Origin of the sequence: Cupriavidus metallidurans CH34, assembly GCF_000196015.1 — a bacterium.
Classification (GTDB): Bacteria; Pseudomonadota; Gammaproteobacteria; order Burkholderiales; family Burkholderiaceae; genus Cupriavidus; species Cupriavidus metallidurans.
The window spans coordinates 2,057,898-2,114,765 of sequence record NC_007973.1; the positions used below are offsets into that span (position 1 = coordinate 2,057,898).

53 protein-coding genes, 1 tRNA gene and 2 pseudogenes (2 of these 56 running past the window's edge) are annotated in these 56,868 nt (G+C 62.7%); 25 read left to right on the top strand and 31 right to left on the bottom strand.

The genetic code is table 11. The annotated features are described in order from the left end of the window. Positions 1 to 498, top strand: the 3' portion of a protein-coding gene (locus RMET_RS09470) for a phospholipase D family nuclease (protein ID WP_029307814.1). The gene continues 27 nt to the left of window position 1, outside the view; the window shows 498 of its 525 coding nt (coding positions 28–525); the start codon falls outside the window, past its left edge; its stop codon occupies positions 496 to 498. A gap of 258 nt (positions 499 to 756) precedes the next feature. After that, positions 757 to 1,659, top strand: a complete 903-nt coding sequence (locus tag RMET_RS09475; RefSeq protein ID WP_011516620.1) for a DMT family transporter — start codon at positions 757 to 759, stop codon at positions 1,657 to 1,659. Positions 1,660 to 1,993: 334 nt separating this feature from the next. On the opposite strand, the gene RMET_RS09480 is transcribed toward RMET_RS09475, so the two are convergent. Next, complete coding sequence (locus tag RMET_RS09480; protein WP_011516622.1) at positions 1,994 to 2,794, bottom strand: helix-turn-helix transcriptional regulator; 801 nt, start codon at positions 2,792 to 2,794, stop codon at positions 1,994 to 1,996. A 381-nt stretch (positions 2,795 to 3,175) separates the two neighbouring features. On the opposite strand from RMET_RS09480, the gene RMET_RS09485 reads away from it, so the two are divergent. Further along, on the top strand, positions 3,176 to 3,625 hold the full coding sequence (locus RMET_RS09485; RefSeq protein ID WP_011516624.1) for a YdeI/OmpD-associated family protein: 450 nt from the start codon (positions 3,176 to 3,178) through the stop codon (positions 3,623 to 3,625). A 39-nt stretch (positions 3,626 to 3,664) separates the two neighbouring features. Here RMET_RS09485 and RMET_RS09490 read toward each other — a convergent pair whose 3' ends face one another. Continuing rightward, on the bottom strand, positions 3,665 to 4,639 hold the full coding sequence (locus RMET_RS09490) for a LysR family transcriptional regulator (RefSeq protein ID WP_011516625.1): 975 nt from the start codon (positions 4,637 to 4,639) through the stop codon (positions 3,665 to 3,667). 149 nt (positions 4,640 to 4,788) lie between these two features. Here RMET_RS09490 and RMET_RS09495 point away from each other — a divergent pair, with 149 nt between their 5' ends. Continuing rightward, positions 4,789 to 6,333, top strand: coding sequence for an acetolactate synthase large subunit (locus RMET_RS09495; protein ID WP_011516626.1), 1,545 nt, complete (start codon positions 4,789 to 4,791; stop codon positions 6,331 to 6,333). Between the two features lie 161 nt (positions 6,334 to 6,494). After that, positions 6,495 to 6,884, top strand: a complete 390-nt coding sequence (locus RMET_RS09500; RefSeq protein ID WP_231138473.1) for a tautomerase family protein — start codon at positions 6,495 to 6,497, stop codon at positions 6,882 to 6,884. Here RMET_RS09500 and RMET_RS09505 read toward each other — a convergent pair. After that, positions 6,844 to 7,749: a LysR family transcriptional regulator gene (locus RMET_RS09505; RefSeq protein ID WP_011516628.1), complete on the bottom strand. Its 906-nt coding sequence runs from the start codon at positions 7,747 to 7,749 to the stop codon at positions 6,844 to 6,846. The two genes, RMET_RS09500 and RMET_RS09505, sit on opposite strands and share 41 nt — an antisense overlap. A 103-nt stretch (positions 7,750 to 7,852) precedes the next feature. On the opposite strand from RMET_RS09505, the gene RMET_RS09510 reads away from it, so the two are divergent. Further along, positions 7,853 to 9,268 carry an aldehyde dehydrogenase family protein gene (locus RMET_RS09510; RefSeq protein WP_011516629.1) on the top strand — a complete coding sequence of 472 codons (1,416 nt, stop codon included), beginning with the start codon at positions 7,853 to 7,855 and terminating at the stop codon, positions 9,266 to 9,268. Positions 9,269 to 9,297: 29 nt separating this feature from the next. Here RMET_RS09510 and RMET_RS09515 read toward each other — a convergent pair whose 3' ends face one another. Then, positions 9,298 to 11,010, bottom strand: coding sequence for a thiamine pyrophosphate-dependent enzyme (locus RMET_RS09515; RefSeq protein ID WP_011516630.1), 1,713 nt, complete (start codon positions 11,008 to 11,010; stop codon positions 9,298 to 9,300). A gap of 577 nt (positions 11,011 to 11,587) precedes the next feature. Here RMET_RS09515 and RMET_RS09520 point away from each other — a divergent pair. Next, the gene (locus RMET_RS09520) at positions 11,588 to 12,490 is read left to right on the top strand and encodes a LysR family transcriptional regulator (RefSeq protein ID WP_011516632.1); all 903 of its coding nucleotides are present in this window, start codon (positions 11,588 to 11,590) and stop codon (positions 12,488 to 12,490) included. A gap of 223 nt (positions 12,491 to 12,713) precedes the next feature. Here the strand turns inward: RMET_RS09520 and RMET_RS09525 are convergent, their stop codons facing one another. After that, a complete protein-coding gene (locus tag RMET_RS09525) occupies positions 12,714 to 13,454 on the bottom strand; it encodes a helix-turn-helix domain-containing protein (RefSeq protein WP_011516634.1) in 741 nt (246 codons plus the stop codon). A gap of 154 nt (positions 13,455 to 13,608) precedes the next feature. On the opposite strand from RMET_RS09525, the gene RMET_RS09530 reads away from it, so the two are divergent. The 3 genes from RMET_RS09530 (at position 13,609) to RMET_RS09540 (ending at position 16,322) form a co-directional block, all read left to right on the top strand. Next, complete coding sequence (locus RMET_RS09530) at positions 13,609 to 14,238, top strand: YebB family permuted papain-like enzyme (RefSeq protein ID WP_011516635.1); 630 nt, start codon at positions 13,609 to 13,611, stop codon at positions 14,236 to 14,238. Continuing rightward, positions 14,235 to 14,972 carry a sterol desaturase family protein gene (locus RMET_RS09535; protein WP_011516636.1) on the top strand — a complete coding sequence of 246 codons (738 nt, stop codon included), beginning with the start codon at positions 14,235 to 14,237 and terminating at the stop codon, positions 14,970 to 14,972. The genes RMET_RS09530 and RMET_RS09535 overlap by 4 nt, the downstream gene beginning before the upstream one ends. Before the next feature lie 453 nt (positions 14,973 to 15,425). Beyond that, positions 15,426 to 16,322, top strand: a complete 897-nt coding sequence (locus RMET_RS09540; protein WP_011516638.1) for a hypothetical protein — start codon at positions 15,426 to 15,428, stop codon at positions 16,320 to 16,322. A gap of 397 nt (positions 16,323 to 16,719) precedes the next feature. On the opposite strand, the gene RMET_RS09545 is transcribed toward RMET_RS09540, so the two are convergent. The 9 genes from RMET_RS09545 to RMET_RS09585 all read right to left on the bottom strand — a co-directional run bounded on the left by RMET_RS09545 (position 16,720) and on the right by RMET_RS09585 (position 24,847). After that, on the bottom strand, positions 16,720 to 17,787 hold the full coding sequence (locus RMET_RS09545; RefSeq protein WP_011516639.1) for a LacI family DNA-binding transcriptional regulator: 1,068 nt from the start codon (positions 17,785 to 17,787) through the stop codon (positions 16,720 to 16,722). Positions 17,788 to 17,843: 56 nt separating this feature from the next. Next, the gene (locus RMET_RS09550; RefSeq protein WP_011516640.1) at positions 17,844 to 18,821 is read right to left on the bottom strand and encodes a tripartite tricarboxylate transporter substrate binding protein; all 978 of its coding nucleotides are present in this window, start codon (positions 18,819 to 18,821) and stop codon (positions 17,844 to 17,846) included. Between the two features lie 45 nt (positions 18,822 to 18,866). Further along, positions 18,867 to 19,982 (bottom strand): porin, encoded by a 1,116-nt coding sequence (locus RMET_RS09555; protein ID WP_011516641.1) that lies wholly within the window; start codon positions 19,980 to 19,982, stop codon positions 18,867 to 18,869. Between the two features lie 112 nt (positions 19,983 to 20,094). Further along, positions 20,095 to 20,445, bottom strand: a complete 351-nt coding sequence (locus RMET_RS09560; RefSeq protein WP_008651613.1) for a cupin domain-containing protein — start codon at positions 20,443 to 20,445, stop codon at positions 20,095 to 20,097. Next, positions 20,442 to 21,419, bottom strand: coding sequence for a quinone oxidoreductase family protein (locus RMET_RS09565; protein ID WP_029310194.1), 978 nt, complete (start codon positions 21,417 to 21,419; stop codon positions 20,442 to 20,444). Before RMET_RS09565 ends, RMET_RS09560 begins: the two co-directional genes overlap by 4 nt. A gap of 27 nt (positions 21,420 to 21,446) precedes the next feature. Next, the gene (locus RMET_RS09570) at positions 21,447 to 22,331 is read right to left on the bottom strand and encodes a beta-keto acid cleavage family enzyme (protein ID WP_029307802.1); all 885 of its coding nucleotides are present in this window, start codon (positions 22,329 to 22,331) and stop codon (positions 21,447 to 21,449) included. A gap of 28 nt (positions 22,332 to 22,359) precedes the next feature. After that, complete coding sequence (locus RMET_RS09575) at positions 22,360 to 23,109, bottom strand: SDR family NAD(P)-dependent oxidoreductase (RefSeq protein ID WP_011516644.1); 750 nt, start codon at positions 23,107 to 23,109, stop codon at positions 22,360 to 22,362. A 67-nt stretch (positions 23,110 to 23,176) separates the two neighbouring features. Next, positions 23,177 to 24,115 carry an intradiol ring-cleavage dioxygenase gene (locus RMET_RS09580; protein WP_011516645.1) on the bottom strand — a complete coding sequence of 313 codons (939 nt, stop codon included), beginning with the start codon at positions 24,113 to 24,115 and terminating at the stop codon, positions 23,177 to 23,179. A 198-nt stretch (positions 24,116 to 24,313) separates the two neighbouring features. Continuing rightward, positions 24,314 to 24,847: an antibiotic biosynthesis monooxygenase gene (locus RMET_RS09585; protein WP_231138472.1), complete on the bottom strand. Its 534-nt coding sequence runs from the start codon at positions 24,845 to 24,847 to the stop codon at positions 24,314 to 24,316. A 313-nt stretch (positions 24,848 to 25,160) separates the two neighbouring features. Here RMET_RS09585 and RMET_RS09590 point away from each other — a divergent pair, with 313 nt between their 5' ends. Further along, on the top strand, positions 25,161 to 25,859 hold the full coding sequence (locus RMET_RS09590) for a hydrolase (protein WP_008651604.1): 699 nt from the start codon (positions 25,161 to 25,163) through the stop codon (positions 25,857 to 25,859). Between the two features lie 204 nt (positions 25,860 to 26,063). On the opposite strand, the pseudogene RMET_RS09600 reads toward RMET_RS09590, so the two are convergent. Next, a pseudogene (locus RMET_RS09600) lies at positions 26,064 to 26,522 on the bottom strand (response regulator transcription factor); the annotation flags it as partial. Between RMET_RS09600 and RMET_RS09605 the strand changes: the two are divergent. Continuing rightward, positions 26,514 to 27,137, top strand: a pseudogene (locus RMET_RS09605) (hydrolase); the annotation flags it as partial. The pseudogenes RMET_RS09600 and RMET_RS09605 sit on opposite strands and share 9 nt — an antisense overlap. Positions 27,138 to 27,282: 145 nt before the next feature. Continuing rightward, positions 27,283 to 27,936, top strand: a complete 654-nt coding sequence (locus RMET_RS09610; protein ID WP_011516649.1) for a DsbA family oxidoreductase — start codon at positions 27,283 to 27,285, stop codon at positions 27,934 to 27,936. A gap of 55 nt (positions 27,937 to 27,991) precedes the next feature. On the opposite strand, the gene RMET_RS09615 is transcribed toward RMET_RS09610, so the two are convergent. The 6 genes from RMET_RS09615 to RMET_RS09635 all read right to left on the bottom strand — a co-directional run bounded on the left by RMET_RS09615 (position 27,992) and on the right by RMET_RS09635 (position 32,687). Further along, positions 27,992 to 28,591, bottom strand: coding sequence for a TMEM175 family protein (locus RMET_RS09615; RefSeq protein ID WP_011516650.1), 600 nt, complete (start codon positions 28,589 to 28,591; stop codon positions 27,992 to 27,994). A gap of 8 nt (positions 28,592 to 28,599) precedes the next feature. After that, on the bottom strand, positions 28,600 to 29,313 hold the full coding sequence (locus RMET_RS09620) for a YoaK family protein (protein ID WP_011516651.1): 714 nt from the start codon (positions 29,311 to 29,313) through the stop codon (positions 28,600 to 28,602). A gap of 47 nt (positions 29,314 to 29,360) precedes the next feature. Then, positions 29,361 to 29,972, bottom strand: coding sequence for a hydrolase (locus RMET_RS09625; RefSeq protein ID WP_232310521.1), 612 nt, complete (start codon positions 29,970 to 29,972; stop codon positions 29,361 to 29,363). Positions 29,973 to 30,258: 286 nt separating this feature from the next. Further along, positions 30,259 to 30,561: a UBP-type zinc finger domain-containing protein gene (locus RMET_RS32190; RefSeq protein ID WP_011516653.1), complete on the bottom strand. Its 303-nt coding sequence runs from the start codon at positions 30,559 to 30,561 to the stop codon at positions 30,259 to 30,261. Then, positions 30,558 to 32,210, bottom strand: a complete 1,653-nt coding sequence (locus RMET_RS09630) for an FAD-dependent oxidoreductase (RefSeq protein WP_011516654.1) — start codon at positions 32,208 to 32,210, stop codon at positions 30,558 to 30,560. Before RMET_RS09630 ends, RMET_RS32190 begins: the two co-directional genes overlap by 4 nt. Before the next feature lie 93 nt (positions 32,211 to 32,303). Beyond that, on the bottom strand, positions 32,304 to 32,687 hold the full coding sequence (locus tag RMET_RS09635; RefSeq protein WP_008651585.1) for an OsmC family protein: 384 nt from the start codon (positions 32,685 to 32,687) through the stop codon (positions 32,304 to 32,306). Between the two features lie 716 nt (positions 32,688 to 33,403). Here RMET_RS09635 and RMET_RS09640 point away from each other — a divergent pair. Beyond that, positions 33,404 to 34,120, top strand: a complete 717-nt coding sequence (locus tag RMET_RS09640; protein ID WP_011516655.1) for an SDR family oxidoreductase — start codon at positions 33,404 to 33,406, stop codon at positions 34,118 to 34,120. Between the two features lie 421 nt (positions 34,121 to 34,541). On the opposite strand, the gene RMET_RS09645 is transcribed toward RMET_RS09640, so the two are convergent. From RMET_RS09645 to RMET_RS09670, 6 genes are all read right to left on the bottom strand, one after another. After that, entirely contained in the window at positions 34,542 to 35,024 is a 483-nt protein-coding gene (locus tag RMET_RS09645; protein WP_152560274.1) for a hypothetical protein, read from the bottom strand. Between the two features lie 456 nt (positions 35,025 to 35,480). Then, positions 35,481 to 35,567: transfer RNA gene (locus RMET_RS09650), tRNA-Leu, on the bottom strand. 200 nt (positions 35,568 to 35,767) lie between these two features. Further along, positions 35,768 to 37,093 carry an MFS transporter gene (locus tag RMET_RS09655; protein WP_008651583.1) on the bottom strand — a complete coding sequence of 442 codons (1,326 nt, stop codon included), beginning with the start codon at positions 37,091 to 37,093 and terminating at the stop codon, positions 35,768 to 35,770. 109 nt (positions 37,094 to 37,202) lie between these two features. Further along, positions 37,203 to 38,525: an amidase gene (locus tag RMET_RS09660; RefSeq protein WP_011516658.1), complete on the bottom strand. Its 1,323-nt coding sequence runs from the start codon at positions 38,523 to 38,525 to the stop codon at positions 37,203 to 37,205. Beyond that, entirely contained in the window at positions 38,522 to 39,199 is a 678-nt protein-coding gene (locus RMET_RS09665) for a DUF2848 domain-containing protein (RefSeq protein ID WP_011516659.1), read from the bottom strand. Before RMET_RS09665 ends, RMET_RS09660 begins: the two co-directional genes overlap by 4 nt. A 35-nt stretch (positions 39,200 to 39,234) precedes the next feature. Next, positions 39,235 to 39,933: a GntR family transcriptional regulator gene (locus RMET_RS09670; RefSeq protein ID WP_017514871.1), complete on the bottom strand. Its 699-nt coding sequence runs from the start codon at positions 39,931 to 39,933 to the stop codon at positions 39,235 to 39,237. Positions 39,934 to 40,162: 229 nt separating this feature from the next. On the opposite strand from RMET_RS09670, the gene RMET_RS09675 reads away from it, so the two are divergent. After that, positions 40,163 to 40,948: an IclR family transcriptional regulator gene (locus RMET_RS09675; RefSeq protein ID WP_011516661.1), complete on the top strand. Its 786-nt coding sequence runs from the start codon at positions 40,163 to 40,165 to the stop codon at positions 40,946 to 40,948. Between the two features lie 12 nt (positions 40,949 to 40,960). Here the strand turns inward: RMET_RS09675 and RMET_RS09680 are convergent, their stop codons facing one another. After that, entirely contained in the window at positions 40,961 to 42,208 is a 1,248-nt protein-coding gene (locus tag RMET_RS09680) for a Zn-dependent hydrolase (protein WP_011516662.1), read from the bottom strand. 279 nt (positions 42,209 to 42,487) lie between these two features. Between RMET_RS09680 and RMET_RS09685 the strand changes: the two genes are divergently transcribed. From RMET_RS09685 to RMET_RS09715, 7 genes are all read left to right on the top strand, one after another. Beyond that, positions 42,488 to 44,065 (top strand): ABC transporter substrate-binding protein, encoded by a 1,578-nt coding sequence (locus RMET_RS09685; protein WP_231138515.1) that lies wholly within the window; start codon positions 42,488 to 42,490, stop codon positions 44,063 to 44,065. An 86-nt stretch (positions 44,066 to 44,151) separates the two neighbouring features. Beyond that, entirely contained in the window at positions 44,152 to 45,102 is a 951-nt protein-coding gene (locus RMET_RS09690) for an ABC transporter permease (RefSeq protein ID WP_011516664.1), read from the top strand. 10 nt (positions 45,103 to 45,112) lie between these two features. Beyond that, entirely contained in the window at positions 45,113 to 46,000 is an 888-nt protein-coding gene (locus RMET_RS09695; RefSeq protein ID WP_008651572.1) for an ABC transporter permease, read from the top strand. Between the two features lie 2 nt (positions 46,001 to 46,002). Beyond that, positions 46,003 to 47,082, top strand: coding sequence for an ABC transporter ATP-binding protein (locus RMET_RS09700; protein WP_011516665.1), 1,080 nt, complete (start codon positions 46,003 to 46,005; stop codon positions 47,080 to 47,082). Between the two features lie 16 nt (positions 47,083 to 47,098). Continuing rightward, the gene (locus RMET_RS09705; protein ID WP_011516666.1) at positions 47,099 to 48,112 is read left to right on the top strand and encodes an ABC transporter ATP-binding protein; all 1,014 of its coding nucleotides are present in this window, start codon (positions 47,099 to 47,101) and stop codon (positions 48,110 to 48,112) included. Between the two features lie 33 nt (positions 48,113 to 48,145). Continuing rightward, positions 48,146 to 49,336 (top strand): amidase, encoded by a 1,191-nt coding sequence (locus RMET_RS09710; RefSeq protein ID WP_011516667.1) that lies wholly within the window; start codon positions 48,146 to 48,148, stop codon positions 49,334 to 49,336. A gap of 81 nt (positions 49,337 to 49,417) precedes the next feature. Beyond that, the gene (locus RMET_RS09715; RefSeq protein WP_008651568.1) at positions 49,418 to 49,828 is read left to right on the top strand and encodes a DUF3830 family protein; all 411 of its coding nucleotides are present in this window, start codon (positions 49,418 to 49,420) and stop codon (positions 49,826 to 49,828) included. Positions 49,829 to 49,833: 5 nt separating this feature from the next. On the opposite strand, the gene RMET_RS09720 is transcribed toward RMET_RS09715, so the two are convergent. Next, the gene (locus RMET_RS09720; protein WP_011516668.1) at positions 49,834 to 50,772 is read right to left on the bottom strand and encodes a LysR family transcriptional regulator; all 939 of its coding nucleotides are present in this window, start codon (positions 50,770 to 50,772) and stop codon (positions 49,834 to 49,836) included. Here RMET_RS09720 and RMET_RS09725 point away from each other — a divergent pair. Further along, entirely contained in the window at positions 50,771 to 51,625 is an 855-nt protein-coding gene (locus tag RMET_RS09725) for a sulfite exporter TauE/SafE family protein (RefSeq protein WP_011516669.1), read from the top strand. The genes RMET_RS09720 and RMET_RS09725 overlap by 2 nt on opposite strands. A 106-nt stretch (positions 51,626 to 51,731) precedes the next feature. After that, positions 51,732 to 51,968, top strand: a complete 237-nt coding sequence (locus tag RMET_RS09730; RefSeq protein ID WP_008651565.1) for a hypothetical protein — start codon at positions 51,732 to 51,734, stop codon at positions 51,966 to 51,968. A gap of 26 nt (positions 51,969 to 51,994) precedes the next feature. On the opposite strand, the gene RMET_RS09735 is transcribed toward RMET_RS09730, so the two are convergent. Continuing rightward, entirely contained in the window at positions 51,995 to 55,105 is a 3,111-nt protein-coding gene (locus tag RMET_RS09735) for an efflux RND transporter permease subunit (RefSeq protein ID WP_011516670.1), read from the bottom strand. Between the two features lie 9 nt (positions 55,106 to 55,114). Next, on the bottom strand, positions 55,115 to 56,374 hold the full coding sequence (locus RMET_RS09740) for an efflux RND transporter periplasmic adaptor subunit (protein ID WP_035822548.1): 1,260 nt from the start codon (positions 56,372 to 56,374) through the stop codon (positions 55,115 to 55,117). Positions 56,375 to 56,700: 326 nt separating this feature from the next. On the opposite strand from RMET_RS09740, the gene hpnD reads away from it, so the two are divergent. Further along, positions 56,701 to 56,868 carry the 5' end (the start) of a presqualene diphosphate synthase HpnD gene (gene hpnD / locus RMET_RS09745; RefSeq protein ID WP_011516672.1) on the top strand. It continues 663 nt past the right edge of the window, so only the first 168 of its 831 coding nucleotides appear in the window; the start codon lies at positions 56,701 to 56,703; its stop codon lies off the right edge, out of view.

Below are 56,868 nucleotides of genomic sequence, written 5' to 3' on the forward strand. Positions count from 1 at the left end.
GCCACCCTTCTCAGCATTTCATCTCTCGCCCATGCCACTCCCAGCATTCAGGTTGGCTTCTCCCCGGAGGGTTCAGCGCGAGAGCTTGTTCTGAAGACTATCGGTAGTGCGCAGCATTCCATTCAGATGCTCGCCTACTCGTTTCAAGCTCCTGACATCATGCAGGCGCTGGTTGATGCCAGGAATCGAGGCGTGGAGGTGCGCGTGGTAATCGACAAGAAGCGCAACCTGGGCAAGACGAGCTTGGCAGCCATGGACCTTGTGACCCGCAATGGTGTGGAACTGCGGACCACCGACCATTTCCATATCCATCACGACAAGACGATCATTGTCGATGGCAACACGGTTGAAACAGGTTCCTTCAACTTCGCGCCATCTGCCGAGACATCCAACTCCGAGAATGTGGTCGTCATTCGAGACATGCCCGAGGTTTCACGCCAGTACATCGAACATTGGCAATCACGCTGGAATCTGGGGAAACCTTATCCAGCACGATAACTGAGCCGCCCGGGAGCCGTGGAGGCTGGTTGGTTCAAGTTAATGGCGGTTCAGAGGCAGGGATTTGAAGCTGTCGATAGTTGACTGCCTCAGCTTCGGCTGGCGGGATGTCATCCTGATCCTTTCGCGGGCGCCAGCACGCGGTCACCTATTCAGGTTATTTTCGGACGTCATCGAGCTACCTATTCTCCAGCAGACGCAAGGGTCGCGGCGCAATGCGCCCGTCAAAGGCCTGCGACGCTAAAGAAAGGAAGGGCGATGAATGCCTATCTGGCTCCAGCAGGCGCGAGTGCAATCACGCCGACTTGCGCCCTGCAGGGCGCGGTTGCGATCGCTGCATTTGCCTCGAACGCGCTACTGTGCCGCGTCGCACTGTTCACTTACTCCATCGACGCAGCGACATTCTCCGATATCCGGCTGCTGGCCGGAGGCGCGACGTTACTGGTCGTGACGAAGCTGAAACCGGAGTACACCCGGCAGCCCAATCCTGACCCTGACTGGATCTCAGCTACAGCGCTGGGGATTTTCGTGATCCTGTTCTCATTGTCGTATCTATCCCTCGGCGTCAGTTTCGGTGCGCTCGTGTTGTTCGGGACGGTACAACTGACGATATTTATTGCCTGCCTTCTCAAAGGCGAGCGCTTCCACCGCGTGGCGCTGATGGGCTATCTCCTGGCTATTGCCGGACTGTTATACCTGACCACACCCGGCATCGGCGTTCCGCGATTCTCCGGCTTGCTGATGATGGTTGGGGCGGGCGTGGCATGGGGGATCTATACCTTGCGAGGCAGGCGAGCCGCAAGTCCACTCTCGGCAACGGCAGGAAACTTCCTGCGCGCGACTCCGATCTGCATCGTCCTCGGTTGGATGCTTCACGGCCATGCCCACGCGAGCGTAGCCGGGGTTGCCCTCGCTGTGGCGTCAGGGGCTGTGACATCTGCTGTCGGCTTTGTCGTGTGGGCGTCGGTAATCCGAAAGCTGCCGGCGATGTCCGCGGCCACCATCCAGCTACTGGTGCCACCCGTTGCAGCACTTGGCGGCGTTCTGTTCCTGCAGGAACCCGTAAGTACGCGTCTTGTTGTCAGTTTCGTTGCCGTCCTGTTCGGCGTCTGGCTGGCAGCGTCGGTTGGTGCAAGGCACAGCGTCACGGCTCGACGTTAGCGAAGCCTCCATGGGGAAGATGCATTCAGTTTGCGGCCGGCTTGGCTCGCCGCAGCCCATTTACGCGTCAGGTGCCACGATGAAAGCAGCAATTGGCTTCACCTTCGCCTGCTGGCTGTCGGGTGCAATCCTTATTCTTGTGGATTCCACGGCCGCAATCGCGCTGAGTGGCGCGCTAGCCCTCGCAGGGTTGGATCTGTTCGCACCTTAGCCAAGCCGCTGCAATCCTCCGTACGATCTGCGCTGGATTTCTTGCGCAGGCCGCATGTACCGGGCGAACTCGATGCCAGGCGGCTACGCTCAGTTGCCCGCAACGGCACCACTCTGCAATGCGTTATCGCAACTTGCCGAGCCACAGCGCGGTGAGCGTCGAGCGATTTCGAACGTTGAATTTTGCGTAAATTGATTTGATATGGACGTGAGTCGTGTTCGGACTCTGCTCGAGCTTCTGCGCGATCTGCTTTTCCGTCAGTCCGTCGAGCAGCCCCAGCAACACCCTTCGCTCGGCCGACGTCAGCGACGCGTCGGCGATGAGCAGGCCGTGGCTGAGCAGTTGCTGCCGGTAGTACCACCTCAGCCCGTGCATCACGAAGCCCAGAAGCTCGAGATCCGGTGCAGAAAAACGGGGGGCTTGCAGATCGCGAAACACGAAGAGATGAATCCGCACATCATCGTTGAGCGAACAACGCACCTGGATGCTGTCGGCGTGACCAACTTCGAGGTAGTGACGGCGATAGTGGGCACCTTCAAACCATTCGGCGGGCATCGCCTCGAAGAGAAGATTGGCGCGGAATGGCTCATCCCCCGACATGGCCACGACATGTGACGAGTCCACGTTGCCGGACCATAGCGTGTCGAACTGCTCCTGCACGGAAGCAACCATCGCGGGGACAGGATGCAGGAGGCGAACAAGGCGTGGACGCCAGCCAAACAAGGGGTCCTTTCGCGCGACCGCAGGTAATCGGACAACGACAGCCCAAAGTGCATTCTGTGCCGTGACCATTGCACAGAGCGTGGTTAACAAATGGGTCAGCGCGTCATCGGCTTCGCCGGCGGAGAACTCGGCCAGCCGGTCCCAGAGTGCAAAGACGTCATCGCGGTGCGATACGTTGGCGGAATCCGAGAGTGGATGCATGGCGTCCCCAGGAAGAATGGGCGAATCACCAATCTTCGGTGATCTTGTGCTCTCCAGACAATATCACCCCGAGCGCGCTTGGCTCCAGCGCGAGCTTGGGCGGGCCGGCGCAGGATGCAGTGCTTCTCGACCAGATGAAACGTGCCTTGTATTTCACATATGGTGCGGCCCGGCGCTTGGGATAAATAGCCTTTGACTTCCGATTTCGCCTTACCTATCTTTCTCGACGCCATATACGACTGTCGAACTCGCCTCCCACTCCGGAGGCCGGCGACTTTCGGAGGTGCCGGTAACGCGCATGCCCATCGGGCAGCGCGTCCCGGGTTTCATTGCGTTCGTGTTTTCCTAGATCTCCTTTGAGTACCTCAGCTCTCCGGTCGCATGAAATTCATATTCCAGGCAAAGGTCGTCCCCTCGGGCAATGCAACGGCCGTCGAGGTCCCGAAGGATGGCATTGAGTCGTTCGGCGCGGGCGCGCGACCACCGGTTGCCATCTCCATCAACGGCCACAAATGGCGAAGCAGAATTGCCGTAATGAATGGCAACTGCTTGGTGGGTATCAGCGCGGCCAACCGGCGAGAAAGCGGTATCGCGGAGGGCGACCTCGTCGACGTTCAAATAGAACTCGACGAAGAGCCGAGAACGCTGCCGGAACCGACAGACCTTTCTGAGGCCCTGAGGAAAAATAAAGGCGCCAGAGCCGCCTTTGATAGTTTGCCGTTTGGGCTCAAACGGAAGCACGTCGCTGCGATTGAGGATGCCAAGTCTCTCGAGACGCGGCAGCGTCGCATCGCCAAGCTCGTCAGCGAACTGCAGCAAAGTTCGGCCTAACCTTTCGCCACACACCGACGTGCAAACGGTTGCTACCGCTCAGCGAGACGAGTATCGACGCGGTTTGGCCCTCGTCGCTGCTGCAGGATGACCGGCATCTCGCTGCAGCGCAGTCGGCAGTTCGGTCTTCAGCAATTCGATCCACGCGCGCGTTTTCGCCTCAAGAAACTTCCGCGACGGCAGCATCAAGTAGACGCCGATAGCCGGGGAGCGCCACGCGGGCAGTACGACGCGTAGTTCGCCGTTGCGGATGTGGTCCACAGCCGAAAAGATCGGCAGCAGCGCAATGCCCAGCCCGCTGCTCGCGGCGTGGAGGACAACGCCGGGGTTGTCACCCACCAGCGGGCCGCCCGCGTCCAGTGTGAAGCTCCGTGTGCCGTCCGTCAGCGTCCAATCGGGCGTCGTGGACGGGTTGGCGATGCGCAGACAGGCATGTGCTGCAAGTTCCTCAACGGATTTCGGCGTGCCGCGCCGCTTCAGATAGGACGGCGCCGCGCACAGCAAACCGTAGGTTTCCCCAAGGGCCTGCGCCACCAGGTTCGAATCGGAGAGCCGTTGCGCCAGGTAGACGCTGGCGTCCACGCCTTCGGCAATCAGGTCCGGGGCGTATTGGGACGTGCCGTACTCCACGGCCACCTTCGGATACCTCGCGCAGTACATCGACACAAGCGGGACCACATAGCGTTCGCCAAACGCGGCCATGCAACGCACCCTGAGCCGTCCGTCTGGTTCGACATTTGCGCCGCCCACCCCGCTTTCCGCCTCGGCCACCAGCTCGAGAATGCTCCGGCACTGGTCAGCATACCGCTCGCCGACGCTGGTCAGCGCCAGCCTGCGGGTTGTCCGTTGCAGAAGCTTGGCCTGCAGGCGCTTTTCCAACTCGGAAACCAGCCGCGAGACCTGCGCCGTCGTGAGCGCCATTTGGGCGGCGGCGGCCGTAAAACTGCCCGCATCGACGACCCGCAGAAACGCTGTCATCGCATGGAGCAATCCATAGTCGAGATTCTTACGCATGACGTAACAGAGTTTCTGAGTTGGCTGTATTTTTACATCGAATCGGAGTTTCTACTATCGATCCGTGCTCGGTTGCACAACCTCGTTGCCCTGCTACGAAACCGCGGTGAACGAGGATTCGATGGTGGTTCGATTTCGGAGTGTCAAGCATGAACGGTGCGGAAAGTCTGTTGCGTTCGCTGGTGGCGTGTGGCGTGGAGGTGTGTTTTGGCAATCCGGGCACGTCGGAGATGCATTTCGTGGCGGCGCTCGATGCGGTGGATGGCATGCGCCCCGTCCTTGGCCTGTTCGAAGGCGTGGTCACTGGCGCGGCCGACGGCTACGGTCGCATGGCAGGAAAGCCTGCCGCCACGCTGCTGCATCTGGGTCCGGGCCTGACCAATGGCCTGGCCAACCTGCACAACGCGCGGCGCGCATCGAGCCCGATCGTCAACATCGTCGGCGACCATGCAGCCTCTCATTCACGCTACGAGGCACCGCTGACTTCCGATATCCAGGGATTCGCGCGGCCGGTATCGCAATGGATTCACGCATCCGCAAGCGCGCTGACGGTTGGCGCCGACGCCGCGCGCGCCGTGCAAGCGTCGATGGAGGCACCCGGCCAGGTGGCCACACTGATCCTGCCTGCGGATACCGCCTGGAGCCAGGCCGATACCGTCGCGGCGCCGCTGCCGCTGCCGAGTCGGGCGCCGGTAAGCGGCGCCACCATTGCGAACATCGCCGCGCTCGTCCAGCGTGGCGTGAAGACGGCGTTCCTGCTGCGCGGTGACGCTTTGCAGGAACGGGCCCTGCACGCCGCAGGCAAGATCGCTGCGAAGACGGGTGCCCGCCTGCTTTCCGATACGTTCGCCCCGCGCCTGCAGCGTGGCGCCGGGCGTGTGCCCGTGGAGCGCCTGCCGTACTTCGCCGAGCAAGTCGTGGAATTCCTGGCTGGCACCGAATTGATCGTGCTGGTCGGCGCGCAGCCACCGGTCAGCTTCTTCGCCTACCCGGACAAACCAAGCTGGCTGACGCCGGAAGGATGCCGGCTGGCGGTGCTCTCCCATGCGCACGAGGACGGCACCGGCGCGCTGAAAGCGCTGGCCGACGTGCTCGGCGCAACAGGTTCGATCGCGGGGCACAGCGTACGCAAGCACATGGAGCCTCCCGCCAGTGGCTCCCTGACCCCCGAATCGATCATGCGCAGCGTGGCCCGGCATCTGCCCGAGCACGCCATCGTCACCGAGGAGTCGGGCATGGCGATGGCGTACTACGGCCTGACCGAATCGGCCGCGCCGCACGATTTCCTGACCCTGTCTGGCGGGGCCATCGGCAGCATGATGGCGCTGTCGATCGGTGCCGGCATCGCCTGCCCGGATCGCAAGATCGTCAACCTGCTTGGCGACGGCAGCGCGATGTACACGGTGCAGTCGCTGTGGACGCAGGCTCGCGAGCAGATCGACGTCGTGAACGTCATCTACGCGAACCGCGGCTACAAGATCCTGAACAACGAACTGAAGCGCGTCGGCGCGTCACAGGACGGTGCACGCGCCGCGTCGATGTTCGATCTGCAAGATCCATCGCTCGACTGGGTGGCACTGGCCGCGGGCATGGGCGTGGAAGCGGTCCGTACGGTCTCGGCCACGGACTTCGACGCCGCGTTCGCTTCCGCGATGCAGCGCCGCGGGCCGATGCTCATCGAGGCGCTGATCTGAGCGCGATGCACTGGAGCCATTCGCGGGCGGCGAATCGAACCTGCCGATGCGAGCCCCGTATCAGCCCGAATCGGAAGCAGCGATCAACGGCCTCGTTGCCGGCTGACCCACACCCTTTCATCGACCGAAGAGAATCGATCATGCCAATGACCCACGTATCCATGCGCAAAGGCCAGCCTGCGGCGTTCCGCGCCGCGGTGTTGGAAGCCATACACGAGTCCCTGCAAAAATCGCTCGATGTACATCCGGAGGCGTTCTTCATGACCATCAGCGAACACGAAGATGCGAACTTTCACGCCAACATGACGTATCCGTTCGTGCGTTCGCCAAACCTTCTGCTCATCCAGATCACGCTGACGGCGGGCCGGTCTACCGGCGACAAGCAGCGGTTCTATCGCAATCTCGTCGCACGGCTCGAGGCCGGTTCCGGCATCAAACCGGCCGACGTGTTCATCAATCTGATCGAAGTCGCCAGCGAGAACTGGTCCCCCGGAAACGGGCTACCAATCGCTACTGCGCTTCAGCCAGACGCAGCTCATGGACCAGGCTGACAAGCGCGCGCAACCGTGCGGGCACGAAACGATGGCCTGAGTAATAGAGTCTCAGCCCGCCAAACGACGGGCACCACGGAGCCAGCACGGGCACCAGGGCACCGGTCTTCAGTTCGTCTTCGATGAACCACTCGGAGATAAAGCCGATGCCCAGTCCGAGCAGTAGCGCCTGCCTGATGGCCGGCATCTCGTTGAGCGCAATGCGAACGGGCAAGTCCATCTGCAACTTCTGCCCCTTGTGCTCCAGCTCCCACTGATAGATGCCGCCGTGGGACATGCGCATGCCGATGCTCCGATGCTGGAGCAGATCGCGTGGGTGTCTGGGTGTACCGTGGTGTTCCAGGTATGCAGGCGTTGCCACCACAAGCATGCGGACGTCGCGCGAAAGGGGCACGGCGATCATGTCTTGCGGGACGGATTCGGCCAGGCGGATGCCTGCATCGAACCCTTCTGCCACGACGTCGATCATGCGCGACTCGCTCACGATGTCTATCCGCACATCGGGATAGCGCTGCGCGTACACGTTGAAAAGCGGCGCCAGCAGCAAATTTGCCGCGCCCTGCGGCGCATTGATGCGCAGCGTGCCACTGGGCACGTCCGGGCCGCTGCCGGCTTCCTCGCCTGCGCTCTTGATTGCCGCCAGCGCGGGGGCAATGCGTTCCACATACCGCAAGCCGGCGTCAGTCAGGGCAACGCTGCGCGTCGATCGATTGAACAGACGCACCTTCAGGCGCGCCTCCAGTCCAGCCACCGCGCTGCTCACGGCGGTGGTGGACATGCCCAGCTCCTGCGCGGCACCACGAAAGCTGTTGCGGCGCGCCACGGCCAGCACCGCTTCCAGTTCGGTCATTCCTGTTCTGTGCATGGATTATCCTGAATTTAAGGATGCATCATCAACCATAACACTGCTTATCAGAACAATAAACCAATCCTAGACTACGTGGCATCCCACTCGAAGAGAGGTCATCATGCAACGCATTGCGCATATCTATATCAACGGAGAATTCGTCACGCCGCACGGCGACGAATGGTTCGATCTCTACAACCCGAGCACCGAGGAAGTCATCGGCCAGGTGCGGCTGGGTGATGCGCAGGACGCGCGGCGCGCCATCGCGGCGGCCCAGGCGGCGTTCCCCGCCTGGTCGCGCACCACACGCGAGGAGCGCATCGCAGCCCTGCACCGTATGCACCGGGCCGTGGCAGCGCGTGAAGACGAGTTGATGGAAGCCATCCTGCTGGAGTACGGCGCACCGCAGGTGCGTGGACGCTGGATGGCAACCTACCCGGCCGATGTCATTGCTCAGGCAATCGACACACTGGAGTCCTTCGCCTTCGAAGAGCATGTAGGCTCGGCCAAGGTGATCCAGGTACCTGTCGGCGTTGCCGGCCTGATCACACCATGGAACAGCAATGCGGGCTTCATCTGCAACAAGCTGGCCACCGCGCTAGCGGCAGGCTGCACGGCGGTCATCAAGCCCAGCGAGATGAGCGCAATGCAAACCCAGATCGTGGCCCAGGCGCTACACGAAGCCAGCCTGCCCCCGGGGGTGTTCAATATCGTCAACGGCCGAGGCGAGATCGTCGGCGAGGAGATTGCGCGCAATCCTGGCGTCGCCAAGATCTCGTTTACCGGCTCATCCGCAGTCGGCCAGCATCTGGTGGTCACCGGTGCGGAGACCATGAAGCGCGTGACCCTGGAACTGGGTGGCAAGTCGCCCACGATCGTGCTGCCCGACGCAGACTTTGCCACCGTCATGCCGCTGGTACTGCAGGCCGGTTTTGCCAATAGCGGCCAGGCTTGCATTGCCGGGACGCGTATCCTCGTGCCGCGCAACCGCCTGACCGAATTCGAGCACATCGCAAAGGAGGCGGTATCGCATGTCCGATCCGGAGATCCACGCGATACCGACACCGACATCGGCCCAATGGTGAGCCAGAAGCAATGGGAACGGGTGCAGAACTACATCCGTATCGGACAGCAGGAAGGTGCGACGCTGCTGGCCGGTGGCGAAGGCCGGCCCGATGGCATGCATGCCGGATGGTTCGTGAAGCCCACCCTCTTCACGCATGCCAACAATCAGATGCGCATCGCGCGTGAGGAGATCTTCGGCCCCGTGCTCACAATCATCCCCTACGACGATGAGGCCGATGCGATCGCCATTGCCAACGACACGCGCTATGGCCTGAGTGCCCTGGTGCTGGGCACGAATCTTGAAAGCTGCGAACGTGTGGCGCGCCAGATCGATTCAGGCCGCGTGCTTGTCAACACCTTGGCCCACGAGCCGCGCGCACCGTTTGGCGGCTTCAAGCATTCCGGGCTCGGGCGAGAGATGGGCCGATGGGGCATGAGCGCGTACCTGGAGCCCAAGACGTTGCTTACCTGAAGCAACGCTTGGGTCCGACGCTTGGGTCTTCAGCGGAAGTTCTCGCGCACCATTTCCAGTACATCCGCGCCGCGTCCGTTGAGGATGGCGCGCACGGAGTACATCGCCATGCCGATCACGGGGCCGGCTTCCAGGAAGGGTGGCTTGACCAGTTCCAGCGGATTGACGATGACATTGAGAAGCGCAGGGCCGGGTTGCGACAGCCACTCCTGCACCGACGCGTCCAGCTCAGAGGCCTTGCGCACCGTCTTGCCCCAGAGGCCGATGGCCTCCGCCACCTTGCCGAAGTCTGGGTTCTTCAGTTTCGTAAAGGTGTCGAGCATGCCCTCGGCCTTCTGCTCGATCTCCACGAAGCCAAGCTTGCTGTTGTCGAACACCACGATCTTGATGGGCACCTCTTCCTGGATCGTGGTGAGCAGTTCGCCGAACAGCATCGTAATGCCGCCGTCGCCGCACATGGCGATGACCTCGCGATCGGGGCATGCCTTCTGCAGGCCCAGTGCGCTGGGCAAGGCGCTCGCCATGGTGCCGTGCAGGAGGCTGCCGAAGATCTGGCGTTTGCCGTTGGCGTCGAACAGACGCAACGCCCACACGATCGGACTGCCATCGTCAGCGCAGATCAGCGCATCGTCGGCGGCGTGCTTGTCGATGATTGACGCGAGGTACGAGCCGGGAATGCTGTCGTTGTGGCCCGGGATGAGAGGCTTCCTTGCCGCTACCATCGCTTCGGCATAACGCTTGATGTATTTCTCCTGGAATGACGCGTCCTCGTGCTGGTCCAGATGCGGCAGCAATGCCTGCAGCGTAGTTTGGATGTCGCCTACCGCGCCCAGCGTGATGGGGTGGCGTCGGCCCAGATGCGTTGGGTCGATGTCGATCTGCACGATCTTTGCCCCATCGGGATAGAACTGGCGCCACGCAAAATCCGCGCCGAGCAACAGCAGCGTGTCGCATTCGAGCACCGCGTTATAGCCGGCTTCGTTCCCCAGGATGCCCGTCATGCCGATGTTGTACGGATTGCCCGGTTCGAGCCAGTTCTTCGCGCGCGAGGTATGGGCGACCGGCGCCTTAAGCCTTTCCGCGACGGCCATGATCTCGGCGAGCGCCTGCTCGCAGCCGGACCCCGCATAAATGGCAGTCTTCCTGCCGGCATTCAGGACCTCTGCGATGGCTCCGATCTCCGCGTCATTCGGCCGGATGGATGGACGACTGTGGTGAACGCGATAAGGGAAGTCCTCCTTCACTTCGCCATGTGAAATGTCCACCGGCACGATCAACACGGCAACGCCGCGCCTGGTCAGTGCGGTCTGACAGGCCATCGCGGTTTTCCTGCGGGCCTGTTCGGGCGTCAGGATCATGTCGCAAAACACCGAGCATTCCTTGAAGACCGACTTGAAATCCACCTCTTGAATGAACTCGAAGCCCATCTCGCTCATCGCTACCTGACTGGCGATCAGGACAACCGGAGCGCGATTGCGATTGGCCTCGTACAGGCTGTTGATGAAGTGCAGACTGCCTGGGCCGCAGCTTCCGGCGCACGCTGTCAGGTTGTTGGTGTATAGCGCCTCAGCGCCTGCCGCGAAGGCGCCCGCTTCTTCGTGACGAACACCGACCCAGTCGATGGAACTTCGATCGAGGTGTTCGGCAATCAGGTTGAGGGTGTCGCCGACAATGCCATAGCAGCGCTTGACGCCAGCCTGTTCGAGTACCTCTACGATGATCTCCGCAACTTTCTTGCCCATTCTTATCTCCTCTACGCTGGAACTGGAAAGCTGGCGAGGGTGCTCTTCGCCATCTTGACACCCCTATGGCCCCGGAGATCGACGAACATTCTTTGGTTCGCCAGTGGAAAGCCGACCTTGCTGTGCCTAACGTCCGTCGCTCGTGAAAGCCAGGCCGCGCTACTGCGTCAGATCCGTGACATGCCGAGAGCATCGGGGCAATCCGGAGCAGCGCACGGGGCAGCTGCTCCAACCCACCTGTCGCACCTACGACGACGGTCCCCTTCACGGTATCGCAATGCGATCGGCGGTGCCTTCGCCGGCAATGTTGGATGGCATAAGCTAAGAGTCAATTGTGACGCCCGAATCTATCGGCGTTGCGGGACTGACAACGGCCTGGAGCGCCAAGGCACAGTTCATCAGTTATCAGCGTGTACAGGCAAGGCGCAGTCCAAGTCGTCGTTCATTCTCGCTAGCAACCTGGGCTTTGGGTTGGGGCGCCATCGTTTTGCCCACGCCGGACGTTTCGAGTTTAGATAGCCTCATCCGATGCGTCCAAGACCTACTATTTATCTGTCCGATACTCTTGAGGCATGAAATGGAACTGAGGCATCTGCGCTATTTCGCGTGCGTTGGCGAGGCGGAGCACTTCGGGAGAGCAGCGAAGCTACTCAAAATCGCGCAGCCAGCGCTTTCGCGGCAGATCCAGGATCTGGAAGCGGAGTTGGGCGTCGCGCTCTTCGATCGCTTGCCGCGCGGGGTACGGCTAAATGCTGTGGGACGCTCATTTCTCGACGACGCTCGTCGTATTCTGCGCGAGGTGAATGAGGCGAAGCTTCGGGTGGAGCGGATCGCCGCCGGTCAAACCGGAACGCTGCGAGTGGGATTCGGTGAAACCCAAGCGTGGCATGGTGCCGTACCTGACTCGCTGCGCGCGTTTCGTGAACAGCACCCGACTGTGGAACTTGAACTCCATGCCATGGCTTCCAGTCGTCAGGTTGATGCGGTCAGCTCGGGAAACCTGGACGCAGGATTCATCTTCAGCTTGACAAAGCCGCCTTCGGAGTTCGCGCATCGAAAGGTCGCCCGGCACAAGCTGGTGCTGGCCGCGCCGAAGGATCATCCCATCATGTCGCTCGACAGCGTGCGATTGCGCGAACTCCGCGATGTTCCCTTTATCTGGTTCCATCGATGGGTCTATCCACGCTTCCATGATCGCTTAATCCGCGCGTGCCTTCGCGACGGGGCTCTGGCGCCACAAATTGTTCAGCAGGTCACAGATCACGCGACGATGCTGAGCTTGGTATCTTGTCGCCTCGGTGTCGCCTTCGTCAGCGAGGCGACGCGGTGGCAGTGCCCGGCGGGAGTGGCCCTTCGCCCTGTCGACGACTTGAACTTTTCGTTACCGTTCTATTTGATCTGGAAGAAAAACAATTCCTCGACACTACTGCGTGAGTTTCTGGAGAACGTCTGGACGGTAACCAATGCGCGTGATAGCTGACGGCAGCGTCTTGTGACCGCGATTAGCGAGAATTGCCGCCACCTCGAAGCTGTCGGATGTCTCAGAAGGGTCGCTATACAACGTTCGCGCGTCCAACAGCCAGTTGACCCAGAGAACTGGAGAATCAGCCCACATAGCTGCCGCCTCGCCCCCAATCTACGTCGGAAGCCCGAGTACTTCCGCTCGATTTCGCTGCGGGAGCCATATGGCTTACAGCGCCCTCTTACCGAGGCCGTTGGCGCAAGCTCGCAAATCCGGTTGGCTCCCACTCCCGCGTGGCCAGGAGCATGCCGATCCCACGACGCTGCGCCAGAGGCGCAGACGCGGACTCATCGTGTAATAGCGCAACACGGGCCCGAAGCCGTTGCAGTTCCAACCGCAGTTGCTCAAGCGCCGGGCCCGTCAACATGGCGTGCGCAAACTCCATGGTCTGGCCCGGCGCATTAAAGGGGCTGTCGAGAAAGTCGTTCAGCCCCTCCTCCCTGAAGAAATGACGAATCGGGCCATCAGGCAGCCAGTCAAAATCGCGCATGACGCGCAGGCGGATCCGGTCGCCGGGCAGGAGGGTAATCAGACCCATTCGGTCAAGCACAAGAAGCCGCTCCACACACTCCGCACGGGTGATCTGGTAAGCAGCGACGATCTCTTCCGCCGACCAGTGGTTTAACGCGCAGACTGCAACCAGCAGCAGCTTGCGGTCTAACACCAGTTGCGCCTCCTGTTCCCGGGTAAGCCGCCGCAATACCGGCAGAGCGGCGGCGGCCTCCTGTGTCAGTTCGGCCAACGTAAAGCCAAGAAGCGTGGCGAGCTGGGCTAATCGGTCCAGGTTCAGCCGTTCACTGGCGAACAGCCGCTTGACGCTGGCTTCGGATAGGGCGAGTGCTTGCGCGACATCGCGATAGGTCAGCCCTTGCGCCTTGAGCTGGCGCTTGATTGTGGCGACGAGTTGTTCAACCTCGCTCATGGTTCTCCCCCGAACGCTAGAAGGAATCGGAGTCACGTATCAAATTTTGATACTCGACGGCCGTCCAATCGCCACTCTGGCAGAGATTTTCACATTTTGCGATACCCCATGCGATGCTGTGTCCATCGATATAGCGCTGCCAGGGAGATCAATCATGCAGATCGATTCCAACGTTCTGGACCTTGCCACGACGCTCCAGGTTGGCGATATTGTCTTTATCCGCGTTCGAGCCCGCCCCTTTCGTGAAGTTGCCACCGCCACGGCCTCGTGGACAAATCACGTCGGCATCGTAGTTGCCAACTCGGGAACCGGAACGTCGATAGCGGAAAGCACGTTCCCGCTCAGTCGAACCACCTCCCTCAAACGCTTTGCTGCGCGCTCCGAACATGGGCGAATTGCCATTGCGCGGCTGCGGCAGCCGCTGACGGCCTCGCAGCAACTCCGACTGTCTGAGGCCGTGCGCCACCGCATGGGCATCTGGTACGACACTGGTTTCAACCTTCACTCGCGACGCCAGTTCTGCTCTCGTTTCGTGCGAGAAGTGCTGGCGGAGTCAGCCGACATCGGTGTCGGCGAAGCTGAGACATTCAAGGCACTGCTGGCGCGTCAGCCTGACGCCGCGCTTGGCTTCTGGCGGTTGTGGTACTTCGGCCGGATTCCATGGGAACGGGAGACGGTCACACCTGCCAGCCTCCTTTGCAGCCCCGCACTGGAACTGCTTTTCGATGGCACCGTCCAGCCAGCGCATGCTGCTGCCAACCGGTCCGGAGGAGCACAAGCATGATTTCCGTCATTCTTATCGTCTTTGCTTGCTGCTTCGTACTGGAGCGCATTGCGCCGAGCTGGCCCCTGCCGCGCGTGCGCACATGGCCTGTTCGAGTCCTGCTGGTCAACGCCGTCCAACTCGGTGTTGTGTTGCTCGCCGGCATGAGTTGGGAACGGTGGCTGGCATCGTGGTCGCTGTTCCGCCTCTCGGACCATGTTTCGCCGGCCGCCGGGGGGCTCCTCGCCTACTTCATCGCGACCTTCGTCTTCTACTGGTGGCATCGCTGGCGCCACGAGTCGGACTTGCTCTGGCGCCTGTTCCACCAGATCCATCACAGCCCGCAACGGCTTGAGGTGATCACGTCGTTCTACAAGCACCCCGCTGAGATGGTTGTCAATTCAATAATCGGCAGCCTGTTGGTCTACACGTTGCTTGGCCTGTCGCTTGAGGCGGGCGGCGTCTATACGCTGTGCACTGCGTTGGGTGAATTCTTCTATCACACCAATGTCAGGTCGCCACGTTGGGTCGGATTTGTGTTCCAACGGCCAGAAATGCATCGCATCCACCATCGTCATGGGCATCACCGGAACAACTACGGTGACATCACCTGGTGGGACATGCTCTTCGGCACCTATGAGAATCCGGCCGAATGGCGGGACAGTTGCGGCTTTGATAACAACCGCGAACAGCGGCTGACGGAGATGCTGGCCTGGCGTGATGTCCATGCTGATAAGCGGCCGGATTCGCGGTGATATGGACTAGCGGCTACAGCAGACTTGACCCGGGTCGTCCACGAATAGAGTCCAGCAATGCTCCCACAGCGGCGTGATTGGGCCCGCCATGCTGAACATCGCGGAGGAAGCCGGGCGAACAAGATCGGCCAGAAGCCGACGACGAGCAGCCGGCGGGCGAGTGTCGCGTCTGAATCGCGGAGCGGCCGTTGTATTCACTCGGCCGATTTCGAAGCATTGGGTGCCCCAGTCCTCGCCACAAAGCCGCAGCCTGTAGCGTCGCCGAAACACCCCGGCTCCCTGAAACTGGTAGCCAATACTGGCCTTCCCTTTGGGCCAATTGAGTCGCCCATCAAGACCGGATAGGTTGGGAAGCGGGACATTTCGTGTCCAGAGGCGGCCAGGCTGCCTCATTCATTCACGGCATCGCGCAGCGGCTGTGTGACAACAATACGATCATCGAAGGCGTGATCAATGGAATTGGTGCAACGGGGACGTCGTCTAGGTAGGAGCGATATCGAGGCGCGAATTTCGAGGCTCCGTGGGAAACGTATCGGCGTCGCTATCCTCTTTGCTATCGCTACTGGCTCGGGGCATGCCGAATCGCCGGACGCGGGTGGATGGAAATTTGCGATCGCACCCTACCTCTGGTTACCCAACGTGAGCGGCGCTTTCAGCTTCTCCGGAAACTCCTCAACAGGAGGGGGTAGGCTCGACCTGGGAACCGGGCCGGACAGCTATCTCCAGAATCTGCAGTTTCTTCTGATGGTGCAGGCGGAAGCCAGTAAGGGGGACTGGGCGATCATCGCTGATGGGGCATACCTCGACTTCAGCCACCAACAAACCACCCTCAATGCCGTCGGCGCAGGGGGCGGTGGCGCGGTTGCCATCCCTCGCGAGTTGGCGACGAGTACAAGCAGTAGCCTGAGCGGTGGGCTGTTCGGACTTGCCGCTGCCTATACCGCGCTGCGATCGCAATGGGGAACGGTCGAGCCACTCGGCGGGCTTAGATACCTGAACCTCAGCGCCAGTGCGAACTGGACACTATCCGCCACGTTCACGCAGCAAGGCGCGACTCTGGCGACGCAGGGAAGCCTGTCGCAGACAGCGAATATCTGGGATGGAATTATTGGTGTTCGCGGTCGATTACGTCTCGGAAACCTTGATAGATGGTATGTGCCGTACTACGTCGACGTCGGGACCGGTTCTTCCAGATATACCGTGCAAGCGTCCGGTGGCGCGGCCTATGCGGCAAGCTGGGGAGATGTGCAATTGACCTATCGCTACTTGACGTATCAACTCCGTAGCGGCGACCTTGTCCAAAGGCTCACGCTGAAGGGCCCCATGCTAAGCGTGGCCTTCCGCTTCTAAATAGTCGTTTGCCATCAGCGTGGCTTGACGCCCCACCTCAGGGACTGCCAATCAAGCAGTCCGGTGTTATCCCTGCAATGGCCGTTCAAACGATTCCATGTCTAATGACCGCCTAGGCGTCGGTAGTCGCCTGTGACACGCGTTGGTGGCTCGCTATCAGCCCCGGCAAGCCGAAATGTCCAAATACGGAACGGCTCCGGCCAGTTTATCCAGCACGTCGGCCGTCTCATAAGGGTCGGTTAGAGACGGCCGCCATTGCACGACGACGTCGGCCTGAATTGGATTGAGCGATGTGCCAAGTGCTAACGGCGTTTGGGACCTCCAAGCTGGTAGCTACCAGCTATTGCCTTCTAACGGCAACTCAGACTGATGATGCGCCGATGCTGGCTGTAGCCGCTTAGCGCGGCGCGGCCGTCGAACCACGCACGACGAGTTCGGGCGTCAGCGAGACGGATACCACTGGCGCCTCCGGCTTGCCGATCTTCTTGAGCAGCAGCGTAGCGGCCTGCTCGCCCATCTCGTGCACGGCAATACGGATCGTCGTCAGCGGTGGGGTCAGCGCATCCACGAACGGCATGTCGTTGTGCCCGACAACCGATACGTCATCCGGACAGCGGATGCCGTGCTCGCGCAAATAGTCATAGCAGCCCATCGCGACGAGGTCGTTGCCGGCCGCGATCGCGGTCAGGCCCGGCAATGCCTGGAACAGTTCGGCGCAGGCTTCACGTCCGGCCTCACGGGAGTAGCTGACGGCCTCCACCACCGCGTAGTCGTCGCGGCGCAAGCGATGGCGCTTGACCGCCTGCAGGAAGCCTTCGCGGCGCTGCTGGCCAGTGGACGTGGTCTCCGGTCCGGCGATATGGCCGATGCGGCGATGACCAAGCTTCACCAGGTGATCGACAGTCAGCTGCATCGCCAGCAAGCCATCGCTGACCACGCACGATGCGCACCCCGTCGGCTCACCCCGGTTGACCATCACCACCGGGATGGAAAGCTTCAGGCAGTAGTCGAGGATCGGGTCGTCGCGCTCTGCTGTGGCCAGCACCAGTCCTTCCACCTGCCGCCCCATCAACTGGTCGATGACGAACCGCTGACGCGACTTGTCGGCGCCGGCATTGACGACGATCGGCACATAGCCGTCACGCGCCAGCACCGATTCGATACCAGCAAGGATCGGCGGGAACACCGGGTTGGCAATATCGGGCAGCACCACGCCGACCAGTCCGGAACGCTGCGTGCGCAGGCCGGCCGCGATCCGGTTCGGCCGGAAGCCGCGCTGCTCGGCCAACTGCAGGATGCGTGCGGCCACCTCGTCGGCCACCAGATGCCGCGTGGCCGGATTCATCACGCGCGAGACGGTGGAGTAATGGACGTCAATCTCGGCAGCCAGGTCTTTGAGAGTCAGGCGTTTGCGCTCGGGCATGTTGGCAGCGGGCGGTGCGATTACGGGTTGGCGATGCGCCATTCTAGCGCCTGCGATCGGCACGCCCGTGCCCGCTTGCTGCCAGATGGCGGCCCCGGCTACTGCCCCGCCGTCACCCCCGACTGCCGCACCACTGGCGCGAGCTTGCCGATCTCCACCTGGATATAGCTGGCGAACGCCTGCGGTGTGCTGCGGCGGGGCTCGGCACCCTGTGCAGCCATCCTCTCGCGCACGTCTGGCGAAGCCAGCACCTTGCCGATCTCCGCGTTTAGCGCATCGACGATTTCCTTCGGGGTACCCGCCGGCGCCAGCACGCCGAACCAGGAATCGAAGGCGTAGCTTGGCAGTCCGGCCTCCGCTACCGTCGGGATATCGGGCAGCACGCTCGTGCGCGCGGGCGTGGTCACTGCCAGCGCGCGCAGCTTGCCTTGCTTGACAAACGGCATGGCGGAAAGCGTCGGCGCGAACATCATGTCACCGCGCCCGGCCATGACATCGGTCAGAGCCTCGCCAGTGCCCTTGTACGGAATATGCACGATGTCGATCCCGGCCTGCATCTTGAACAACTCGCCGCTCAGGTGCGTGGAACTGCCCGATCCCGCCGAGTCGAAGTTCATCGCGCCCGGCTTGGCCTTCGCCGCCGTCACCAGATCACGCACCGACTTGTACGGACTCGCCGCGTTCACTACCAACACGTTCGGCACCGATGCCACCAGCGAGACCGGCGCGAAATCCTTGACCGTGTCATAGCCGAGCTTCGGGTAGAGCGTCGCATTGATGGCGTGGCCCACCGAGACCAGAATAAGGGTGTACCCATCCGGCGCCGACCGGGCCACCGTGGTGGCGCCAAGCGTGCCGCCCGCGCCAGGCCGGTTGTCGACAACGATCTGATACGTGCCGCCTTCGCCCATCTTGGTGCTGATGATGCGCGCCAGTATGTCGGTGGCGCTGCCGGCCGAGAACGGCACGACCAGCCGAATCGGCTTGCTGGGATAGTGCGGCGGCGCAGCCGTCGCCATGGTCGATGCCATTACAAGGGAAAGCATGGCGCCAAGCGCCTTGAAACGTCGAAGCATGATATGTCTCCTCGCGATGCGTGTGCGGGTGCGGGTATTCGAACGTCAGAAGAAGTGACGCATGCCGAGCGCCACTGTTTGCGGGTCAGCGCCAGCCTTGATGCCGAGCTGGTTGATTGCGAAGTCGTAGACCGCGTTCTTCTTGTTGTTGATGCGGCTGTAGTACGCGAACAGCGCCGTGCGCTTCGACAGCGGATAGTCGTAGCCAACCGTGAACTGGATAGCTCCCGTCTCGGCGCCACTGCGGAAGTAGCCAATCGTGCTGGTCGACGACCCTGTCCCGTTCGCGGCATATGCAACGCCAGCGCGCACACTGCCGGTACCTACCTGCTGCACCAGCGACGCGTAATAGGCGTTGCGCTGCAGGTCACCCGTATCGGTGCGGTAGTGCAGGTGCTCGTAGATCGCCGCAAGGCGCGTCCCCTGGAACAACTGGTAAGCGATGCCGAATTTCAGCGCATCGTCGTTGCGGCCCGCGGCCTGATAGTGTTGGTGGATTTCGTAGGCGACGGTGGCGTTCAGCGGGCCACGTTCGTAGACGGCAGCCATCGAGTACAGCGCCGGATTGCGCGGCACGGTGAGCTTTTCCTCTGGCAGCCCCCAGCCGAGCGAGACACTGACGCCGGCCAGTGACGGCGAACGGTACTGCACGATGTTCTTCTGACGCCGGTCGAACGAACTGGTGTCCTGCACGTTGTCGGAGCTCGAGGTCGATCCGTTGCCGATCAGCGCCATGTAGCCGGCGGTGGTCGGGTAGTACGGGTCGTAACCCATCGTTGCCTCGGTGTAGGGCGTGGTCCAATGCCCCATGAAAAACAGGCCATAGTCGCCCTGCAGACCGATGCGCGAATTGCGTCCCGCGATCTGTCCCTGCCCGGTATCGATCGACAGGTTGCTTTCGATCTGCCACACCGCCTTCAGCGATCCTCCCAGATCTTCCTCACCGCGGAAGCCGAACACCGAACGGTTGTTGGTCTGGCGCACCACGCTGCCAAGCGACGTGCCATTCGTCGAGGTACTGGCGCTCGAATACTCGATGGCTGTGTTGAGCCGGCCATAGATCGTCACGTTGGTTTCCGCGCTGGCGTCGGCGACAAAGCCGGTCGCCATGACGACCAGTGGCATGACGTGGCGTCGGCGCAGGTGCAGTATCGGGGGCATCTTTTTGTCTCCAGGTTTTTTTATGTTCTTCTGATGCCCGCCTCGGGCCGCATAAAGCGCAAACGTTTGCATTCCGGGGCGGACGAGGACTTCAAGGGTCAACTGCTTAGGGTTATGGATTGACAGCTTTCGGATAAGGCATGGCCAGCAGCAACATCGCTGGCCGATTGCCAGGGTTGGATACCTGGCGCCCCTCTCCCGGCGCCAGCCGCACCGAATCGAACTGGCCGAGCGTGACGCTCTCCCCGGGCGTCCGGATGCATACCTCGCCTTCCAGCACCACGTAGTGCTTTTCCACGGGCGAGGCATCCATGGACGTGTGGCCGCCCGGGAGGATCACGGACACGCCCATCCACAACGCCTCGGACGGCCCAGCTTCGTGCCCCTGCAAGCGCAGGCAGTGCATACCTTCGTGATTGGCTGGGAAATAGGCCGGCGCCTGTGCGAACCGGGTGGTGTTCATGGCTTGAGCACCACGCGCTCGCTCGCGCCCTGCAGTACCGCGCGATACGCCTCCCGGGCATCCGCAAGTGCATACGTGTAGTCGTCGAGTACCGGGAATGGCTTCAACGCACCGGAGGCGAACATCGGGGCGAGCGCATCCAGGATGTTGGCGCACGCCTGGCTGTCCAGTGCGAGCGTATCGACGCCGACATACGTGTGTTGGCCGCGATAGAACGCGAAGATGTCGAACGGTACAGGCTTCTCGATCGTCGAGATGAAGATCTGCGTGGCACCAATCGCCATGGCCAGATTCGCTTGTTCGAAGTACGGGCTGCCCACGGTGTTGTAGACGATGTCCGCACCATGGCCGCCGGTCTCGGCCCGCACCACGTCGGCAATGCCTTCACGGCTGGCGTCGATCATGCGCACCGGACCGCTTGCGTGGCCGCGATACGGCTCGGCGCCACGCTCGACGGCGAAGACACGCGCGCCGAGCGCCGTGGCGATCTGGATCGTGGCCTGCCCCACCTTGCCGTTTCCACCGCCGACCAGCACCACGCTGCCTGCCTTCGGCATGCCCGCGCGTCGCAAGCCTTCGTACGCGGTGATGAACGGCACACCCACCGCACCCGCTTCCAGCAGCGACAGCGTAGCCGGCTTGGCGCGCACCGATTGCGCGTTGACGCGCAGGTACTTGCCATGGGTGCCGTCGCGGCGGATACCAAGCTCGCCGCCGCTGCCCCATACCTGCTGGCCCATGAGCGCAGCCGGCCCATCTATGACGACGCCTGCGTAGTCTCGCCCCGGGGTACGCGGCCAGACCGCGTGGGGCATCAGGCCGAGCGTCGCCTTCACGTCGCTCGGGTTCACCCCGGCGCTGGTCACTTCGATCACGCATTCGCCATCGGCAGCCTCGGGGCGTGGCACCCCCAACAGGGTGAGATCGAGTTCGTCGATGTTCGCGGCTTTTCGTTTGACCTGGATAGTGTTCATGATGATTGGCATGCAGTAGAGAAGGAATCAGACTTCGCGCAGTCCGAGCGTGCGGCGCGCATCGGCGGATGAAGCGATGTCGCCACCGAGCGACTTCACGATGTCGCGCGCCTTGGCGACCAACGCGGCGTTGCTCGGCGCCAGCACGCCTTTTTCGAGATAGATGTTGTCTTCCAGGCCGACTCGGACGTGGCCACCCGCCAGCCAGGCCTGCGCGACGATCGGGAACTCCGCGCGGCCGATGCCGAACGCCGACCAGTGCGCGCCCGGTGGCAGCATGTTGCGGGCGTAGAAGATCGTTTCCGGCGTGGGTGCGAAGCCATACTTCACGCCCAGCACGAAAGTCCACAGCCCCGGGCCTTCAAGCACGCCATCACGCATGAAGTCGAGCGCCATGTTCAGATCGCCTGAATCGAAGATCTCGAGCTCCGGCATCACGCCTGCGGCGCGAATCACCTCGGCCATCTTGCGGACGTTGCCCGGCGTGTTGATCACCACGTCGGCGCCCGAGTTCATCGTGTTGAGGTCGAGTGAGCACACGTCGGGACGCAATGCGGCGATGTGCTCGACGCGCTTGAGCGGATGCAGCAGCGTGGTACCCGCCGCAGCCACGCGCGGCTCGTCCTCGTCGGGCACAAAGCGCCCGCCGGGGCCCGTGGTCAGGTTGATGATCAGCGCACGGTTGCGCGCGCGGATGCGGTCGATCACGTCGGCGTAGTAATCGAGACGCATCGACGGCTTGCCCGTTTCCGGATCGCGTACATGGATGTGCGCGACGGCAGCGCCAGCGTCGGCCGCTTCGAGCGCGGCGTTGGCGATCTGTTCCGGTGTGATGGGCAGACCGGGATGCTGGTCTGGCTTGACGATATTGCCGGTCACCGCGCAGGTGATGATGGTCTTGCGTGCGTGCATGGATACGTTGAACTGAGAAGAAAAGGAATCAGCCGAGCTGGCGCCCGCCATCGACGACGATGGTGGTGCCCGTGGCAAAGCGAAGCGATGTGGCGCACGCGACGATGGCGTCAGCCACGTCCTGCGCCTGGCCGATCCGCCGCAGCGGTGTGGTCTTGGCCGCGCGTTCATTGAAGCTGCTATCGCGGCCCGGTACGAAGCCGGTATCCACTACGCCCGGAGAAACATTGAGCACGCGGATTGCTGGGGCGAGTGCACGGCCCAGCGACATTGCCATGACGTCGAGACCCGCCTTGACCGCGCAGTACGCAACGTTGCTGCCTTGCCCGGTGCGCCCCGCGATCGAGCCGACGTTGACGACCAGGCCGTCGCCGTTCGCGCGCAGCAGTGGTGCGAACGCGCGAATCGCGGCGAACTGGCCGCGCCAGTTGACGGCAAACATTTCGTCGATCAACGCATCGTCGAGCGCATCGAGATCGGCATGCGGAATCGCACGTGTGAAGCCCGACGTGTTGACGAGGATGTCGACACGTCCGTAATGATGCTGGACGTCGTCCGCAAGCAGCCGCAGCGTGGCGCTGTCGCCGACTTCTGCATGAGCAGCCAGGTGATTGCCGGCCGGCAGCGTGGCGACGGCGCTCGCGGTGCGGTCCGCATCGCGTCCGGTCAGCACCACGCTGGCGCCGATCTCTGCCAGCGCATGGCCTGTGGCGAGGCCAATGCCGCCGGTGCCACCGATGATCACGGCGACTTTGCCGGATAGGGAATGAATAGGCATGTTCAGTTGGATGAATGGAAGGTCGTGATAAACGTTGCGACGGTGGAGCGACGGGTTCGTCGGTCCATCAATCGATCGGCGGACGCGGGAACGTCTGAACGCCCGGTTCCAGCGTGAAATCAAATGCCAGCGTGTAGAACGGCGCGGGTATGTCGCCCCACGGGCTGCGTCCCGCTTCCACCTGCTGAAAGCGGCCAACGAGCTGGCGATGCACGCCGAACGTGACATCGGTTTCGAGAATGTCGGAGTCGTCGGCAAACACCTGCGTCACCAGCGTGCGATAGCCCGGCGCGGCGACGATGAAATGGATATGCGCTGGGCGATACGGATGGCGAAACTGCGCTGCCAGCAGTTCGCCGACCGGGCCGTTGGTGGGCACAGGATAGCCGGCCGGGCGCACGGTGCGGAAGTGATAGCCGCCTTCCGCATCGGTCTGGAACAGTCCGCGCAGATTGCGGTCCGGCTGGTTCGGGTCCTGATTGTCGTAGAGCCCGACCGGCGACGCCTGCCAGACTTCGACCGTCGCGCCGCGCAATGGCGTGCCGTCGGTCGCACGCACGGTGCCGCTGACGAACAGTGGCAGACCCGGTGCGTCGTCCTGCACCACGCAATCGCCGCACTGGTAACGCGGCGCATTGGCGCGATAGAACGGCCCCAGCAGCGCGCCCGGGGTACGGCCACCCACTGTGCTGTTGTTCATCGTGGTCACCAGTGTCGACAGGCCCAGCACGTCGGCGGCGAGCACCACCTCATTGTTGGTGGCGTGCGTGGCGTGGCCAAGCGCGGCAATGAACTCGAGCCCTAACTCAAACTCCTCGTCGGTCGGACGCACTTCGCGCAGGAATTCGTGCAGATGCCGCACCAGCGCCGCCATCACGGTGCGCAGGCGCGGATTCTCCGTTCCCTCCATTGCACGCCTGACAACGTCGGTCACCGACCATTCGTCGTCGATCAGGGCCAGGTCTTCAATGGATTGCGGCGTCGATCGAGATTGCATCGTCTCCATGGTTTCTTCCTTCTTCTCATGTTTTTGCAAACGTTTGCATTATGGACACCGAATCGTGAAGATCAAGCAGAATTTTTCGTCCGCAGGAACCCGGAACGTCACAGCGACCCGGAAAATCCAATCAAATCAACGGATACGGTGCGTGTCAGGCAAAACCCGTAGTTGACCGATGGGAGGCCGCCTAAACCGTCAGCGCCCTCACTTGAACAGCCAGCGCGCCACAAGCCGGGTATAGCGTGGCATCACCACGTAGACCATCAGGAACACGATTGCCGCCGAAACGACGGCCTTGTCGGCAAACGAGTCGCGGGCGAAGCCGAGACGGGCGAGCATTGGCACCACCCCCAGCGGAACAACAATGCTGAGCGGCAAGATCGCGCTCCACGTGACAAGCCACTGCTTCCACGCGGTCGGCACTTTGACCGGTGCGTGCTTCGGCGTGAACCAGAAATCGAGACCTGTTCGGATCTCGTATCGATCGCCCTGCCGCAGCGACGACTGCATCCGCGCAATATGCTGCCGGCGCTCATCGGATTCCATCCAGGCATTCAGGCTTTTGAAGTCAGCGAAACGGACGATCGTCGCGTATTCACGGCTCTTGCCGACCGGGCGGATCACGTCGGTGCTCAGGTAGCCTGGAAACCTGGAGCAGGCGACACGGATGTCGGCGAGCCACGTCTCATACTGCCCGGCGGCGCCGGGCTCGACCTCGTGAACAATGATGCTGGTCACGATGTCCTGAGGGTTGAGGGTTGTCGTGTTCATCTCGCTCCCAATGGATAGAACTCAGTCGCTTTTGAAATGCGAGAGCGCGTCAGGGCTTCAGGACCGCGCATGGCATGCGGTTCGACCTCGCGCCCATGGTTTCACCGCCCAATTCCAAAGATCAAAAAATTTGAACAACACTTACAATCCAGATCGGATGTTTGTGCGCTCGCCATCGCTATAGTTCTGCACATGGACAGCGCAACAACGCAACGAACTGAAAGCGGCGCTGCCAGACCAAGAACTCAAATTCCTTGAATAAAACTTAGTGGAGAGCACCATGTCGAACGCCAAACTGGAAGTCCTGACCCCGCGCAACAGCCAGCTGATCATCATTGACCACCAGCCGCAAATGGCCTTCGGCGTCCAGTCGATGGACCGTCAGACCATGAAGAACAACGTTGTGGGCCTGGCCAAGGCTGCGAAGGTCTTCGACGTGCCGACCACCATCACCACCGTCGAAAGCGAGTCGTTCTCGGGCTACACCTACCCGGAACTGCTCGACGTGTTCCCCGGCAAGCAAACCCTGGAACGCTCCTCGATGAACTCCTGGGACGACCAGAAAGTACGCGACGCGCTGGCCGCCAATGGCCGCAAGAAGGTAATCGTGGCCGGCCTGTGGACCGAGGTCTGCAACACCACTTTCGCGCTCTCCGCCATGCTTGAAGGCGACTACGAAATCTACATGGTGGCCGACGCCTCGGGCGGCACCACCAAGGAAGCGCATGACTACGCCATGCAGCGCATGATCCAGGCCGGCGTGGTACCGGTGACGTGGCAACAGGTTCTGCTGGAATGGCAACGCGACTGGAAGAACCGCGAAACGTACGACGCGGTGATGGCCGTGGCCAAGGAACACTCAGGCGCCTACGGCATGGGCATCGACTACGCCTACACGATGGTTCACAAGGCCGCGCAACGCACGGCAACCCCACACGCATCGATCGCGCCCGTACACGCACCGGTGATCGAGCGCTGAAGCATGCCCGCAGCCAGTCATCCCACGGAGCACACAAGATGAAATCAGATCGAAGCGTGGTCAACGGCGCCCTCCTGCTGGGATGCTGGCTGGCGGTCAGCACATCAAGCGTGGCGGCCGCAACGCTGGTCGCCCGGACGCTGATCGCCTGAGCATGTCAATCGCGCGGGGGAACCCTCTCCCGCGCAACGTCCTGACAATCGGTCAGCGATCGGCCCTGCAGATACCGAGCTGCTGCGCCAGCAATACCAGATCAGCAAACGTGCGCGCCCGCATCTTGCGCATCGCCTGCCCGCGGTGAATCTTGACGGTAACCTCGCTGATGCCGATCTCGCCCGCAATCTGCTTGTTCAGCAGTCCTGTCACGGCCAGTCCCATGACTTCGGATTCGCGTGGCGTGAGTGTGGCGTAGTTCGCCCGAATCTCATCAACCTTGCCAACCGCCTGGCGGCGCAAACGGTCTTTCTCCAGCGCGGCGGATACGGCGTCCAGCAAATCCTGGTCGCGAAACGGCTTGGCCATGAAGTCTTCGGCCCCGGCCTTCATGGCTGCGACGCTCATGGCGATGTCTCCGTACCCAGTCATGAAGATGATCGGAATATGAATGCCCATCTGCCCCAGCCTGGCCTGCAGATCCAGTCCGCTCTGGCCACGCAGCCGCAGATGGCGTTCGGCATTCAGTCCATTGATCGTCAGACGCTGAAGAACAATGTGGTCGGCCTTGCCAAGGCCGCCAAGATCTTCAATATCCCGACCACCATCAGCACCGTGGAAAGCGAGTCGTTCTCGGGCTACACGTTTCCAGAGCTCCTTGACGTGTTCCCGAACGCGAAAACACTCGAGCGATCATCGATGAACTCCTGGGACGACCAGAAGGTGCGCGATGCGCTGAAGGCGGCCGGCCGCAAGAAGATCGTGGCTGCCGGGCTGTGGACCGAGGTGTGCATTACCACCTTCGCCCTGTGCGCCATGCAGGACGCCGGCTATGAGTTCTACGTGGTTGCGGATGCCTGTGGTGGCAATACCCGGGAAGCCCATGACTACGCGATGCAACGCATGATCCAGGCCGGCGTGGTGCCGGTGACATGGCAGCAAGTACTGCTCGAATGGCAGCGCGACTGGGCGCATCACGACACCTATGATGCCGTGATGCAGCTCGTGAAGGAGCACTCCGGCGCCTACGGCATGGGTGTGGACTACGCCTACACGATGGTCCATAAAGCCGCGCAACGGACCGCCACGCCGCACGAATCGCTCGCACCCGTACCGGCACGCTGAAGGTGGACTGACACACGGCTGCCTTGTCGGCAGCCGTGCCTTGCATCGAGCGCAACGCTGGGTTGCGCGGCGTCCCTATTCAGGAATCCGGGCGCGTGCCTTACCTTTGTGTCATCGCCATTTCGCTTCAGGACTGGAGCGCTCCATGACACCGATAGACATCATCATCACTTACGACTTCATTTGCCCCTGGTGCTGGATCGGGCATCAATCGCTGAAGGCCGGCATCGAGCAGGCTGGCATGGCTGGCCGATTCCGCTCGCAATACCAGCCTTACGAGCTCAACCCGGACATGCCGAAACCCAGCTCGAATCGCAAGGCATATCGCAGCCGCAAGTTCGGCAGCTGGGAGCGGTCCCAGGTGCTGGATGCGGAGGTTGCGGCGGCTGGGAAACGCGTGGGACTTGCATTCAACTACGACCGGATACTGGTCACGCCGAATACACGCCTGGCACACCGCCTTATGCGCTACGTACTGGACCAGGACGCCGCACGCGCGGATGACTTGTTCAGCGCAGTGATGGAAGCCTATTTCACACGCGGACAGGACATTGGCTCTCTGGACGTGCTGGTAGACATCGCGGTTTCGATCGGCTTCGACGCAGCCGGCGTGCGCGAGTATCTGAACGGCTCGGCCGGGGAAACGAGCGTCGTGGCCCAGGAACTACAGGCCCAGTTCGATGGCGTCCGTTCGGTGCCCACATACCGGGTCGGCAACCAGCGTATCACCGATGGTCAACCGCCCCAACATTTCGCCCGCGTCTTGCAGGCTGCTGCCGGCGAAGTGGAGAACATGTAGCCCCGGGGGGCGAGGCTGGCCCGCATTTGACGCGGACGGCGCGCTTCCCAGCGGCCTATGAATCCCTGCCGCCCTGCCCCAGAAGATAGCGCTCGATTCGCGAATCGGGCAGAAACCAGAATGCAGCCATCGCAATCAGAATGAGTGTTGCCGCGATGCTGCTGAAGAAACTCACCACGATCGCCAATGCGTACACGACGAGCGATACCCTGCCCTTCCGATCCTTGCCGATGGCACCTGCGAGCATGGAGCCCTGTCCCTCCGATGCCATGATGACGCGCTGCAGAATCCAATAGGATATGGCGCACATAAAGAGCACAAAGGCGTACAGCGCGGTTGGAATCTCCGAGAATTCCGACTTGCCAGTCCAGGTGGTGGTGATAGGAATCATCGTCAGCCAGAACAACAGATTGAGGTTCGCCCACATGACCTTCCCGTTGATACCACGCACCATCTGGAACAGGTGATGGTGATTGTTCCAGTAGATGCCGACATAGATGAAGCTGAGCACGTATCCAAAGAAATGGGGCGCCTCTGCTCGTACGCCAGTCCAGTTGAACTCCGCTGGAAGCTGAATCTGATAGAGCATCAGCGTCAAGCTCACGGAAATCACTCCATCGCTGAATGATTCCAGCCGACTCTTGTTGATGGTCATGGCAGTGGTCAAATGAACTGCTTGCGGAACGCAAGGCTGGCCAGATACAAGATCGCCAGCGTGAAAGGCAGCACACTCCAGAAGCCGATGCGCATGTAAAGCACCGCGCCAAGGAACGCGCCCGCGACAAACCCGACGACGATGCTTCCGCTTTTCAGCACGGCGACCCCGTGTTCGCGGCTGAACGTGCGCACGAAGTTGGATAGATCGATGCCAAACTGCGTGGTGTTCCCCGTCATCATCGTGCTGGGGCTGATGTGCTTGATCAAGGTCTTGCTCGCCGTATTGCGGATTGCCAGAGCCATCAGGCCCAGGCCACCCGTCAGTGCCAGCTCACCCGCGCCGGGATCAAGGAGCGGATCGAAGTACAGTCCCACCAGCATGAAGGCGGACAGGAACACCGCCTCCGCCACGAACAGCCAGCCCAGGGTCTTGTGGGACTGGTTGCAGCGGTCGATCCACATCTTGGCCAGCATGACCGTGACGATGAATAGCGGAATGGCGCCCAGTTTCACCCACAGTCCCGCGCCCCCTTTCACAAGGGCCGCGCCTGCCAGCACCAGGTTGCCCGTCACATGGGCGGTGAAGAAGCCGAGCAAGGCGATGAAGCCGATGGTGTCGATGGCGCCACCCACGATGGTGAGCAGCACTGCCGCGCGGCATTGCGCCCACAGGCTGGCTGCCGGGTTGTCGTGGGATTGCGAATCGCTGATGGCCGTCATATCCGTTACGTCCTCCGAAGAGCATTGAGCGCCTGCGTCACGGACGCTCACGCCGGTTTGATCATGTCACGCGCATACGCCAGACCCGTGCCGTACCCACCACCATGCTCCACCACAATCGCGCGAGCCTTCTCATAGGTTTCGTGGCGGGTCCAATCCCGCTGGAATTCGAGCAGGAGCTGAAGCCAGGAGGTCATGACTGCGCCAGCTGCCGCCATCCGTCGCAACGCGAGTTCATGGCTTGTCGGGCTCAGTCCACCACAGGCATCGGCCACGACGTAGACCTGATACCCCTCTGATAACGCGGAAAGAACCGGGAAGCTCACGCAGGCCTCCGTCAGCAAGCCCGCAATGATCAGCGTACGCTTTCCGGTCGCCGTGATCGCATTGCGCACCGCATCGTCTTCCCACAGATTCATGTTGCGCCGTTCGATCGGGTTGACGTCCTTCAGCACTTCCCGGAACGCTGGCATCAATGGGCCGCTGTACACCTTCGAGGCCGAGGTCGAAACCACAACCGGCAAGTCGAAGGCGACCGCCGTCTTGGCAACCGCAAGCCCGTTGCTGCGCAGAATCTGCGGGTCTTGAGATCCCGCAGCAAACGCCAGGCCCGCCTGCTCATCAACGAGGATCAGGGCGCAATCGGCAGGGTCGAGCAACGGTAGTTTGGACATGTGGATTCTCCTGTGTGTCTGGGACTGCAATCTCGTTGCAATCCTGGGGCTGCGCAGCAAGTCTATTCAACTAAATTCAGCAATTGAACCTGCGTTGCGCGGTTGCACTGTTTGGCGGCGTTTTTGGCTTGTTTTTGCGCCATGCGGGGAACTATAGCGGCGGACCCCGGACTTGAATCGTCGGATTCACGCACAAATCAATCAAATTTTTTGAACTTCGAATTTCATCCAGCGACGCGCTCCAAGGGCGGCGCGACTGCACACCCGGCCATCAGACGAACCGTGGAATCGGCCCTAGCTGCGGCGTCTGGTCCGGAAGCGTGACTTCCTCCCGATCGACGTAGCACCACCCCCATCCCTCAGGAGGGTCGTATCCCTCGATGATTGGATGTCCGGTTTTCTCGTAATGCGCACGGGCGTGCCTGAGGGGAGAGTTGTCGCAGCAACCAACGTGACCGCACGCCCGGCACAACCGAAGATGCACCCACGTGCTGCCCACGTTCAGACATTCTTCGCAACCCCGGGCGCTTGGTACGACGTCACGGATCGTATCCGCATGGTCACAAGTTTTCACGCCGCCTCCTTGGCCTGCTTGCTGAGGTAATTGTGGATCTGTGAAATGGCGGCAGCCCCATCGCCGACTGCGGCGGCCACCCGCTTGGTCGAGCCCGCTCGGACGTCGCCGATGGCAAAGACTCCGGGCATGCTGGTCTCGAGCGAAGACGTCGATCCACCAGTCAAGATGAAGCCCTTGTCGTCCATCGCTAATGAACCGTTGAGCCAGCAGGTATGCGGTGTCGCGCCGATGAACAGGAAGAGATGGCAGATTTCGTACTGCGTCAACGCCGCGCTGGCGCGATCGCGAACTGTGGCGCTGGCAAGCGTCTCACCATGGGGTGCGAGTCCGATCAGATCCGTGCCGACATGAATGTCGACGTTGGGTAACGCAGAAATACGATTGATGAGGTAGCGCGACATCGTCTCCGAAAGCTCTCGCCGCACGAATACGTGAAGCCGCTTCACGTGCGGAGCAAGAAACACGATCGCCTGGCCCGCCGAATTGCCGCCGCCGACAAGGGCGATTTCCTTGCCTGCACACAAGCGCGCTTCGATCGGAGATGCCCAATAGGAGACCCCAGCGCCTTCGAAATGCCTGAGGCCGGCGATGTCTGGTTGCCGGTAGGCAGCACCTGAAGCGATCACGACAGTGCGCGCTGCCACTGTCGAGTCATCGGAGAGCCCCAGCGTCAGCCGATCCCCATCGCGATCCAGCCGCCCCACACTCACGGGGATGGCCACCTCGGCCCCGAACTTCAGGGCCTGGGTGAATGCGCGGCCTGCGAGCGCCTGCCCCGAGATGCCGGTCGGAAAGCCAAGATAGTTTTCGATTCGCGCCGACGCTCCGGCCTGCCCGCCCATGGTGCGCTCGTCAAGAACGATCACCGAGAGGCCCTCCGAAGCGCCATAGACCGCAGCCGCCAACCCGGCCGGACCCGCACCCACAACGGCAACGTCGTAGGTTTTCCGCTGCTCGATCTTGGGGAGAATGCCGAGGCAGGCCGCCAGTTCACGCTCGTCCGGCCGCTTCAATACTGCGCCACCGGGGCAGACCACCAGCGGCATGTCGGTAGGAAGAAGCGCCATCCGCTCGACGAAGCTACGCCCATCACCGTCGACCCGAGGGTCCATGATGTGATTGGGGTAGCCGCCACGGGTCAGAAATCCCTGCAGGCGCAGAAGGTGCAAATCATCTGACGCACCAATCAAAATCGTACCCGAGCCACCATGCTCGATCAGGCTGACGCGCCGCAAGATCAATGCGCGCATGACGATTTCGCCAACCTCCGCCGATCCGATCATCAGCGCGCGCAAGTGCGGTGGATCGAATGGCAGCAGCGTGGCGCCGTCCGGACCCGCCTGCGCCAGCGCAAGCGACGCACGGCCATCGATCTGACTGACCTCTCCGGTAAACTGCCCCGCGCGATGGGTAGTGATGGGCGCGCTCTCGTCCAGGCCATTGCGGCGCAGAACATCAATGGAACCATCCAGCACGAGCCAAACCGGTACGTTCCTGTCCCCCGTGGCAAAGACAGTCTCACCCGATGCGAACACGCGCGGCGGACCGCTTGCGAATCGGCTAGCCGCCTCAACCTGAATCGGCGTCAGAACGGGAAACATCTGATGTCTGCGCGACCCGACACCGCCTGTATTCTGCTGGATCATATGAGCGCTCTCCTCTTCCGCCCAGCGTCCGGCGGGTTCGTTGCCAGCCAGCTCGGGAATGCCTGAAGGCGGCCTGCCTGAAACACGTCGACGTCAAGCCAGGCGCGTGTCGATCGGCAACCCGGACCGCAGCGTCTTCGTGACGGGCGTTCGCTCGGCAATCTCCGCCATGCGCATTCGCTGGCTCTCTTCCAAACCTTTCATGACAAGCGTCCGCTCGATACGGAGCGCGTCAGTCCCGACAAGCCGCATGGAGACCTCCAGCGACTCCAAATGCCAGCCCTTGCGCTCGGCATACATCCTGAGTGTGATGGCAGTACACGCTCCCAAGCTTGCCAGCAATAGATCATAGGGTGCCGGGCCAACCCCTTGCCCGCCGAGCGCACGGGGCTCATCGGCCGTGATGGCGTGGCCCGATACCATGATGCTCGTGCGATAGCGCGACGTCGATCCAATCTGTGCTGTGCCAAATGTCATGGTTCCTGTCTCCACTTCACCATGGGGATGCGGGATGAACTAACTTTGGCTGAGTATTCGTGCAAACCGGCCGATAGATCAATCAACCTTTCGTATTGCTAGACTGGCGCGGCGGCTGTTGGCGCTACTCAATCATTGGGGCGACGGAGACAGCGTGCCGCAATGCAGCAAGTATCCATGCACGTCATGACGAGGGAGCTGGAGATGGCCGACCAAGCCCGATCCAGAAAACTGGCAGGGTCGAACAGTTACGGATGCGCGCGCTGGATCGTTCCGCCCACGACCGCACGGAGATGGCGCCCCGTCCACTCGAATCTGGGCTATTACGGCTTTCGCGCGTACGCATAGCTGACCAGTAGCGGTCTAAGCCAGGAATTCGCGTTGAACCACGCCAGGGGCTAGCCGTGGCAGTCATCATCAACTCTGCTGGCAACAACCCGGCGCGCCCATCAGACTCCGTCCTGCGGACGATCGATGTTTGGGCTGAATCGATCATTCCGTGCCGTGCGCAACAGCCCAGAGCCAGCGAGGCTCAAGCGCTGGGCAGTCGGCAGAGACTGACCAAGAGCCGTCAGTTAGGCCGGCGCGATGGGGGCGTTGGAACACAGCCCGGCCACAAAAGTGGCGCTCCACGTAGCGCTGGCATCAGTGCTTCTTTGGCTTCCGCTGTTCCTGCTTCTTGTACCATTACTCGCTACTTTGATCGGGAACATGACATGGCGGAGCGGCGAACAGCTCTTGTAACTGGCGCAACGAAGGGGATTGGACTGGCCTTGAGCAAGCATTTGCAGCAACTTGGCTGGAGCGTTATCGGCGTTGCCCGCCATGCAATTGAGGGCTTTCCCGGTCAGCTTCTTACAGCTGATTTGGCGGACATCCAGCAAACCGACGCAGTACTGGCCCAAGTCGTGGCGGCATCAAGGATTGATGCGGTGATCAATAACGCTGGCATCGCCCTTCCGCAAAAACTGGAATCTCTCGACCTGCCATCTCTCCAAACGGTATTCGACTTGAATGTGCGCGCTGCAGTTCAAGTTACACAGGCTTGCCTTCCCTCATTGAAACAGTCGCCAGCAGGACGCATCGTGAACGTTTGCAGTCGCGCGATTCACGGCGCACGCGATAGAACGTCATATGCTGCCGCAAAGAGCGCGCTGATTGGGGTCACCCGTACTTGGGCCCTCGAACTCGCACCGCTCGGCATTACCGCCAACGCCGTTGCTCCGGGCCCGGTTGAAACGGAGCTCTTCCGTTTGACGCACCCCGTCGGTAGCGACGAGGAGAAAAGGATTCTCGCTACGATTCCCATGCAGCGACTGGGCAAGCCGGAGGAAGTAGCGTCCTTGATCTCGTACCTCATCTCGGACGGGGCCTCCTTCGTTACTGGCCAGGTGATCGGCATAGACGGTGGCGGAAGCTTAGGGGGACGCTAACATCCCGCATCATGACGGACCCCGCATCGACCTGGTTAATGGCGACGTCGCAGCTTCCAGAGAAATTGCGACTTGTCGCGGCACATACGTTCGCCACTCGGCGGTCTTCATGTGCCGCGGCAATTGGTTAATATCGACGTTTAGCGCGACTTTCGACTCGATGCATAGCGTCCAGCCTTCGTCGGGATAAACCCACGCATCCGGCAAGCTGCGACGCAGATCATCTGGCTTATCCGAGTCCGCCCCCCTGCCAACTCTGCTCGACAATGCACAAGACTTGACCGCGAGGCGGGAGCTTGCCCGTCGCCCACTGGATGAGTCACGCCATCAGGCCGCGATCAGCTTCAAGGCAGCACGCCAGCGCATGAGTGAGCCAGTTCTCCGGCTGGACGTACTGATCAAGGGTGTTACGCACGGTCGCCTATTTCCATTCGAGTCCAGACGAATCGAACTCAAACTGCTGCCTGCCAGACTGGAAAAACTGAACCTCGACGATGACCTTCTTCGAAGATTTCAGGGCCTTGAGGAATTTGGCACTAGCTTCGACGAAGATGACATCGCTGCGTCCAGAATCAGTGCCCGCACCAGCGTAGGTTTGAACTTGTCCTTCGTCGAACTTTGCAGAAACCTTGCAGCCACTGTAGCCGCACGGAATCTGCCCTTTGTCGACCTGGAGTATGACCTCGTCTTTGGCACCAGACTTCTTGCGGATCATGATGTTCAACCGGGTGCCTGGTTTGTAGGGAAAATCTAACGGCACAAGGTTGTCACTTGCCAGAGCGGCATACTTGACCTTGGTGCCACGCATCTTGTCTTCATTCTCGGAGTACTCCCACTTTGCGAAGACCGACACGCTAAAGCAGGCCAGACCTACCAGTGCGACAATTTTTTGCATGGCTCCCACGTCGGTCTCCCAGTTATTTGCATGTGAGGGATTTTGCCCAACTTTAGACGTTGCCACATCTATGCGATCGCCCCCCCCTTCCGCGAGAGGATCCCTCCGTCTTTTCATGTGGAATACGCTCTCAGCAAGCTTCTGCCGCTGTCAGACGTGGACTAGGCAGTAACAGCGACGCCATCGTTAAACCGATCGGCCGTGTATGTGACCCTTGACATAGACTTGCGCTCGCCAATCGTTCGCAACCTTTGGGATGAATGCCATAGAAACACCGCGGGGAGTTCGCGGCAAAATTTCGGGGAGCGCGGCGTGATTCCACAGTGTCGTGGAGTGATGTGTGGCGGGTGATGCGATAACGCGCCAAATTCCCGCCAGGCCTTGCTGGGCTTAGGATTGCGGCGTCTGGTGGTGCGACTTTGCGGGGGAGTGTAAAAGTTACTGATGAGTAACTTTTTAGATAAGTGGTGCGAGGGAGGGGACTCGAACCCCTACACCATTGCTGGCGTCAGGACCTAAACCTGGTGCGTCTACCAATTTCGCCACCCTCGCGGTCCTTGGACGGTGGTCGACAAAGCAAAAAAGGCGGCTGGAACTGCCCGCCTTTTCTTGCTTGCGGCGACTAGGCGCCGGGACACCGTCCGTGCCGCTGGCGTAACTTCTGCCTGCGGCGCAATAAGGAAGCGGATTGTAACGCAAGGCGGCAGGGGAATCCAGTCCCCTGCCCGCCCTGCGGGCATCCTGCGCCGTGATCAGTGGCGGGCGCGGATGAAAGCGATCACCAGTACCGTCGCGCAGGCTTCCAGTGCGGCCACAAAGTACAGGCCGCCGGCCAGTTGGCCGGTGCTGGTCTTGAACCAACCAATCATGTACGGCGCCACGAAGCCGGCCAGATTGCCAATCGAGTTGATCAGCGCGATGCCGCCTGCGGCTGCGGTGCCGGCAAGGAATGCCGACGGCAGCGACCAGAACACCGGGAAGGCGGCCAGGATGCCGATGGAGGCGATCGTCAGCGCGATCAGGGCCAGCACGGCGCTGTGGAGCAGGAAGCCGGTCAGCGTCAGGCCCACGGCTGCCACCAGTGTTGCCATCGCGCAGTGCATGCGGCGCTCGCCGGTGCGGTCCGAGTGGATACCGTTGAGGACCATGGCGATGGTGCCGGCCACGAACGGGATTGCGGAGACCAGGCCGATTTGCAGGTTGCCCTGTACGCCGAGTTCCTTGATGATCGATGGCGACCAGAATGCGATGGTGGCGTTGCCGCTGACGACGCAGAAGTAAATCGCCGCGCAGATCCACACGCGTGCATTGGCGAAGGCGTCCTTGAGGGACGAGTGCTTGTTGGGGTCACGCGCCTCAGCTTCCACGTCGCGCGTGACGATGGTCTGCTCCTGCTGCGTCAGCCACTTCGCGTTGACCGGTTTCTCCGGCAGATACATCAGCACCGCGATGCCCGCCAGCACCGAAGGGATCCCTTCGATCACGAACAGCCATTGCCAGTTGGCCAGGCCATCCACACCGTCCATCGCGCTCATGATGAAGCCGGCCAGCGGGCCGCCCACCACGCCGGCAATTGCGAACGAGGTCATGAACAGGCCATTGATGCGTGCGCGACGCGCGGCCGGGAACCAGTACGTCAGGTACAGCACCACGCCCGGGAAGAAGCCCGCCTCGAAGACACCGAGCACGAAGCGCAGCGTATAGAACTGCATCGGCGTCTTCACGAAGATCATCGCCATCGACGCCAGGCCCCAGAGGATCGTGATGCGCGCCAGCGTCTTGCGGGCGCCGATCTTCTCGAGCAGCAGGTTGCTCGGCACCTCGAACAGAAAGTAGCCGATGAAGAAAATTCCCGCGCCCAGCCCGTACACGGCCTCGCTGAACTGCAAGTCCTGCAGCATCTGCAGCTTGGCAAAGCCGACGTTGACGCGGTCGATCCAAGCCAGGATGAACAGGAAGACCAGGAAAGGGATCAGGCGCACGGTAATCTTGCGATACGCCTCGTTGCGTTGCTGAGCCAGTTCCGCGGCAGGCAGGCTCTCCGGGGCGCCAGGGGCGCCGCTCATCACGATGGACATCTGTGACTACTCCTTGGGTGTGGTGGGCGGGGCCGCGCTGCGTTGGCGCGGCCCTCTCGGTCTTGCGTTGTGCTAGCCGTGGGATCCGGCGGAAAGAAGGATCAGCGCATCAATCGAAGGCGCGTTCGATGGCCGCGGCCACCTGCAACACGCGCGCGTCACTGCCATGCAGGCCGCACACGCCGAGGCCAATACCTTCGCCGGCTGGCAGTGTCGCCGCACAGCCGTCGAGGAAATTGATCACGCTTGCATTGCGAAGCACCAGGCCGTTGACCGCGAAGAAGTCTTCGTCGCGTTCGAGGGCATCGAGACGCGGCGGGCGTACGGCCACGGTCGGCATCAGCCATGCATCGGCGTCACGCAGCAAGACGGCGGCACGCTGTTGCATCGCGCATCGCGCGGCCAGCAAGTCGATGTAATCCGCCGCCGACTGCTTCTCGCCCCGGCGAATGCGCTGTGCCACTCGTTGGTCGTACTGGTCACCCTTGGCCGCCAGCAATGTGCGATGCCAGGCCCACGACTCGGCCGCGGTCAGGCCTCCACCGCCATTGATCTCCGGCAGGCGGCGCAGTTCGGGGAAGTCGAATGGAACGATCGTGGCGCCCTGGGCTGACAGCCTTGCCAGTGCGGCTTCGAACGTCTGCGCCACTTCCGGGTCGAGACCATCGCAGACGAAATCGCGCGTCACGTAGAAGCGCAGTCCACGCAGGTCCGCCGCGCGGGTATCCAGCGTCTCGCCGCTCAGCACCGCATCCATCGCCACGCAACAGGCAACCGAGCGCGCCAGCGGCCCTGCGGAGTCGAGCGACGTCGACAACGGCACTGCGCCGTCCAGCGGCACGCGACGCGCCGTCGGCTTGAAACCAGTCAAGCCGCAGAATGCCGACGGAATGCGGATCGAGCCGCCGGTATCGGTGCCGAGCGCAGCGACAGCCATGTCTTCGGCCACGCTCACCGCACCACCCGATGTCGATCCACCGGCAACACGCTCGGGGTCGAACGGCGTGCGCGGCGTGCCGTAGTGCGGATTCAGCCCCAGGCCCGAGAACGCGAACTCGCTCATATTGGTACGGCCGATCAGCACCGCGCCAGCGGCACGTAGTCGCGCCACGGCGGGCGAGTCAGCCTGCGCCGGCGCACCGCCGTCGAGGGCCTTCGATCCGGCACGCGTGACCTGACCGCGAACGTCGAACAGGTCCTTGATCGAGATCGGCAGCCCGGCCAGCGGCGAGGCCACAAGGCCCGCGCTGCGCGCCTGATCGGCCGCACGTGCCTGGGCCAGCGCGCCTTCTGCATCGACCATCATGAAGGCCGATCCGCCCGCCTGCTGATGCCGGGCGATATTAGCCAGCGCGGCCTCGGTCAGCCCCACGCTCGTGGTGCGGCCTGCAGCCAGCGCTGCGGCCAGTTGGGCAATGGTCGGCGCGCTCATTCGGCCACCGCCAGTGATTCCACGCGATATGCATGGCGCAGCGTGCGGTTGCGCACGGGGTCGTGCAGTTCCACTTCGAACGCTTCGCCATGGCCCAGTTCGCCGATCACTGCCTGCGTGCCGCAGAACATTGCGGTGCCCACGGGCAGTTGCGCCTCGCCGGTCAGGCGCTGGATCAGGTTGCGCGGGTCCAGCAGGCGCGTCACCTTGCCTTCCTGATACAGCGAACGCTGACCATCGCGCACGCGCCAGCAACGCATTTCCAGCACGTCCCAGTGGTCGGCCACCTCGTCAAAACGCCAGACTTCGCGGCCCATCGGCTTGGCGCACATCTGCTTTGACACCGTCACGTCATAGGCCTCGACCTTGCGATCGGTGTGATCGGAACCGATGCCGATATAGAGTCCGTCTGCGCCCTGCAGCAGCACGAACTCGGTTTCGCCCGAGGAATCGTCGCGCGGCACTTCGAGCACGTCGTCGGTGGTCAGCAGCGAGGCGGCCAGCGGATAGAACGTCGGCACGGTTGCGGGCGGCTTGACGCCGAGCGCCTTGAGTTCGTCGATATGGTGCTGGACGGCGTCCATGTCGCGGCCGGTCCAGCCAGCGATGATCAATCGTTCGATGTCGAGGGCGAGCGCGCCCCCGCCGGCTACCTGAAGATGCAGTGTCGGCATTGCGTACTACCTTGTTACGAGGGGAAAAGGGTCGGTCAGAGTGTCCGGATGATGTTCTTCCGGAATTCGTCGATATGTTCGCGGATGGCCTCGCGCACCGCCGGCACGTCGCGCCGCTCCAGGGCGTTGACGATCTCCAGATGCTCCTGGTATACGTTCTCCAGGTGCTGCGGATCCGACAGTGAGAGGAACCAGAAACGCGCCTGCTTCTCGTGCAGGCCACGCAGCAGATCGGCCAGCACGCGGTTGCGCGAGGCGGCCGACATCGCCGTGTGGAACTTCAGGTCCAGAGCGGCCAGCGCTGGGATATCGCGCCTGGCGATCAACTCGGGCGAGCGGTCGACGATGTCGCGCATCGCCTTGAAATCGCTGTCGTGACCGCGTTCGCAGGCCAGGGTGGCGCACAGCACCTCATTGGTCGCGCGCACTTCGATCATGTCGAGCACTTCATTGAGCGACAGCGGCGTCACCAGCACGCCCTTGCGCGGCAGGATCGATACCAGCCCTTCCACCTCCAGGCGATGCAGCGCCTGATGCACGGGGGTACGACCAAGACCGAGCAACGCGGCCACCTGGGCCTCGTTCAGCGGCTCGCCGGGCCGGAACTCGCACGAGATGATGCGACGCTTGATCTCGGTGTATGCGTGTTCGCGCATGGCCGCGCCGCTCTGGGCGGGGGTCGGGATTGTGGGTTCGGCGTCGGCTGCGCCGACCAGTCGGATGGGATTCGCCACGGCAGATCGGAATCTGTTTGATGTTGCAGTGATACTAGTGTGATATTTCACTGAGCACAACCCGAGAAATTGTAGGGGTAAACACCAAGCAGCTTCGCAAATAGGCCGGCTCACGTATCATGGGCAATCGGTCTGAAATCGATAATCGATTCGACCGCATCTTGGTGCAATACATCTACATCGTGGTGCAGCGGGTCACGCCGATGGTGCCAACTTCAGGTCCAAGACCATGACCACCGACGACAAAGAACGCCCCGACCCGCTGTTCAACCAGTCCCTTGAAAAGGGCCTCGAAGTACTGCGTGCATTCAGCGCCGTGCATCGCACGCTGACGTTGGCCGAGCTGGCAGCACTGACAGGCATGACCAAGAGCTCCGCCCAGCGCACGATCCACACGCTGGAGCGGCTCGGGTACGTCGACAAGCATCCCCAGACGAGGCGTTTCCGGCTGACGCCCAGAGTGATGGAGATCGGCTACAACTACCTTGCCGCAGACGCCCTGATTCCGATCGCCAGCCCCTACCTCTCGCAACTGGCCAATGCCAGCGGCGAGACCGCCAACCTGACCGAGCCTGTCGGCCTGGAGATGGTCTACATGGCGCAGCTCGTGACCGCCAAGCACATGCCAGTGCTGACGCCGGTGGGCATGCGGATTCCGATGTACTGCACAAGCTCGGGACGCGCCTACCTGAGCACGCTGCCGGACGAACGTGTGCGAGCGATGCTTGAAGCGTCTGCGCGCACGCCACGCACGCCGGTCACGCTGACCGACGTCGAAACCATCTTCGAGCGCGTCGTGGCGTGCCGCACGGTCGGTTACGCGTGCAACGAGGAGGAACTGTTCCTGGGCGATATGGGAATTGCCGCGCCGGTGGTGAACAGCCGTGGCGAGGCAGTGGGAGCGGTCCATGTTTCGCCACCAGCCAGCCGCTGGACCATGGTCGACGCGCAGAAAAAGCTCGGCCCGCTGGTGGTCGAATGCGCGTGGGCGATCTCGCGATCGATCGCCCACTGAGCCGGCAGGCGCTTATCGCGCGTGTTCCAGCATGGCTCGCAGCAGGACGTTGGCACCGGCTTCGATATGCTCGGGCAGCGCGTCCTCCAGCTCGTTATGGCTGATGCCGTCCTTGCACGGTACGAAGATCATGCCAGTGGGTGCGCGCTGTGCCACGTACACCGCATCATGTCCGGCGCCACTGACCACATCCATGTGCGGCAGATCCAACCCAACCGCCGCGCGGCGAACGCTATCGACGCACGCCGGTGCGAACAGGCAGGGTTCGAACTTGACCACCTGCCGAATCTCCACGTCTACGGCCGCCGCATCGGCAATACCGGCGAACGCCCCACGCATCGCTGCGTCCATCCGGTCAAGGCCATCTTGCGAGAGATGACGAACATCCACCGAGAAATCCACGCGCCCTGGTATCACGTTGCGCGAGTTCGGCGTGACCTCCAGGAAGCCCACCGTGCCGCGGCCATGCGGCGCTTCGTCGCGCGCAATGCGATTCACCGCCTCGATCATGCGCGCCGAAGCCAGCAGCGCGTCGTGACGCAAGGCCAGCGGCGTCGGGCCTGCATGCGCATCCTGGCCGGTGACCGTCACGTCGTACCATTGCTGCCCAAGTGCCCCCGATACCACGCCGATCGGTAGGCCAGCCGCCTCCAGGACTGGCCCTTGCTCGATATGCGCCTCGAAGTAGGCCGAATACATGCCACCGGGCACTTCACCCGCACGCTGCGTGCCGCGATAGCCGATAGCTGCGAGCGCATCACCAACACTCACGCCGTCTCGGTCTTGCTGCCGTCTGGCGAACTCCGCATCGAATACGCCCGCGAATACGCCCGATCCCATCATCACGGGCGTAAAGCGCGTGCCTTCCTCGTTGGTCCAGATCGCCACCTCCAGCGGTGCACGTGTGGCAATGCCCAGATCGTTGAGCGTGCGCATCACTTCCAGACCCGCCAGCACGCCGAAATTGCCGTCGAACTTGCCGCCGGACGGTTGGGTATCGATATGGCTTCCCGTGGCCACCGCTGGTGCGGTGGGGTCTGTGCCGGCACGTCGTGCGAACACATTGCCGATCTCGTCCACGCGCACGTCGAGCCCAGCCTCGCGGCACCAGCTCGCCACGAGGTCGCGGCCCTTTCGGTCGTCTTCGGTCAGCGCAATGCGGCACACGCCACCCTTAGGCGTGGCGCCGAGCGCGCCCAGATCCATCAGCGATTGCCACAGGCGTGCGCCATTGATGCGAGGAGTGAATTGCGAATCCATGTCTGTGTTGTCTGCAGTGAGTGAACATCAACCTGGGTACGAGCAAGAAGCAGACCACTGACAGGTGCGGACAGTCTCGGCCATGACCACCCGTCGATGGTGCATGGCCACTGGCACATCAATTGCTTGACGGAGCGATGTCCATCCACAGCCCATTCCGTTTCAGGAGCCCCGCCCGTGACCTACTCCACGCCCTCCCATTCGAAAGGCCTTTCCGCCGCGATTCGCACTGTCTCCGCCGCCGTCACGTTGTCGCTGCTGGCCCTGCCCGGCGCCGCGATGGCCGAGAAGGTGCTCCGCATCGGCATGACGGCCGCTGACATCCCGCGCACACTCGGCCAGCCCGACCAGGGTTTCGAAGGCAACCGGTTCACCGGCATCCCGATGTATGACGCACTCACCCAGTGGGACCTGTCGAAGAGCAACGGCCCAAGCCTGCTGATTCCCGACCTGGCAACCGAATGGAAGGTCGACGACAAGAACAAGACCGAATGGACGTTCAAGCTGCGCCCAGGCGTGAAGTTTCACGACGGCTCGCCGTTCAATGCCGATGCCGTGGTCTGGAACGTCAACAAGGTGCTCGACAAGACCGCGAAGCAGTTCGACCCCAGCCAGGTTGGCGTCACCGCTTCGCGCATGCCCACGTTGCGTAGCGCGAAGAAGATCGATGACATGACCGTGCAACTCGTCACGTCAGAGCCGGATTCGTTCCTGCCGTACAACGTGTCGAACCTGTTCATGGCGTCGCCGACCCAGTGGGAGAAGAAGTACGCGGCGGTCCCTGCCTCCGTGACCGAGCCGGCGGAGCGCAGCAAGCAGGCATGGGTGGCCTTTGCGGCAGATGCATCGGGTACGGGCCCATTCAAGATGACCCGATTCGTCCCGCGCGAACGCCTGGAGCTTGCCAAGAACCCCGCCTACTGGGACAGCAAGCGGGTGCCAAAGATCGACAAGGTCGTGATGCTGCCGATGCCCGAGGCCAATGCACGCACCGCGGCACTGCTGTCAGGCCAGGTGGACTGGATCGAGGCCCCGGCACCTGATGCCATCGCGCAGATCAAGAGCCGTGGCTTCGATGTGTACGCCAACGCGCAGCCGCACATGTGGCCATGGCAATTGTCATTCGCGCCGAATTCCCCGTGGCTCGACAAGCGCGTGCGCCAGGCCGCGAACCTTTGCGTGAATCGCGCCGGCCTGAAGACACTGCTCGGCGGCTACATGGCCGAGGCCAAGGGCATCGTCGAAGCCGGAAACCCGTGGTGGGGCAATCCGGCATTCACCATCAAGTACGACCCCGCGGCCGCGCGCAAGCTGATGACGGAGGCCGGATACTCCGCCGCCAAGCCGGTGAAGGTAAAGGTCCAGGTATCCGCATCGGGCTCCGGCCAGATGCAGCCGCTGCCCATGAACGAGTACGTACAGCAAAACCTCAAGGAGTGCTTCTTCGACGTGGACTTTGACGTCGTCGAATGGAACACGCTGTTCACGAACTGGCGCATTGGCGCGAAGGACGCGAGCGCGCATGGCGCCAACGCGATCAACGTGAGCTTTGCGGCGATGGACCCTTTCTTTGCCATGGTCCGCTTCGTCAGCACGAAGACGCAGCCGCCGGTTTCGAACAACTGGGGCTACTTCGGCAACGCGGAGTTTGACAAGCTGATCGAGACCGCGCGCACCTCGTTTGGCGAAAAGGAACGAGATGCCGCGCTGGCAAAACTCCACGCGCGCATCGTTGAAGAAGCGCCATTCGTGCTGATCGCCCACGATGTGGGCCCGCGAGCGATCTCCCGGAAGATCAAGGGGGTGGTGCAGCCGCAGAGCTGGTTCATCGATATCGCGACGATGTCTATCGATTGACGGACTCGCCGCAGTGCCCTCCTCCGCGGAAGGGGGCACTTTCCCGCGCCAACGTATTTGCCTATTCCGCAAGCCGGCCATAGACCATGACTTACCTGCTTCGCCGCATCGCATATGCCCTGCCGATCCTGCTTGGGGTCGCCCTGCTCTGCTTCTCGCTGGTCCACATTGCCCCCGGCGATCCCCTTGTGTCGGTGCTGCCACCCGATGCATCCGAGGATCTGCGGCGACAACTGACCGCGCTGTACGGGTTCGACAAGCCGTTTCTCGAGCAATTCCTCCATTGGCTGCTGCGCGCGCTGCATGGGGACCTCGGTACGTCGATCGCCACGAACCGGCCCGTGATGAGCGAGGTGTCGGTAGCCGTCGTCAACTCCGTGCGCCTGGCCGCCGTCGCCACGCTGATCGGCTTCACGTTCGGCTGCCTGTTCGGCTTCGTGGCCGGCTACCTGCGCGATTCGGTGCCCGATCGTGTGGCGTCGTTCCTGTCGGTACTGGGCGTCAGCATTCCCCATTACTGGCTCGGCATGGTGCTGGTGATTGCGTTCTCCGTGCTTCTGGGATGGCTGCCGGCCACCGGCGCCGGCCCTAACGGCTCGGGCGACTGGGGTTGGGATTGGGAACACATCCAGTACATGCTGTTGCCTGCGGTCACGATGTCGGTGATTCCGATGGGCATCGTGGCGCGCACCATCCGCGCACTGGTGGCCGAGATCCTGTCCAACGAGTTCATTGCCGGCCTGCGTGCGCGCGGATTGTCGGACCTTGCCGTATTCCGTCACGTGGTCAAGAACGTTACGCCGACGGCGCTCTCGGTCATGGGCCTGCAACTGGGCTATCTGCTTGGCGGCTCGATTCTGATCGAAACGGTGTTCTCCTGGCCAGGCACCGGCTTCCTGCTGAACTCCGCCATTTTCCAGCGCGATTTCCCGTTGTTGCAGGGCACGATTCTCGTCCTGGCCGTGTTCTTCGTGATGCTGAACCTGCTGGTCGACGCGTTGCAGACATTGTTCGACCCCCGTATCCAACGCAACTGAGGACGCCACGATGGAAATGACATTGAACAAGGCCGTGGCACCGCTTCCCGTGGAGCGTTCACCCGGATACTGGACCACGGTCTGCCGCCGGCTGCTGCGCAACAAGCTCGCGATGCTGGCCGCACTGATCCTGATCGTGCTTGTCCTGACGGCGATCTTCGCGCCGGCGCTGATGCCTGCCGACCCCTATGCGTCGTCGATTCTCAAGCGATTGAAGCCGATCGGCTTCGACGGTCACCTGCTTGGCACCGACGAACTGGGCCGCGACATGCTGTCGCGCCTGATGCTTGGCGGGCGGTTGTCGCTATTCATGGGCATCACGCCGGTACTGCTCGCCTTCCTGATCGGCAGCACGATCGGCATCGTCGCCGGTTATGCGGGTGGCTGGACGAACACCGTCATCATGCGGCTCACCGACATCCTCTATGCGTTTCCCTCGGTACTGCTGGCCATCGCGCTATCCGGCACACTGGGCGCGGGGGTTGGCAACGCATTGTTATCGTTGACCATCGTGTTCGTGCCGCAGATCGTTCGCGTCGCCGAAAGCGTGACCACGCAGGTACGCAACCGGGAATTCGTCGATGCCGCCCGCGCCTCGGGCGCATCGTCGCTGACCATCGTGCGCGTGCATGTCCTCAACAACGTGCTCGGCCCAATCTTCGTTTATGCCACGAGCCTGATCTCGGTCTCGATGATCCTGGCTTCCGGGCTGTCGTTCCTGGGGCTTGGCGTCAAGCCACCGGAGCCCGAATGGGGCCTGATGCTGAACACCCTGCGCACCGCCATCTACACCCAGCCATGGGTGGCCGCGTTGCCCGGCGCGATGATCTTCCTGACCTCGATCTCGTTCAACCTGCTGGCCGATGGCATTCGCTCGGCCATGGAAATCAAGGAGTAAGCATGGTTGAAACGCATGCCCCCCTGCCTACCGCCCCCACAGATGTCGGCGGCCGGGCGCAGCCACTGCTCATCGCGCGCCAGTTGGTCAAGCACTTTCCGTTGAAGTCCCCGGTCCCGCTGCGCAAGGGCGGTGTCGTGCGTGCCGTGGACGGCGTGAGCTTCGACGTCCTCAAGGGCGAAACACTTGGCGTCGTCGGGGAATCTGGCTGCGGCAAGTCCACCACGGCACGCCTGCTGATGCAACTCACGCCGCAGGACAGCGGCGAACTGATCTTCGATGCACAGGGCGTCGACTCCCGGCAATTGCCGATGAAGGCGTTCCGCAGTCAGGTGCAGATGGTATTCCAGGACAGCTACTCGTCGCTCAACCCACGACTGACTATCGAGGAATCGATCGCGTTCACGCCACGTGTCCACGGCGTTTCCGCACGGGAAGCCACGGAACGCGCCCGCTACCTGCTGGAGCGCGTGGGGCTGGAGCCGAAGCGATTCGCCGGCCGCTATCCGCACGAACTGTCGGGCGGACAGCGCCAGCGCGTGAACATTGCGCGCGCGCTGGCGCCACGGCCCCGCCTTGTCATTCTTGACGAAGCCGTGTCCGCCCTCGACAAGTCCGTGGAAGCCCAGGTACTGAACCTGCTGATGGACCTCAAGGCCGAATTCAACCTGACCTACGTATTCATCAGTCACGACCTCAATGTGATTCGCTACCTTTGCGACCGCGTCATGGTCATGTATCTGGGCAAGGTCGTGGAGATCGGCGCAACCGAATCCGTCTATGCCAACCCGGCCCATCCCTATACGCGGGCGCTGCTGACATCGATGCCTTCGATGGACCCCGACCAGCGCACGCTGGCCGCGCCGTTGGCCGGCGATCCGCCCAACCCGATCAATCCGCCATCGGGCTGCAGCTTCCATCCGCGCTGCGTGCGTGCCGAGCCCATTTGCGAGCGGCGCGAGCCTGTGCTCACCGACGCGCTCGCCGGCCATCCAGTGTCATGCCTGATGGCCATGCCAGACGGCGGCCACTCGCTGCCGCTGCGCCGGCTGACGACGAACCTGCATGCCGCCACGCCCTGAACTCGCGGAGACACCAATGTCCACCGACCCCCTCCATTCCCATCCACCCGCAGTGTCCGTGCGAGATCTGCGTGTGTCCTTCGCAAGCGGCGGCAAGACGATCCAGGCCGTCAACGGTGTATCGCTGGAGGTAGCGCCGGGCGAAGCCGTGGCGCTGATCGGCGAGTCGGGCTCTGGCAAGAGCGTCACGCTACGCGCCTTGATGCGTTTGCACCCGCCACGCCGCACGACGATATCCGGCGAGATTCAGGTCGACGGCCAGTCCGTGCTGGATCTCGACAAACGCGGGCTGGCCCGCCTGCGCGGCGGCACCGTCGCCATGGTGTTCCAGGAGCCACTCCTGGCGCTGGACCCCGTCTACACGGTTGGGCAACAGATTGTCGAATGCATCCGCACACACCGTGGGGTATCGACTTCGGAAGCGCGTGCGCTGGCACTCAAGGCGCTGGAATCCGTGCGCATTCCCAGCCCGGAGCGACGCCTGGCCGCCTATCCGCATGAGATGTCGGGCGGCATGCGTCAGCGCGCGATGATCGCGCTGGCGCTGTCCGCGCAGCCCAGGATCCTGCTGGCCGACGAGCCCACGACGGCACTCGATGCCACGGTGCAGATCCAGGTATTGATTCTGCTGCGCGAACTGCAGCGCGAGCTCGGCCTGTCGATCATCTTTGTCACCCATGATATCGGCGCCGCCGTGGAAATCGCCGATCGCGTCGCCGTGATGTATGGCGGACGCATTGTCGAGGAAGGCCCCATCCGCACGCTGATGCGTGACGCGCGCCATCCCTACACGATCGCGTTGCTGCAAAGCCGACAGCATGGCATGGGCCGTGGCGAACGCCTCGCGACGATCGGTGGCGCGCCGCCTGACCTCGCAGCGCTGCCGCCCGGCTGCACGTTCGCACCACGTTGCCCACAGGCCAGTGCGGCCTGCCTGTCGGAGGTCCCGAAAGCCGTATCGCTCGGCAATGAGCATCGCGTCAGCTGTGTGCGGGTTACCGCGCACGCTGCCAGCGAATGCGTCGCCTGAAACCGTTTGATCGATTCCAAGGAAATCGCACCCATGAGCCTGGCCACCCATCCCTCGCGCGCCTTTCTGCCCTACCCCGATGCCCCCGTGCCAAACGCGGCCAATGGCCCGCTTCGCGGCCTGACGTTCGCCGTCAAGGACCTTTTCGACGTCTCCGGCTACCCCACGGGCGGCGGCAATCCGCATGTGTTGGCACGCTCGGGCATCAAGACCACCACAGCGCCCACCGTCCAGAAACTGCTCGATGCTGGCGCGGCGTTCGTCGGCAAGGTCCATACGGACGAGCTCGCGTTTTCGATGAACGGGCAGAACCATCACTACGGCGGCCCTTACAACGGCGCGGCGCCCGATCGCATTACGGGGGGCTCGTCGTCGGGCTCGGCGTCCGCAGTGTCGAACAAGCTGTGCGACTTCGCGCTCGGCACCGACACCGGTGGCTCGGTCCGCGCACCGGCCAGTCATTGCGGTCTGTTCGGCATACGTCCGTCACATGGCCGGATATCGCTGACCCACTGCATGCCACTGTGCGAAACACTGGATACGTGCGGCTTCTTCGCCCGGGATATCGCCACCTTCGCGCGCGTGGCCGATGTCCTGCTGGGTGCGGATGCCAATCCGCTGCCCAGCCGGCCCAGGCTGTTGCTGGCAGCCGACCTGTTCGAACTGCCAACGCCCGAGGCGCGCAAGGCGCTTGCACCCGCCACCGCTCGCATCGAGGCCGTGCTCGGTAAAGCCTCGCCCGTTGACGTGGCCGATCGTCCGCTGTCGGATCTGTACTGGGCCTTTCGTTACGTGCAGGGCTGGGAGGCGTGGCGGGCGGATGGCGCGCTGATCGAGAACTATGGACTGCAGCTGGGGCCCGATGTCGCCGGCCGATTCGCGTTCAGCAAGGAGGTAACGGCAGCGCAGTTCGAGAAATCGAGCGCCGTGCGCCGGGAGTTCACGGCTCACCTGGGCTGTCTGCTGGGTCAAGACGGCATCCTGTTGCTACCGACGATGCCGGACATCGCGCCACTGCGTACGACGCCGATGGAAGCACTCGAAGACTACCGGACCACCGCGGCGCATACGCTATGCCTGACCCCGCTGACCGGATTCCCTCAACTCAGCCTGCCGCTATCCGGGCGCGACGGCGCGCCACTGGGAGTATCCCTGATTGGCCCCATGGGGAGCGACCGCAGCCTGATTGCCGTGGCCGAAACATTGATGACGGCGATTGCCTGAACTAAGCTGGTGCCAGACCGCTCCCCGATCCTCGTCGGCGGCGCGGATGGCGCCAACCGCTCCCATCACGGCAATCACATCATGACCCGACTCCGCATCTCCGCCGCCGGCTACACCTTTATCGCCGATACCAACCCCGATGCGCCGCAGACCGTTGCCGCGTTCCTGAAGCTGCTGCCCTATCGGCAGAAGCTGATCCACGTACGCTGGAGTGGCGAGGGCTGCTGGATTCCATTGGGCGAGTTCAGGCTCGGTGTCGACTTCGAGAACCACACGAGCCATCCGTCCGTGGGCGACATCCTGTTCTACCCAGGCGGCTACAGCGAGACGGAGATCATCCTGGCCTACGGGAGCTGCTGCTTCGCCAGCAAGCTGGGACAACTGGCGGGCAACCACTTCCTGACCATCGTCGAGGGCAAGGAAAACCTGCGCGCCCTGGGCACCAAGGTGCTGTGGGAAGGCGCCCAGGACGTCGTATTCGAACTGGCCTGACGGGTTCAGGCGGCGCCGGCGGACAGCGCCAGCGTACGGAGCGCCGCCACCGGCTCGGGCGCATCTCGGCGGGAGAGCAGTACCACACGTGTCGTCGCGCCCGCATCGGACAGTGGCACCAACCGGACGCCATCGGGCCCGAACCACTGCATCGATTCCGGCACCACGGCTACGCCAAAGCCCGCCGCCACAAGAGATAGCTGCGAAAGCTTGCGCGAAATCGCACCGGCCGCCGTTGGATAGAAGCCGCTCGCCTGGCAAAGCTGCGCCACGCGGTAGCTGAGCCCGCCCCGCTCCGGGTGCGGCAGCGAGACAAACGGCATCTCTCGCAAGGCACTCAGCGTCAGCGATTCCCGTCGCGACATCGGATGATCGGCGCAGACAGCCACGACCAGCCGCTCCCCGGCCATCGGATCGATCTGGATGTTCGGGTAGCGGCGCAGTACCGGATCACGCGCCAACCCGAGGTCGGCACGGCCCTCCTCGATGTCGACCGATTGCTGCTCCGACGATGCCTGGGCAACTTCAAAGCGGGCGGCGGGATGGTCGGACTGCCAGCGATGCAACCAGCCGCAACGCTGCGGCGTCAGCACGACCGAACTCGAATGGAGCAGGCGTATCGCATCGGCCCCACCGCGCTGCACTTGGCGGGCCTGCACGGCTGCGCCGGCGAGGTCGGACAGAATGCGGCGCGCCGATTCGTAGAATGCCTGCCCCGCCGCCGTCGGCTCCACGTGCCGAGGCTTGCGCACCAGCAGTTCCACCTGCAGCGTCGCTTCCATGTCACGTATCTGCCGGCTCAGCGCCGATTGGGCGATGAACAGCCGTTCGGCCGCCAGGCTGAAATTGCCTGCGTCCACAATCTCGACGAAATAGCGCAACTGCTTCAGGGAGGGCGTCATAAGCATGAGTGTGCCACGCGCTTCATTGACTTTGGCTGCCATGCCGATTTGCGATGGCAGCGCACGGCATTTGCGATCGCTCGGCCCGTCGCGCGGCGCTACGCTGAATCCTCTCCCAATCCCCGCCTCGCCGATGGACCTGTCCGCCCTGCTTCCCGACGTTTCCCTGCCCGCCTATGCCACCATGAGCGCCGCGTTGGCCGTGGCGTACGTCATCTTCGGCATCGCCGGATTCGGCACGGCGCTGATGGCAGCACCTGTGCTGGCCTATGTGATGCCCGTCGCGCAGATCGTGCCACTTCTGGCGTTAATGGACTGCTCGGCGGCACTTCTAAACCTGGCACGCGACGGACACGCCGCCGATCGTACCGAGTTGCGGCGGCTGGTGCCGTGCCTGCTCATTGGCAGCCTGATCGGCGCGGCACTGCTGCTGCGGATACGCGCCGACCTGCTGCCCGCCGTGCTGGGTGTCTTCGTCACGGCGTATGCGATCTGGTCGTTGCTCGGCAAGCGGCCGGCCACGCGACTTCCCTCATCCGCCGCCGTGCCGTTCGGGTTGGTCGGTGGCATCTGCTCCGCAATGTTCGGTAGCGGTGGCTTTCTGTACGCGATCTATCTGTCGAGCCGGCTCGACAAGGACGCCATGCGTGTCACCCAATCGACCTTGATTGGTTTGTCCACGCTGACGCGGTTGGTGCTGTTCCTGCTGGCGGGCGTTTACGCGCGCGCGGAACTGCTGAAGCTTGCGGTGGCACTGGCGCCGGCGATGATCGCTGGGCTGTGGGCCGGGCGCCAGATTACGCTGCGCATGTCGCGCGAGCAGTTCCTTCGCGTGGTGAACGTGATCGTATTGCTTTCAGGCAGCGCACTGGTCATTCGCACCTGGCTGGCCTGATCGGGCTCCTCGTGCATTAGCGCCTCGCGCCCTATCTCCTCGCGCGCTAACATGCCGGCATCGCGGTCCCACTGTCGGGCCCACCCAAGCTGGAGATGCTCCCCGTATGTACATGATCTACTGGACCGAGGCCACCGCCGACGGTCTGGCGCCGCACGCGCAATCGTTCCCCGGCGATGCACTCAAGGATGCACTGCAGTTCGCGGAGGCGCTGCGACGTCGCCAGTTTGCCGGCGAGCCGGTCAGCTTTGTCACGCTCTGCTCGGAGAATCCGAACTCGGTCGGCAAGCCGGGCGCGGCTGACCCGCCGCCCGACTACGAATGGAAGAAGCGCAGGCCGTAGCGGCCTGCTGCCAGCCCCCCAAACCCTCAGTTCGTCATCACCCCTTGCCCGCCTTCCGGGGCCCGGACACGGAACCACGCCGCGTACAGCGCGGGCAGGAACAACAGCGTCAGCACCGTGGCGACGATCAGGCCACCCATGATCGCGGCGGCCATTGGCCCCCAGAACGTCGAACGCGACAGGGGAATCATCGCCAGCACCGCCGCTGCGGCGGTCAGCATGATCGGGCGGGCCCGACGCACCGCTGACTCGACGATGGCCTGCCACGGCGGAATGCCCGCCTTGATGTCCTGCTCGATCTGATCAACCAGAATCACCGAGTTGCGGATAATCATACCCAGCAGCGCGGTAATGCCCAACTGGGCGACAAACCCCATCGGCGCGTGCAGGAGCAACAGCGTCGCCGCCGCGCCAATCAGGCCCAGCGGGCCGGTCAGGAACACCATCACCGAACGCGAGAAGCTGTGCAACTGCAGCATCAGCAACGTGAAGATCAGGAAAATGCACAGCGGCAGTTGCGCGGCGATCGACGCGCCGGCCTTGCCGCTTTCCTCCTGCGCGCCCGCGATCGTGATGCGGTAACCGGGCGGCAGGCTGGCGCGGATCGCGTCGAGCTTCGGATCGATCTGCGCGGTCACGGTCGGCCCCTGGATGCCATCGACGATGTCGGACTGCACGGTAACGCCGAAGTCACGATTCTCGCGCCAGAGCACGCCGGGCTCTGATTTCAGCGTCACGCGCGCCACCTGCGTCAGCGGCACGGCGCGGCCCGTGCTGGTCGGCACCAGGATGTTGTTCAGGTCCGACATCGTGTCGCGCTCGCTTTTCGGCGTGCGCATGACGATATCGATCAGCTTGTCCGCGTCGCGATACTGGCCAACCGGCACGCCAGTCAGCACCGCCTGCGTGGCGCGGGCAATCGCGTTGGTGGTCACACCGAGCGCACGTGCCTTGTCCTGGTCAAGCTCGAGACGCAGCATCTTCACGTTCTCGTTCCAGTTGTCGTTGACGCCGACCGTGTTCGGATTGGCTGCCATGATGGCCCGCACCTGATCCGCCGCCTTGCGCACCCCGGCGGCATCCGGACCAATCACCCGGAACTGCACCGGGTAGGCAACGGGTGGCCCGTTTGGCAGCAGCTTCACACGGCCCCGGAGTTGTGGGAACTCCGCGGCCAGCACCTGCTCGATGCGCTTGCGCAGCACGTCGCGTTGCTCCGCGTCCGCCGGCATCACGATCAGCTGCGCCACGTTCGACTGCGGCAGGATCTGGTCCAGCGGCAGGTAGAAGCGCGGCGCGCCAGTACCTATGAACGTGGTCAGGCTGCCCACGGCCTTGTCGCGCCGCATCGCCACTTCGAAGCGCTTGGCTTCGGCTTCGGTCTGCACAAAGCTCGTGCCTTCCGGCATCCAGAGTTCGACCATCAACTCGGGGCGGCTCGAATCGGGAAAGAACTGCTTCTCAACGAACTTGAACGCGAACAGCCCCAGCGCGAACGCCGCCAGCGTGACCACGATCACGGTCTTGCGCCACGTGACACACCAGTTCACCAGCGCACGGAAGCGCGCGTAGAACGGCGTATCGAACACCTCATGATGGCCGCCGTCGCTCGGGCGCGTCTTGAGCAGCAGATAGCCCAGGTACGGTGTGAAGTAGACCGCCGCCAGCCAGGACAACACCAATGCCAGCGCCGTCACGGCGAAGATCGCGAACGTGTATTCGCCAACGGTCGAGCGCGCCAGCCCCACGGGCAGGAAGCCCGCCGCCGTAATCAGCGTGCCGGTCAGCATCGGCATTGCCGTGGACGTGTAGGCAAACGTGGCGGCCTCCATCTTGGAGAAGCCTTCCTCCAGCTTGCGCACCATCATTTCGACGGCGATGATCGCGTCGTCCACCAGCAGGCCCAGCGCGATGATCAGCGCGCCAAGCGATATCTTGTGGAGCCCGATGCCGAATATGTTCATGAACAGGAACGTCACGGCCAGCACCAGCGGAATCGTCAGCGCCACCACGAGTCCGGGACGTACGTCGAGCCGTAACGGCCGCGTATGGAGCCCGAGCGAGACGAAGCTCACACCCAGCACGATCACAACGGCCTCGATCAGCACCCGCACGAACTCCCCCACCGAGTGCTTCACGGCCTGCGGCTGATCCTGGACCTGATCCATCTCGATACCGACCGGCAACTGGTTGCGCAGGCCATCGACCACGCGGCGCAGTTCCTTGCCCAGCGCGATGATGTCCCCGCCCTTCTCCATCGAAATACCCAGGCCGATCACATCCTTGCCGTTGAAACGCATCCGGCTCACCGGAGGATCGACATACCCGCGATAGACGTGCGCGATGTCGCCCAGCCGAATGTTGGCGATGCCGTTCGGCCCGCGCAGGACCAGGTTTTTCAGGTCTTCCACCCCGCCAAGCTGCCCGGTGATGCGGATCTGCAGGTTGTCGGTTGGCGTCACGAGGACACCACTACCGGTGGGATTGTTCTGCTCGGCAATCTGGTTGGCGATCGCATTGATGTCCAGCCCAAGCTGCGCGAAGCGTGCCTGATTGAACTCGACATAGAGCTTCTCGTCCTGCAGCCCCAGCAGGGACACCTTGGCCACGGCGGGGATGCGCAGCATCTCCTGCCGCACGAGATCCGCATACTCGCGCAGTTCCTTGTAAGTGAAGCCGTCGGCCGACAGCGCATAGATCGAGCCGTACACATCGCCGAACTCATCATTGAAGAACGGCCCACGCACGCCCTGTGGCAGCGTCGGCTGGATGTCGCCAATCTTCTTGCGCACCGTGTACCAGATCTGCGCAGTGTCCTTGGCCGGCGCGTTGTCGGCCAGCTGGAAGATCACCGTGGTCTCGCCCGGCTTCGAGAAGCTGCGGATCTTGTCCGCGTATGGCACTTCCTGAAGCTGCCGTTCGATCTTGTCGGTCACCTGCACGGCGATCTGCTCGGCGGTAGCGCCGGGCCAGAGCGCCTGCACGACCATCACGCGGAACGTGAACGGCGGATCTTCGTCCTGCCCGAGCTGGAAGAAGGCCAACAGGCCGCCCAGCAGCAGCACAACGAGCAGGTAGCGGGTCAGCGGCTGGTGCTCAAGCGCCCAGCGCGACAGGTTGAAGCGGGAATGGTCCATGCGCCGCCCTCAGCCCAGGCGCCTATCCAGCGCGGCCAGCGGCGCGCCAGGATTCGAGGCCGGCTGCGCCGGAGCGATGCTCTGCATCGGCCTGACCTTCTGCCCCGGCCTGAGCAGGTGCACACCCGCCGTGACGATGACCTGACCCGGCTTCAGACCGCTTCGCACTTCTATCAGGTTGCCGTCGGCGTTGCCGAGCATCACCGGCACCGGGTTGACCGTGCCACCCGTGCCCTTGCCGCCGGAATCCGGTTGATAGACCCAGACCTGATTGCTGCCGTTGTTCTGCAGCAGGGCCGTCAGCGGAATGCGAATCGCGGCACTGTCGCCAGATCGGACAAAGGTCACCACGGCGGTCATGCCGATGCGCAGGTCAGCCGGCGGATTGGGCACGCTGACACGCGTCGGGTACGTCCGCGTCACCGTATCGGCAGCTGCGGAAATCTCGCGAACCCGTCCCGGCAGCACGCGATCCGGTTCCGACCAGGTGCGAATCGTGACTTCGGTAATGCCACGCAGCATGTCGACCTGATCTTCCGGCAGGCCGATCGCCACTTCCTTCTCGGCCGTCTGCGCCACACGGATCACCGGCTGGCCCGGTGTAACGACCTGCCCCACCTCGGTGTCGATCGCGGTCACCACGCCATCGGCGTCGGCGGTCAGCACCGCATAGCCGGTCTGGTTCGCCTGATTGCGCAGATTGGCCTGGGCCTGCTCCAGCTTCGAAGCGGCCGAATCGTAGGTGGCCTGGCGGCGGTGCTGCTCGGCGGCACTGATAAATCCCTTGGCCGCGAGTTCGTTGTAGCGCTTGAGATCGGACGCCGCGAGATCGCGGTCGGTCTTGGCCGCGTCGTACTGGGCACGCGCGCCGGCTTCCGCCAGCCCCAGGTCGGTCGGATCAAGGCGGGCCAGCGGCTGACCCTTGCGCACAGTGGCACCCACGTCCACCAGACGGGCGGCGATCTTTCCGCCCACGCGGAAACCCAGGCGCGACTCCACGCGCGGGCGCACCTCGCCGGAGAATTCAAAGGCCGTCTTGCCCCCTGCCGGGTTCAGTTGCAGCAACCGCACCGGCCGCACGTATTCGACCGATTCCGCCTGCTTGCCGCAGCCAGCCAGCATCAAGGCAGTCGAAAGCGCAAGCATGGCCAGCCCCGCGGCGATGGGCCGGGCGGCACGGCGTCCGCGCCGACGTTCCGGCAGCGGCGCGAGAGAACGAACTTCAGCGTCTACGGCCGCAACTTCCGGCCCGGCGTAATGCACTGGCATGGACAAGCGATATCTGGTCGGTGGAACGGGTGCAGCCGGTGGCCCTCGCCTGACGGCGAGCGACTCTCTGGAATGCGTCTTTGGGATAACTTTCAGGCATCTGCGCGGATGCCTGGGGCCAAGGGAAGAAATTAATAACTGGCCGGTCAGTAATATACTGATCACCCTCGAGTGCGTCAAACGGCGGATGACGAACAGGAGTATCGTGCGACGAAAGGTCCGCAGGCGAGCGTCAGCGGGCGCCTGAAGGCGCCGGCGGCTTCGCCCGGTGCTACAATCCGCGCCTTTGGCGCCGCCCCCGCCGCCCCACATTCAAAGAGATTGGCGTGACGCCCGATCAGTATTGCCAGGACAAGGCCGCCCAGAGCGGCTCCAGCTTCTACTACAGTAGCCTGCTTCTCCCCTCCGACCGCCGCAACGCCCTGACCGCGCTGCAAGCCTGGCGCCAGGAACTCGATGCCATCGTCAACGAGAACCATGACGCCGGCGTAGCC

Bases quoted from the DNA above. Each gene is read 5' to 3' on its own strand.
- RMET_RS09475 (WP_011516620.1), top strand. From the start codon at position 757: ATGAATGCCTATCTGGCTCCAGCAGGCGCGAGTGCAATCACGCCGACT.
- RMET_RS09480 (WP_011516622.1), bottom strand. From the start codon at position 2,794: ATGCATCCACTCTCGGATTCCGCCAACGTATCGCACCGCGATGACGTC.
- RMET_RS09485 (WP_011516624.1), top strand. From the start codon at position 3,176: ATGAAATTCATATTCCAGGCAAAGGTCGTCCCCTCGGGCAATGCAACG.
- RMET_RS09490 (WP_011516625.1), bottom strand. From the start codon at position 4,639: ATGCGTAAGAATCTCGACTATGGATTGCTCCATGCGATGACAGCGTTT.
- RMET_RS09495 (WP_011516626.1), top strand. From the start codon at position 4,789: ATGAACGGTGCGGAAAGTCTGTTGCGTTCGCTGGTGGCGTGTGGCGTG.
- RMET_RS09500 (WP_231138473.1), top strand. From the start codon at position 6,495: ATGCGCAAAGGCCAGCCTGCGGCGTTCCGCGCCGCGGTGTTGGAAGCC.
- RMET_RS09505 (WP_011516628.1), bottom strand. From the start codon at position 7,749: ATGCACAGAACAGGAATGACCGAACTGGAAGCGGTGCTGGCCGTGGCG.
- RMET_RS09510 (WP_011516629.1), top strand. From the start codon at position 7,853: ATGCAACGCATTGCGCATATCTATATCAACGGAGAATTCGTCACGCCG.
- RMET_RS09515 (WP_011516630.1), bottom strand. From the start codon at position 11,010: ATGGGCAAGAAAGTTGCGGAGATCATCGTAGAGGTACTCGAACAGGCT.
- RMET_RS09520 (WP_011516632.1), top strand. From the start codon at position 11,588: ATGGAACTGAGGCATCTGCGCTATTTCGCGTGCGTTGGCGAGGCGGAG.
- RMET_RS09525 (WP_011516634.1), bottom strand. From the start codon at position 13,454: ATGAGCGAGGTTGAACAACTCGTCGCCACAATCAAGCGCCAGCTCAAG.
- RMET_RS09530 (WP_011516635.1), top strand. From the start codon at position 13,609: ATGCAGATCGATTCCAACGTTCTGGACCTTGCCACGACGCTCCAGGTT.
- RMET_RS09535 (WP_011516636.1), top strand. From the start codon at position 14,235: ATGATTTCCGTCATTCTTATCGTCTTTGCTTGCTGCTTCGTACTGGAG.
- RMET_RS09540 (WP_011516638.1), top strand. From the start codon at position 15,426: ATGGAATTGGTGCAACGGGGACGTCGTCTAGGTAGGAGCGATATCGAG.
- RMET_RS09545 (WP_011516639.1), bottom strand. From the start codon at position 17,787: ATGGCGCATCGCCAACCCGTAATCGCACCGCCCGCTGCCAACATGCCC.
- RMET_RS09550 (WP_011516640.1), bottom strand. From the start codon at position 18,821: ATGCTTCGACGTTTCAAGGCGCTTGGCGCCATGCTTTCCCTTGTAATG.
- RMET_RS09555 (WP_011516641.1), bottom strand. From the start codon at position 19,982: ATGCCCCCGATACTGCACCTGCGCCGACGCCACGTCATGCCACTGGTC.
- RMET_RS09560 (WP_008651613.1), bottom strand. From the start codon at position 20,445: ATGAACACCACCCGGTTCGCACAGGCGCCGGCCTATTTCCCAGCCAAT.
- RMET_RS09565 (WP_029310194.1), bottom strand. From the start codon at position 21,419: ATGAACACTATCCAGGTCAAACGAAAAGCCGCGAACATCGACGAACTC.
- RMET_RS09570 (WP_029307802.1), bottom strand. From the start codon at position 22,331: ATGCACGCACGCAAGACCATCATCACCTGCGCGGTGACCGGCAATATC.
- RMET_RS09575 (WP_011516644.1), bottom strand. From the start codon at position 23,109: ATGCCTATTCATTCCCTATCCGGCAAAGTCGCCGTGATCATCGGTGGC.
- RMET_RS09580 (WP_011516645.1), bottom strand. From the start codon at position 24,115: ATGGAGACGATGCAATCTCGATCGACGCCGCAATCCATTGAAGACCTG.
- RMET_RS09590 (WP_008651604.1), top strand. From the start codon at position 25,161: ATGTCGAACGCCAAACTGGAAGTCCTGACCCCGCGCAACAGCCAGCTG.
- RMET_RS09610 (WP_011516649.1), top strand. From the start codon at position 27,283: ATGACACCGATAGACATCATCATCACTTACGACTTCATTTGCCCCTGG.
- RMET_RS09615 (WP_011516650.1), bottom strand. From the start codon at position 28,591: ATGACCATCAACAAGAGTCGGCTGGAATCATTCAGCGATGGAGTGATT.
- RMET_RS09620 (WP_011516651.1), bottom strand. From the start codon at position 29,313: ATGACGGCCATCAGCGATTCGCAATCCCACGACAACCCGGCAGCCAGC.
- RMET_RS09630 (WP_011516654.1), bottom strand. From the start codon at position 32,210: ATGATCCAGCAGAATACAGGCGGTGTCGGGTCGCGCAGACATCAGATG.
- RMET_RS09635 (WP_008651585.1), bottom strand. From the start codon at position 32,687: ATGACATTTGGCACAGCACAGATTGGATCGACGTCGCGCTATCGCACG.
- RMET_RS09640 (WP_011516655.1), top strand. From the start codon at position 33,404: ATGGCGGAGCGGCGAACAGCTCTTGTAACTGGCGCAACGAAGGGGATT.
- RMET_RS09655 (WP_008651583.1), bottom strand. From the start codon at position 37,093: ATGTCCATCGTGATGAGCGGCGCCCCTGGCGCCCCGGAGAGCCTGCCT.
- RMET_RS09660 (WP_011516658.1), bottom strand. From the start codon at position 38,525: ATGAGCGCGCCGACCATTGCCCAACTGGCCGCAGCGCTGGCTGCAGGC.
- RMET_RS09665 (WP_011516659.1), bottom strand. From the start codon at position 39,199: ATGCCGACACTGCATCTTCAGGTAGCCGGCGGGGGCGCGCTCGCCCTC.
- RMET_RS09675 (WP_011516661.1), top strand. From the start codon at position 40,163: ATGACCACCGACGACAAAGAACGCCCCGACCCGCTGTTCAACCAGTCC.
- RMET_RS09680 (WP_011516662.1), bottom strand. From the start codon at position 42,208: ATGGATTCGCAATTCACTCCTCGCATCAATGGCGCACGCCTGTGGCAA.
- RMET_RS09685 (WP_231138515.1), top strand. From the start codon at position 42,488: ATGGCCGAGAAGGTGCTCCGCATCGGCATGACGGCCGCTGACATCCCG.
- RMET_RS09690 (WP_011516664.1), top strand. From the start codon at position 44,152: ATGACTTACCTGCTTCGCCGCATCGCATATGCCCTGCCGATCCTGCTT.
- RMET_RS09695 (WP_008651572.1), top strand. From the start codon at position 45,113: ATGGAAATGACATTGAACAAGGCCGTGGCACCGCTTCCCGTGGAGCGT.
- RMET_RS09700 (WP_011516665.1), top strand. From the start codon at position 46,003: ATGGTTGAAACGCATGCCCCCCTGCCTACCGCCCCCACAGATGTCGGC.
- RMET_RS09705 (WP_011516666.1), top strand. From the start codon at position 47,099: ATGTCCACCGACCCCCTCCATTCCCATCCACCCGCAGTGTCCGTGCGA.
- RMET_RS09710 (WP_011516667.1), top strand. From the start codon at position 48,146: ATGAGCCTGGCCACCCATCCCTCGCGCGCCTTTCTGCCCTACCCCGAT.
- RMET_RS09715 (WP_008651568.1), top strand. From the start codon at position 49,418: ATGACCCGACTCCGCATCTCCGCCGCCGGCTACACCTTTATCGCCGAT.
- RMET_RS09725 (WP_011516669.1), top strand. From the start codon at position 50,771: ATGCCGATTTGCGATGGCAGCGCACGGCATTTGCGATCGCTCGGCCCG.
- RMET_RS09720 (WP_011516668.1), bottom strand. From the start codon at position 50,772: ATGGCAGCCAAAGTCAATGAAGCGCGTGGCACACTCATGCTTATGACG.
- RMET_RS09730 (WP_008651565.1), top strand. From the start codon at position 51,732: ATGTACATGATCTACTGGACCGAGGCCACCGCCGACGGTCTGGCGCCG.
- RMET_RS09735 (WP_011516670.1), bottom strand. From the start codon at position 55,105: ATGGACCATTCCCGCTTCAACCTGTCGCGCTGGGCGCTTGAGCACCAG.
- RMET_RS09740 (WP_035822548.1), bottom strand. From the start codon at position 56,374: ATGCCAGTGCATTACGCCGGGCCGGAAGTTGCGGCCGTAGACGCTGAA.